Below are 56156 nucleotides of genomic sequence, written 5' to 3'. Positions count from 1 at the left end.
TGGCCGATGAATTCAAGCAGCGGGGCCTGAACTTCCCCCTGTTCGTGCAGGGGGACAAGGGCCGCACGGAATTGCTCGACCAGTTCCGCGCCGCCGGCAACGGCGTGCTGATCGGTAGCCAGAGCTTCTGGGAAGGCGTCGACGTGCGCGGCGATGCGCTCTCTCTGGTGATCATCGACAAGCTGCCGTTCGCGCCGCCCGACGATCCCGTGCTGGCCGCGCGCATCGAAGTGATGGAAAAGCAGGGCAAGAATGGCTTCATGCACCACTCGCTGCCGGAAGCCATCATCAACCTGAAGCAGGGCGCGGGCCGCCTGATTCGTGACGAGGGCGACCGCGGCGTGCTGATGATCTGCGATCCGCGCCTCATTTCCAAGCCGTACGGCAAGCGCATCTGGCAAAGTCTGCCGCCCTTCAAGCGCACGCGTGATACCGCCGAAGTGGTGGAGTTCTTCCGCAACCTGCCCGCCAAGGGCACTTAAGTCCTCGTTGCCGGCGCCATCAGTGCGCCGGCTTATTTCCCTTTGTTATCAAGCCACTAGCGTTTCCTGTGCGGCGCCTGCCTGCGTGCCTGGCATGCCAGAAATGGGCGTGATCGCGCCAGCTTCTGGCGTTTTTCCGCATGTCCAGGACGCCAGACACATCTTTGCGCCAGCGCAAACAGGGCCGTTGCCGGGCGGTCTACAGTGAACTCATGCCTTGCAGGATCAAGGCGCGGCGATGGCAGGGCCGCACGGGGAACAGGGGGATGCCATGGAGATCCGCTACGGCTGTTTCTTGAGCTATGCACATGGCCAATATGCGTTCATGAACAAGTTCAAGAATGATCTCATCGAGGCGCTGGCGTGCTATCTGGAGCCGCACCTCGACCGCGAGGAAGTGCTGTTCATCGACAGCGAGCAACTGGGCGGCGGCGACGATATCGACCTGCGCGTGGCGCGCGCCATGTGCCAGAGCGTCTGCATGATCGTGCTGTACACGCCCAAATATGAAGCGCACGGCTATACGCGGCGTGAATTTGCTGCCATGCAACTAATCGAACAGGAGCGGCGCGCCTGGTATGAACTGCCCAGCCACCTGATCATCCCCATCATCATGACGCGCCATCCGCACGGCTTGCCGCCGCAAATCACGGAGTCGGGCCTGTACGTCGATTTCTCCGGCTATACGCTGGCCAGCGGCGACCTGAAGTCGAATCCGCAATATCTGCCCGATATCGAACGCATCGTGCAGCGCATCGCCACGCATTACCACTTGCTCAAGCGGTCGACACCGCCCGGCCACGATTGCAGCCGTTTCGTGTTGCCCGCTATCCCGCCGGAATGGCGCGCCATTCCGCCTCCCCACTTTCCACGTTAATCACGTAAAAGGTCCCGTCATGGAATGCCAACGCCTCTCCCTGCCACCTTTGAGCGCCCCTGGCGAAGTCGTCACCTTCTATTCCTACAAGGGCGGCACCGGCCGCACTATGGCCCTGTCGAACATCGCCGTCCTGCTGGCGCGGCGCGAAAACGCCAGCGTGCCCGTGCTGATGCTGGACTGGGACATGGAGGCGCCGGGCCTGCACCATTATTTCGAGCAGCACGAGGAGCGACCGGGCGTGCTCGAGTTCTTCGAAGCGTGCCGCCAGCAGCTCGAGCGCATCAGCCTGGAAACGGCGGGCGCGCGCGCCGGCGGGCAGGCCAGGGGGCGCGAAGATGGGGGACGCGAGGACGCGGCGCTGGCCCGGCGCGTGCTCGACGCCATCGACTGGCAGCAATACGTGGTGCGCGTCGACCAGGGCAGCCCGCTGTACCTGATGCGCGCGGGGCGTTTCGATGCCAGCTACAGCGAGCGCCTGGCGCAGATGCGCTGGGACCAGTTGTTCGACAGCTGCCCGGCCCTGTTCCGCTGCTTTGCCGATACCCTGGCCCAGCATTTCCGCTACGTGCTGGTCGATTCGCGCACGGGCCGCACGGACAGCGCCGGCATCTGCACCACTTTGCTGCCGAAAAAGCTGGTGGTGGTCTTCACGCCGAACCGGCAAAGCCTGGAAGGCGTCGATGCGCTCGTCACGCGGGCCATCGAGTACCGCCGCAGCCATGAAGACGAACAGCGTCCGCTGCTCGTGTATCCCTTGCCCTCGCGCATAGAAATGGGCGACGGCGCGCAGCGCGCCGAGTGGCGCCGCGGCGACGCGCACAAGGGCATCGCCGGCTTCCAGCCCCTGTTCGAGCGCCTGTTGCGTACCTCCTACGGTTTGCCGCAGATTTCCCTCGACAGCTATTTCGACGAAGTCCAGCTACAGCAGACGAAAACCTTTGCCTATGGCGAGCAACTGGCCGTGCGCATCGATCAGGGCGGCGACCGCTTTTCCCTCACGCGCACCTTCGAAGCGTTCCTGCACTGGCTGACGGGCGGCTATTTTCCATGGCAATCGAGCCGTGAAATCGCCTTGCTGGGCGCCATCGGCGAAGCGCGCCAGGCCTTGCTGCTCGAGCCGGGCCGCGCCGTGGCCCTGCCGCTGGCGCGCGACCTGGCCCGCCTGGGCGAGCTATACCGCAAGGATGGGCGCAGCGCGCAGGCGCTCGATGCCTTCCGCCAGAGCGTCGAGATCCGGGTGCGCCTGCTGGGCGAGGAACATCCCGACAGCCTGGGGTGCAAGAGCGGCATGGCGCGCCTGCTGCGCCAGCTGGGCAAGCTCGATGAAGCCCGCTTCCTGGAAGAAGACGTGCTCGACGTGCGCGAGCGCGTGCTGGGCAGCGAGCATCCCGATACCCTGGCCGCCCGGGCCTGCCTGGCGCAAACCCTCTTGCTGCAAGGAGAGCTGGCGGCGGCGCTGCTGCTGCAGGATACCGTGCTGGCAACTTGCGCGCGCCAGCTGGGCGGCGAGCATCCGCTGACCCTGGAGGCGATGGATGGCCGCGCCACCACCTTGCTGCGCATGGGCCGGCTGGCGCAGGCGCAGCAAGTGCTGGGCACGGTGGTAGTGGCGCGCGAGCGCCTGTTTGGCGCCGAGCATGGCGATACCTTGCGCAGCAAGCTGGCCCTGGCGCAGGTGCTGGGGCACGAAGGCGACCTGGAAGGCGCGCGGCGTCTGTTCGTTGCCGTGCTGCAGGCGCAGGAGCGGCGCCTGGGCGGCGACCATGCGGCTACCCTGGCCACGCGCGACTTGCTGGCCGATATCGTGGCCGGGCAGGGCGACTGGGCCGGCGCGCGCCAGCTGCACGAAGACCAGGTGGCGGCGCGCGAGCGCACGCACGGGCTCGACCATCCTGAAACCCTGATGAGCCAGCGCAAGCTGGCCGAGGCGTTGCTGCGGCGTGGCGAGCTCGATGCGGCGCGCAGCATGCAGGAGCAGGTGCTGGAAGTGCATGCACGCCTGCTGGGCGAAGACCACCTCGATACCTTGCACAGCAAGAAGCAATTGGCTGGCACCCTGCTGCAGCAGGGCGACAGCGAGGCGGCGCGCCTGCTGGAAGACGCGGTGCTCAGCGGCAGTGACCGGCTGTTGAATGCGCCCGTCACGGGGCATGCGGACAGCGTGCTGGACGGCGCCCGGCATTTGCAGGAAACCATCCTGGCTGGCCGCGCCAACGGGCACGAAGGGGCCGAACCGGACACCCTGGCCAGCATGATCTTGATGTTGCAAGGCATGATAGAGCGCGAACAGTATCCGCAGGCGGGCGAACTGGCCGAACATTTGAAGTCCTGCCTGCTACGCCCGGGGGTGCCAGGCAAGCTGCGCAGGCGCGGCATGGCGCAGCTGAAAAGAATGTATAAATTGCAAGGTGATCTGAATGCCTTGCTGGCTTTGCAGGAGGATGAAGTACAGGCGCTGGAAGGGGCGTTGTCGGAGGCGCGCATCGAGCAGCGCTGACCTTGCGCGCGATGTTCGCGCGGCGGCACAAATAATGCAGTCTATCGGTGCGTGGCACGCGCAGTGTTGGCATTGCTTCAGGTAAAATCTCGTTATGAGAATTCTTATCAGTAACGACGACGGTTACCTGGCGCCAGGTCTGGCGGCCCTGGCCGACGCGCTCGCGCCCATTGCCGAAATCGTCGTGGTGGCGCCCGACAGCAATCGTTCGGGCGCGTCCAATTCGCTGTCCCTGGACCGGCCCCTGTCCGTACACAAGGCTGCCAACGGCTTTTATTTTGTCAATGGCACACCCACCGACTGCGTGCATGTGGCGCTGACGGGCATGCTGATCGAGCGCCCCGACCTGGTGGTCTCCGGCATCAACAACGGCCCCAACATGGGCGACGACACCCTGTATTCAGGCACCGTGGCCGCCGCCACGGAAGGCTATCTGTTCGGCATTCCCGCCATCGCCTTTTCCCAGTCGCAGTTTGGCTGGGCCAACCTGGACGCGGCCGCCCGCGTGGCGAGGGAAATCGTCGAGCGCCAGTTTGATGCCCTGCAGAAACCGTATTTATTGAATGTGAACATACCCGCCATCCCTTACGCGCAATTGCAAGGCACGGTGGCCACGCGCCTGGGCAAGCGCCATTCGGCTGAGCCCGTGATCCGCGCTCTCGATCCCCGTGGCCGTGAAATCTTCTGGATCGGTCCGGCCGGTGCCGCCAAGGATGGCGGTCCGGGTACGGACTTCCATGCCGTTGAACATGGACAAGTATCGATCACGCCGCTGCAGATCGACCTGACGCATACCACCCAACTCGATGCACTGGCAAAAGGCCTGGCATGAACGCTCACTATGACTGACAAGCCGCGTACCTTCCCCCTTTCCCTCGATTCGCTGGCCGGCAAGCCCGCCAGGCAGGGCGGGGGGCAGTCGCTGGCCCAGTCCAGGATCGCCACGCCGCAGACAGCCACGCAGAATGCGGCGCAAAATGCGGCCAGGGGAGGCGCGCCGTACCAGGCTGCCACGTTGCCCATCGCGCCATCGCGCGCGCAGGCCATCGCCAATGAGCGGGCGCAGCCGGCGGTGGTGTCGCCGCCGCGGCAAAATCCGCTCGTCTCGGAGGCCGTGCGCCGGGCCATGGTGGCGCGCGTGGCGAAACAGGGCGTCAAGGACCAGGTGGTGCTCGACGCCATGCAAGCCGTGCCGCGCCACATGTTCATGGACGAGGCGCTGGCGTCGCAGGCGTATATCGACGCGTCCTTGCCCATCGGCCACCACCAGACCATTTCGCAGCCGTACATCGTGGCGCGCATGATCGAAGTGATGCGCCAGGGCGGCAGCTTGCAGCGCGTGCTGGAAATCGGCACCGGCTGCGGCTACCAGGCGGCAGTGTTGTCGCTGGTGGCGAAAGAGGTGTTTTCGATCGAGCGCATCCGGCCTTTGCACGAGCTGGCGAAGGCCAATCTGCGCCCGCTGCGCGTGGCAAATCTGCGCTTGCAGTACGGAGATGGTATGCTTGGCCTGCCGCAGGCGGCGCCCTTCGACGGGATCATCCTTGCCGCCGCCGGCCTGGAAGTCCCGCAAGCCTTGCTGGAACAGCTGGCGCCCGGCGGGCGTCTGGTTGCGCCGGTGGGGGCTAAATTGCAACACTTGCAACTCATTACCCGGGTGGGGAAAATGGAGTGGACCAGCCAAACCCTGGAAGATTGCCATTTCGTGCCTTTGCGCCCGGGCACCATATGATCCCCGGATCAGCTAGCAAGCAGGACCTGAATATACATGCGAATGATTAAGAAAACGAATGATTAAGAAAAACAATGTACTCCTCTGCAGCCTTGCGCTGGCCGCCCTGTTGAGCGGTTGCGGCACCACGGGCGTCCAGGCGCCAGTGGTGGAGCGCCATCCATCGGGCAGCAGCGCCGCCGCCAGCGATCCGCGCGACCGCGACCCGGCCTACTATACGGTCAAGCGCGGCGACACCCTGCTGCGCATTGCCCTGGAACACGGGCAGAATTACCGCGACCTGGTGACCTGGAATGACTTGAGCAACCCGAACGACATCAAGGTCGACCAGGTGCTGCGCGTGTTACCGCCAAATGGCGACACGGGCGGTGCGCAGACGTCGGCCATCGTCATGCCACCCGTCACGGAAATCAAACCGGCCGCGCCTGTCGTGCCGAAGAAAACCGGCCCGCGCGGCGAGAAGCGTGCGTATTCCGACGCCACCCTGGCCGAATTGCGCGCCGACGGCGGCGCCAGCGACACCAAGCCTGCGCCTGCGCCAGCAGCAGCTGTCGCCGCCGCACCGGCCGCCGCGGCAGCCCCTGCGGCATCGGCGCCTGGCGACGAGAAGATCAGCTGGATGTGGCCGTCCGAAGGCAAAGTCATCGGCACTTTTGACGAAGGCAAGAACAAGGGCGTCGATATCGCCGGCAAGGCGGGCCAGCAAGTGGTGGCCGCTGGTGCGGGAAAAGTCATGTATGCCGGGAGCGGAATCCGTGGTTATGGTAATCTTGTTATCGTGAAGCACAGTAATAGCTTGTTGTCGGCGTATGCGCATAACCGCAGCATCCTGGTGAAGGAAGGGCAGAACGTCAACAAAGGCCAGGCCATCGCCGAAATGGGCGATTCCGATGCCGACCGCGTGAAGCTGCACTTTGAAATCCGCCAGCAGGGCAAGCCTGTCGACCCATCGAAATTCCTGCCTAACCGTTAGGTAAAGCAATGACACACGCGCCGCACGATCAGCTGGACGATGACCCGGAACCGCCGGAAGACGTGGCGGACGAAGTCGTGACGGACGAGGCCGGCGAGCTCGATGGTATTGATGCCGTCGACGCGGGCGAGGGCGGCGAGGTGGCCAGCGTCAGCGTGCTGGTCGAAAGTGTCGATGAACTGAAAAAAGTGCTGGCGGCCGAACTGTCAACCGATACCACGCAGCACTATCTGAACCAGATCGGCACGCGGCCCCTGCTGACGGCGGCGCAAGAGGTGCATTATTCCACCCTGGCCAAGCAGGGCAATTTCGAAGCCCGGCAAACCATGATCGAGCACAACCTGCGCCTGGTTGTGTCGATTGCCAAGCATTACATCAACCGCGGCGTGGTCTTGCTCGACATGATCGAGGAGGGCAACATCGGCCTGATGCGGGCCATCGACAAGTTCGAGCCCGAACGCGGTTTCCGTTTTTCCACGTATGCCACCTGGTGGATACGCCAGAGCATCGAGCGCGCCATCATGAACCAGGCGCGCACGGTGCGCCTGCCCGTGCACATGGTGCGCGAACTGAACCAGATCCTGCGCGGTAAATACCACCTGGAAGCCCAGCATCACGATGGCAAGGATGCCACTGCGGAAGACATCGCCCACCTGGTGGGCCGTCCCGTGGAAGAGGTGCAGGATATCCTGGCCCTGTCCGAGCACGCCACCTCGCTCGACGCGCCGCTCGACAACGATCCGCAGTCGTCGCTGATGGACATGCTGCCCGGCGCCAGCGAAGACAGCCCCGACGCGCGCGCCGAGCACCATGAAATGACGGTGCTGGTGCGCGATTGGCTGACCAAGCTGCCCGACAAGCAGCGCGTGGTCATCATGCGCCGTTTCGGCCTCGACAACGACGATCCGGCCACCCTGGAAACCCTGGCCGAGGAAATGGGCGTGACGCGCGAAAGAGTGCGCCAGATCCAGCAGGAGGCGCTGATTAAGTTGAAGCGCGCCATGGCGGCGCGCGGCGTCGTGAGAGATTCCCTTTTGTAGGCCTCCCGGTCCGGCTGTTGCGGGCCTGCATCTGCTATCATACGCCCCGCTCGCGGCGCCTGACCTTCCCCCCCCCCATTCTTTCAAGTTCCAGCGCGGCCCTGCGTCCTGGCCCACTCTTACCTATTGATCGCTATGCAAGAAAATATCATCGAAATCAAATCGCTCGACATGGACGCCCGTGGCGTTGGCCATATTGAGAACGAAGACGGCTCGCCGGGCAAGGTCGTGTTTGTCGAAGGCGCATTGCCGGGCGAGCGCGTCAGCTTTGTGACGTTCAAGAAAAAGAAAAACTGGGAAATGGCCCGCATGACGGCGCTGCACCGCGAATCGTCGATGCGCGTGACACCCAAGTGCAAGCATTTCGACAATTGCGGCGGCTGCTCGATGCAGCACCTGGAACCGTCGGCGCAGGTGGCGATCAAGCAGCGCGTGCTGGAAGACAACTTGTGGCATATCGGCAAGGTGCGTCCGCAAAGCATCATGCGGCCCATGTATGGCCCGACCTGGGGCTACCGCTACCGCGCGCGCCTGTCGGTGCGCCACGTGAAGAAGAAAGACGCCGTGCTGGTGGGCTTCCACGAAAAGAAATCGGCCTTTGTCGCCGACATGGATAGCTGCGAGATCTTGCCGCCGCATATTTCGGCCATGCTGCTGCCCCTGCGCGCGCTGATCGGCTCGCTGTCCATCTTCGAGCAAATGCCGCAGATCGAGCTGGCCGTGGGCGAAGACGTGACCGCCATGGTCTTGCGCATCATGGCGCCGCTGACGCCGGATGACGAAACGAAATTGAAGGCCTTTGCCGACGAATACGGCGTGCAATGGTGGTTGCAGGTGAAAGGGCCGGAAACGGCCGTGCCGTTCTATCCGCTCGACAAGCAATTGCACTATCTGCTGCCGGAATTCGGCGTCAAGATGCCGTTCAAGCCCGTCGATTTTACGCAAGTGAACCATCACATCAACCGCGTGCTGGTGTCGAAGGCCCTGCGTTTGCTGGAAGTGCAGCCGACGGACCGCGTGGCCGACCTGTTCTGTGGCCTGGGCAATTTCACCTTGCCGCTGGCCACGCAAGGCAGCGCAGTGGTGGGCATCGAAGGCAGCACCACGCTGACGGAGCGGGCGCTGGAAAACGCGCTGGCCAATGGCCTGGCGGAAAAAACCTCATTCTCGACGCGTAACCTGTTCGAAGTGACGACGGACGACCTGATCGCGCTGGGCAAGTTCGACCGCATCCTGGTCGACCCGCCACGCGATGGCGCCATGGCCCTGTGCCAGGCATTGGTCGGCTTGTCGCAAGTGCGTCCCGACATGCTGCCGAAACGTATTGTCTACGTGTCGTGCAGCCCGTCGACCCTGGCGCGCGATGCCGGCATCCTGGCGCTGGAAGCGGGCTATGTGCTGAGCAAGGCGGGCGTGGTGAACATGTTCCCGCATACCTCGCACGTGGAATCGATGGCGGTCTTTGATTTGCCTCAATAAGTCTGCCTGGCGCGGCGGGTGGCCAGGCAGGCACCCGCCGCTGCCGTATTCAACGGCACGGCACGCTACCGCAATACCACTTACAGCGTGTTATAAAACTGGTCTGTCTTTTCCTGTTCCAGCGTCTTTTTTCATCCTCTCTCTGCCGTTTTTTTGATTGTCCAGTAGGACAACGCGCCGTCTACCTGTACTGCTGCGCTTTCTGCACGAAGTGGTATTGCCCACTTTGAGGCCACTTCAAAACCACTTGACCGCCTATTTTTTCAGCAGCATGCTGTTCTTGCAGCTGCAAAAAAACAAAATCACAGGGTAGCTTTTTATTGAAGCAGAGTGGTATTTCCGCAAACCTGAACAGGAGACAGCGTGGAAAATTTAATACTCAAAAAAACGATCAGGAACATGATGGTATGTCTGGCCAGCGGTGGCGTGCTGGCGGCATGCGGTGGTGGCGGCGACGCCAGCGCACCGGGTGGCTCGCAATTGCTGGCGGCCAGCACGGTAGTCGCCTGCGTGCCATGGCAAGAGGGCGGCACCTACACTGCCGGCACGGTGGTCACTTACCTGGGCGCCAACTACACGGCCCTGGTGACGCAGACCGATCACGTGGGCTCGGGTTGGAACCCCGTCTCCACGCCTAGCCTGTGGAGCGCCGGCGGCACCTGCGATGGCGGCACCACGCCGACCCCGACACCGACACCGACGCCCACCCCAACACCAACGCCGACCCCGACACCGGTGCCGACGCCGAACCCGACGCCCACCCCGACGCCGCCCCCAACCGGCGGCACCTGCGCGCTGGCGTGGGTGGCGGGCACGGCTTACAGCGCGGGCGCCACCGTCAGCTATGCAGGCACGAATTACCGTGCCAACTACTGGACGCAGGGCGACAACCCGTCGACCAGCAGCGGCGCCGCGGGCACGGGCAAGCCATGGACCAGCCAGGAGATCTGCAGCATCACGCCAACGCCAACCCCAACCCCAACCCCAACCCCAACCCCAACACCTACTCCGACTCCGACTCCGACACCTACTCCGACCCCGACACCGACGCCAACGCCAACGCCAACGGGCCGCGAAGTGGGTTCGTACTTCGCGCAGTGGGGCGTGTATGGCCGCGACTATGAAGTGGCGAACGTGCATTCCAGCGGCGTTGCCGACAAGTTGACCTTCATCAACTACGCTTTCGGCAACATCTATCCGAAAAACGGCGGTTATGAGTGCGGCATGATCACCAAGGCCGAACCGGGCGCGACGAATCCGAATTCGCCGGACGCGGGCACGGGCGGCGATGCCGAGGCCGACTACATCCGCACGCCGAAGCGCACTGTCGATGGCCAGGCCATCCCGTGGGACGCTCCCCTGTCGGGCAACTTCCTGCAACTGAGAAAGCTGAAGGCGGCGCATCCGAACCTGAAACTGTTCATCTCGCTGGGCGGCTGGAGCTGGTCGAAGAATTTCTCTGTCGGTTCCGCCACGGACGCCCTGCGCAAACAGATGGTGCGCTCCTGCATCGATATTTACATCAAAGGCAATTTGCCGGTGCAGGGCGGGCGCGGCGGCGTGGGGGCGGCGGCCAACATCTTTGACGGCATCGACATCGACTGGGAATATCCGGTGGGCGGCGGCCAGCCGTACAACACGGTCAGCCCCAACGACAAGCGCAACTTCACCTTGCTGATGGCGGAATTCCGCAGCCAGCTCGATGCGCTCGGTGCCGCCAACGGCAAGCGCTACCTGTTGACGGCGGCCGTCGGTGCCGGCAAGGACAAGATCGACAACACGGAACCGGCCCTGTACTCCCAGTACATGGATTGGATCAACCTGATGACCTACGACTTCCACGGCGGGTGGGAAAACAGCACCAACTTCAACGCCCAGCTGTATGCCGACCCCGCCGATCCGTCGACGGGCATGGCACGCGAATACGTGGGCGACAAGGCGGTGCAGTACATGATTGCCGCCGGCGTGCCGCGCGACAAGCTGCTGCTGGGCATACCGTTCTATGGCCGCGGCTGGACGGGCGTGGCGCCGGGACCGAACGGCGATGGCCTGTACCAGGCGGCCACGGGTACGGCGCCAGGCACGTATGAGTCGGGCATCGAGGACTATAAAATCCTCGTCGCCAAGACCGGCACGCGCTACTACCATCCCGTGACCAAGCAGCTGTACCTGTACACGGGCGCGGGCGGCCAGTGGTGGAGCTATGACGATCCGACCGTCATCGGCACCAAGGTGAAATATGTCAAGGACCAGGGCTTGCGCGGCGCGTTCTCGTGGGAACTCGATGGCGACGCGAATGGCGTGCTGGCGACGGAGGTGTGGAAGGTACGCTAACCGCGTGCTAGCGTAGGAGGATGCGGCCGGGCGGCACACGCTGCCCGGCCGCTTGTTCGCATAAAAATCAGGAGACGGGCGATGGCGGCGGTATCGACATTGGAAATGAAACAGCTGGAACAGGAGCTGAGCCGCGAGTGGCGCAGCTGGATCGCGGAAAACCTCATGCTGGGCAGTCATCCGTCGGCGCTGATGCCTGTGCTGCAACAGGCCGGCATCGCGGAAAGCCTGGCGCGCCGCGAAGTGGAGCGGGCGCTGCACAGCCCCTACCTGGCGGGCGCCGTGCGCCTGTCGAACCGCCTGGCCAAGCGTGACTGGGTGATCGACATCCAGCGCAAGCTGAACCAGCTGCGTTCCCCGGAAATTCCCCGCCGCGACAAGCTGTCCGCGCAAGCGTTTCTGGACGAATACTATTCCACCAACCAGCCCGTGATCATCACTGGCATGCTGGACGACTGGCCTGCCATGGCCAAGTGGAGTCCGGCCTATTTCCGCGAGCACTACGCGCAGCGCGAGGTGGAGGTGCAGTTCGGCCGCGAAGCGGACGCGCAATACGAGATGAACAGCGTGGCGCACAAGCGCAAGATGGCCTTTGGCGAGTACGCCAGCCTGGTCGAGAGCAGCGGCACGACCAACGATTTTTACATGACGGCGAACAACAATTCGCAGAACCAGCAAGCCTTGCGCGAGCTGTGGGGCGATATCGGCCAGCTGCCCGAATACCTGGAGCAGAGTGGGGGGCCCACGGGCTTCCTGTGGTTTGGCCCGGCCGGCACGGTGACGCCATTCCACCACGACCTGACGAACAACTTCATGGCGCAGGTAAAAGGGCGCAAGCGCCTGCGCATCATGGCCGCCTGCGAGGTGGCGCGCGTGTACAACCAGCGCCACTGTTTTACCCCCGTCGACGGGCGCGACATCGACTTGCAGCGCTATCCGCTGATGGCTGACGTGCAGATGCGCGAATGCGTGCTGGCACCGGGCGAAATCCTGTTTTTGCCCGTCGGCTGCTGGCATTTCGTCGAGGCGTTGGATATTTCCCTCACAGTTGCCTTTACCAATTTCAAATGGGATAACGATTTTTACAGCAAGTATCCCTCGAATCACGACTTTTGATCGCGCTGCCGAATGGCGCGAACCTGCCGCGAACAGCCGCCGTACAGGCGGCTTTTTTCATGCTTCAGAGCGTTTCATGCGAAAAATATCTCCACAAAATATTTCACTAAAATAACTTTAGAGCAAAATTTTTGATATGAATGGCCATGATGTTTCATTATCCAGATGTAGATGAGGGGTAGATAATTTTATTGCTGGTGCGCCGCCGGGCCGTTGAGTGAACGTGCCGGCGCGCGCCAGCACCGACAACCATCTGGAGGCGGCAGGGCATGAACACGCAGCAAACGACACAAGCAGCTATGCAGTTACAGCAAACACCCGCACTCAGGCTCGACACGCGGCTGACCCGCGAAGCGGCCGAATTGCTGGCCAGGGCCGGCATCCATTTGAATGGCCGCGCCGCCTGGGACATGCAGCTGCGCAAACCGGGCGTGCCTGAACGGGCTCTCGCCAGCGGCAACCTGGGCCTGGGCGAAGCGTACATGGATGGCGACTGGGATGCGAACAAGCTCGATGAATTCTTTTGCCACCTGCTGCGCGCCAGGGTGGCCGACGATGTGCGTCCCATGCGCCTCGCCTTCCATGCGCTGACTGCGCGCCTGTTCAACCTGCAGACGGAGCGCCGCGCCTGGATGGTGGGCAAGGAGCACTACGACCTGGGTAACGCCTTCTATGCGGCCATGCTCGATCCGCGCATGACCTATACCTGCGGCTACTGGAAGGATGCGGCCAACCTGGCCGAGGCGCAGGAAGCCAAGCTCGATTTGATCTGCCGCAAGCTCAGGCTGGAACCAGGCATGCGCGTGCTCGACATCGGCTGCGGCTGGGGCAGCTTCATGCGTTATGCCGTCGAAAAATACCAGGTGCGATGCGTGGGCGTGACCATCTCGAAAGAGCAAGTCGCGTACGCGCGCGGCATGCCGGGCGGAGAGCAGCTGGACTTCCGCCTGCAGGATTACCGCGACACGGATGAAAAATTCGACCGCATCGTCAGCATCGGCATGTTCGAGCACGTGGGCCACAAGAACCACTGCGCCTTCATGGAAGTGGCGCACCGCTGCCTGGAAGACGACGGCCTGTTCCTGCTGCATACCATCGGCAAGAACAAGCGCCATTCCACCTGCGACCCGTGGATCGACAAATACATCTTCCCGAATGGCGATCTGCCGTCGATCGGCCAGATCGGCGACGCCATGGACGATCTGTTCGTGGCCGAGGACTTGCACAACTTCGGCGCCGACTACGACAAGACCCTGATGGCCTGGCATGCGAATGTCGAGCAGGCGTGGCCGCAGTTCTCCGCCCAGCTGGGCGAGCGCTTCCACCGCATGTGGTCGTACTATTTGCTGTCCTGCGCGGGCGCCTTCCGCGCGCGCGACCTGCAGCTGTGGCAATGGGTCTTGTCGAAGCAGGGCGTGCTGGGAGGGTATGAGCGTGTCAGCTGATATCATGGCTTGATGGATATCAATCAAGCGCGTACCTTCCTGGAAGTGGCTTCCTGCGGCAGTTTCATCATGGCGGCTGAACGCATGCACGTGACGCAGACTGCCGTCAGCGCCCGCATCCGCACCCTCGAGCAGCAGCTGGGGCGCCAGCTTTTCGTGCGCAACAAGGCGGGCGCCCGCCTGACGTCGGCCGGCGAGCGCTTCATGCGCCATGCAGCCACCATGGTGCAGGTGTGGGAACGGGCGCGCCAGCAGGTAGCCCTGCCGCCGGGGCGCAATGACGCCGTCAGCATCGGCTGCGAACTGAGCCTGTGGCAGCCGCTGCTGGGCGACTGGCTGATACGCATGAGCCGCGATTGCCCCGAGATCGCCTTGCGCGCAGAAGTCGACAGTCCCGCGCGCCTGCTCGACGCCGTGCACGACGGTTCGCTCGACCTGGCTGTGCTGTACAACCCGCCGCAGCGCCCGGGCCTGGCCAGCGAGCTGCTGGCCGAGGAAAAGCTGGTGATGGTGACCACGCGCGCCGACGGGCAGATGCATGCCGATACGTATGTGTATGTGGACTGGGGACCCAGCTTCGCGGCCAATCACCAGGCGACCTACCCGGAGTTGAGCAGCCCGCCCGTCTCGATTTCGCTGGGACCGCTGGCCCTCGTGTACCTGCTGGACGTGGGCGGCACCAGTTACTTTCGCATCGGCTCTGCCCAGCCCTACCTCGATGCGGGCCTCTTGCACCGTGTGCGCGACGCGCCCGAATTCTCGCATTCCGCCTATGCCGTCTACGCGGCCCAGCGCGATAACCCCACCCTGGACCGTGCCCGCGCCTGCCTGCTGGAGGTGGCGGAGAAGATCAAGTGATGTGGCAGACGTAAAAAAGCCGACCCGAGGGTCGGCTTTTTGCTTTCCTAATCGCAGTGATTAGTCGCGGCTGCCGCCGGCGAAGCCCAGCAGGGAGAGCAGGCTGGTGAAGATGTTGTACACGTCCAGGTAGATGCGCAGGGTGGCCGAGATGTAGTTGGTCTCGCCGCCGTTGATGATTTGCTGCACGTCATACAGGATGTAGGCCGAAAAGATGGCGATGGCGACCATGGAAATCACGATCGACAGTGCCGACAGGCCCAGGAAAATGTTCGCCACCGATGCCAGGATCAGCACGATCACGCCGGCGAACAGCCATTTGCCCATGGCCGAGAAGTCGCGCTTCGACACCGTGGCAATCGTCGCCATCACGGCAAGAATGGTGGCCGTGCCGCCGAACGCCGTCATGATCAGCATGCCGCCGTTCGAGTAGCCGAGCGTGCGCGTCAGGATAGGCGTGAGCATCAAGCCCATGAAGAAGGTAAAGCCCAGCAGGACGGCGACGCCGAGGCCCGAGTTCTTGGTTTTTTCAATCGCGTACATGAAGCCGAATGCGACGGCCATGAAGATGATGAAGCCCATGCCGCCGGTCAGCATCGGCAAATGCATTTGCACGCCGATGAAGGCGCCCAGCACGGTCGGTATCATGGACAGTGCCAGCAGCCAGTAAGTGTTGCGCAAGACCTGATGGCGGACTTGCTGCATGCCCCCCGACAGGTCAAAGGTGCGTTGCATGTTCTGATTCATATTGCCTCCGTGTTGTCAATTCAAATTACTGCTTTACCCAAGGATAGCATGAGGGCCGGAATTTGCCAAAAAAGCAGCTTAAGATTTCATTAAACTCAAGCGGCAGGGAAGGATGCCCCCTGCCTGTCTGGGTGATATGGGGTGGAGTATGGTAAAATCAAAGGTTGATTGAGTTATCAATTTACCGTTTTAAACCTTACTTTTTATTGGAGTTTTCACACATGGCAATCGAACGCACCCTGTCGATCATCAAACCAGACGCAGTTGCAAAAAACGTAATCGGTCAAATCTACACCCGTTTTGAAAACGCTGGCCTGAAAATCGTTGCAGCACGCATGACCCAACTGTCGCGCGAACAAGCTGAAGGCTTCTACGCAGCGCACAAAGAACGCGGCTTCTTCAAGGATCTGGTCGACTTCATGGTTTCCGGTCCCGTCATGATCCAAGCCCTGGAAGGCGAAAACGCCGTTCTGGCCCACCGTGACCTGATGGGCGCGACCGATCCGAAGAAAGCAGAAAAAGGCACGATCCGCGCCGATTTCGCCGATTCGATCGACGCTAACGCCGTACACGGTTCCGACGCTGTCGAAGCTGCTAAAGTGGAAATCGCTTACTTCTTCCCAGAACTGAAGGCTTAATTGCCTTAGATAACGTTATTTCCTGGCGTTATCTGTGAAATAACTTATTACCCCCTGTTCCCGCTGCGCTGTGGTGGCTTTGACCTCCTGATGCGCGCGGGGACGGATTTTTAGAATAGACATGATCATGAATACGACGACCCTCACCAACTTGCTGGACCTCGATCCCGCGCAACTCATCGCCTACTGCGCCGAGTTGGGAGAGAAACCGTTTCGTGCGAAACAATTGCAACGCTGGATACACCAGTTCGGCGCCTCCGACTTCGACGCCATGACGGACCTGGCCAAGTCGCTGCGCGACAAGCTGGCCACGCGCGCCGAAGTGCGCGCCCCGGCCATCATCAGCGACCACACGTCGACGGACGGCACGCGCAAGTGGCTGGTCGACGTGGGCAATGGCAATGCCGTGGAAACCGTGTTCATTCCGGAAGAAAACCGCGGTACCCTGTGCATCTCGACCCAGGCCGGCTGCGCCGTGAACTGCCGTTTCTGCTCGACGGGCAAGCAAGGCTTCAACCGCAACCTGACCGTGGGCGAGATCATCGGCCAGCTGTGGATGGCCGAATTTGAATTGCGCCGCACCAAGGGCATCGAGCCGGGCCCGAAAGGCGAGCGCCAGATCACCAACGTGGTGATGATGGGCATGGGCGAACCCCTGCTGAACTTTGAGCCGACCGTCACGGCCCTGAAATTGATGCTCGACGACAACGCCTATGGCCTGTCGCGCCGCCGCGTGACCCTGTCGACCTCGGGCGTGGTACCGATGATGGACAAGCTGTCGCAGGAAGTGCCGGTGGCCCTGGCCGTCTCGCTGCACGCCTCGAACGATGCGCTGCGCGACGGTTTGATTCCCCTGAACAAGAAATACCCGTTGAAGGAATTGATGGCGGCCTGCAAGCGCTACCTGGAATTTGCGCCACGCGATTTCATTACCTTCGAGTACTGCATGCTCGATGGCGTCAACGACAGCGACGAGCACGCGCGCGAACTGCTGGCGCTGGTGCAAGACCGCGAGTTCGGCGTGAACTGCAAGTTCAACCTGATTCCCTTCAATCCCTTCCCCGAGTCGGGCTTGTTCCGCTCGAAAAATCCGCGCATCAAGGCGTTTGCCCAGGTACTCATGGACGGCGGCATCATCACCACCGTGCGCAAGACGCGCGGCGACGATATCGATGCGGCTTGCGGCCAGCTGGCCGGCGAAGTCAAGGACCGCACGCGGGTGCAGGAACGCATGGAAAAGATGACTGAGTATCAACAGAAATTTGGCGCCAATTTCGGCAAGATCGTGGAGATCCGCTCCTGATGAGGGAAGGCATGGCTTACCAACGCTCGCTCGCTGTGGCCGCTGTCTGCCTGGCTGTGCTGCTGGTCGGCTGTGCTTCTGCTTCTTCCGCAAGCCGCGTCACGGCCGTTGGCCAGGACAAGCAGGCAAGCGCCGATGAGCGCGCTGCGCTGCGCCTGCAGCTGGCCAGCGCGTATTATGCGCAAGGCCAGCTCGACGTGGCCCTGGCGGAAGCGGAGCAAGCCGTGCAGCTGGCGCCAAACGATGCGCAGGCCTATGGCGTGCGTGCCCTGATCCTGGCGGCCCGGCGGCAAACTGTGCCTGCCGAGAAAGATTTCCTTTACGCTTTGCGCCTTGCGCCCCACAATCCTGAGTTGAGCAATAATTACGGCCTGTTTTTGTGCCAGACGGGACGCGCCGCGCAATCGCTGGCGTATTTCGATGCGGCGCTGGCGGATGCAGCGTATGTGTCGCCGGAAAAAGCGCTCAACAATGGGGGCGCTTGCAGCCTGGCCCTGCATGATTACCCGCGTGCCGGCGCGTACTTGATGCGCGCGGTACGGATCGCACCGGACGTGGCAGTAACGAATGCCGGCCTGGTGCGTGTGTATTACCAACAGCAAGACTACCGGCAAGCGGCTTATTATCTGCAGCGGCTCGGTAAGATGGCAACAATGGAGAGCCAGACGGCCGATGTGCTGTGGCTCGGGATCAAGGTGCAGCATAAGCTCGGGGATGCGGGTGCGGAAGCTGGCCTGGGGGCGCATTTGCGCAACCACCATTCCGGCTCCCCCGAATATGCTGCTTATCAAAATGGGGCGTTTGATGAGTGAGACAGGGATACCAATGAATTCAGAGTGGGCAGAAACGCCTCAGCAGCAGCCCCAGGGCAATCTGGCGTTGGCAGGCGCACAGTTGAAGGCGCAGCGCGAAGCGCTGGGCTGGCCGGTGGAACAGGTGGCAGACCAGCTCAAGCTGGCGCCACGCCAGGTGATCGCGCTGGAAGCGGGCGACATGGCGGCCTTGCCGAACGTGGCCGTGGTGCGCGGTTTCGTGCGCGCCTATGCCAAGGTGGTCAAGCTCGACGCGGCACCGCTGGTAGCCATGATCGAAGTGCATCCGGCGCCGGCGCAAGACCCGGCTGTCGCGCCCGTGCGGCGCGAGATTTCCGCCACCTTCTCCGAATCGCGCTTTCCGTCGATGACGCAGCGTTCGTCGAACCAGACTCCCCTCTGGATCGCCGGTGCCGTGGTCGTGGTCGTGGCTGCCGCTTTTGGTGCGTACAAGCTGGGCTATGTGCCGGCCAGCCTGCTGGCGCAAGCCGACAAGGAAGCCGTGCATCCGAACGTGGTTGGCCCCGTGGAGACGACCCTGGTCAAGCCGGGGCAGGATCTGTCGCCCGTGCAGACGCCGTCCGTGCCGCTGATCTCCGTGCCGCCGCCTCCTGGCAACGACACGCAGACGGGTGCGCCGGCCGCGTCCGCGCCGGCAGCCGCGCCAGTCGCGACGCCAGCGGCGGCGGCCGTCACGCCGCCTGCAGCGGCCGTGGTCTCGAATGCGCTGGTGTTGAAGGTGGAGCAGGATTCCTGGGTCGAGATTCGCCGTCCTGGCGCCGCGCCGCTGATTTCGCGCATGGTCAAGGCTGGCAGCACGGAAACGTTTGATATCACGGGACCGGCTACCCTGGTGGTAGGCAAGCCGGCTGCCGTGCAGGCAACCTTGCGCGGCGCCAAGCTGGATTTGCCGACTGTGGCGGGCGGCACGATCTCACGCGTTAATATCAAATAAGCATCAAACAAGTATCCAATAACTCACAAGACACTATTATGGCTACCTCGAAAACAGCGATCGGCTCCGGTCCTTCCGGCCGGCGCGACAGCCGCAAAGTGCTGATCGCGCACGGCCAGCGCCAGATCTGGGTGGGCGGCGACGCCCCCGTGGTGGTGCAGTCGATGACGAACACGGATACGGCCGACGCCATCGGCACGGCGATCCAGATCAAGGAACTGGCGCGTGCCGGTTCGGAACTGGTGCGCCTGACGGTGGACCGTCCGGAAGCGGCTGCGGCCGTGCCGTATATCCGCGAGCAGCTCGACAAGATGGACATCGACGTGCCGCTGGTGGGCGATTTCCATTACAACGGCCATACCCTGCTCAACGATTACCCCGATTGCGCGCGCGCGCTGTCGAAGTACCGCATCAATCCCGGTAATGTGGGCAAGGGCGCCAAGCGCGACACGCAATTTGCGCAAATGATCGAAGCGGCGTGCAAGTACGACAAGCCGGTGCGCATCGGCGTGAACTGGGGCAGCCTCGATCAAGCCTTGCTGGCGCGCATCATGGATGAAAACGCGGGCCGCGCCGAACCGTGGCCGGCGCAAGCGGTCATGTATGAAGCGCTGGTGACGTCGGCGATTGAAAACGCCGTGCGCGCCGAAGAACTGGGCCTGGCTCGCGACAAGATCATCCTGTCGTGCAAGGTTTCGGGCGTGCAGGACCTGATCGCCGTGTACCGCGAACTGGCGCAGCGCTGCGACTATCCGCTGCATCTGGGCCTGACAGAAGCGGGCATGGGCAGCAAGGGCATCGTGGCGTCCACCGCGGCCCTGTCCGTGCTGCTGCAAGAGGGCATTGGCGACACCATCCGCATTTCGCTTACGCCCGAGCCGGGTGGCGACCGCACGCGCGAAGTCATCGTCGGCCAGGAAATTTTGCAAACCATGGGCTTGCGCAAGTTCGCGCCCATGGTGATTGCCTGCCCGGGTTGCGGGCGCACGACGTCGACCACCTTCCAGGAATTGGCCGACAACATCCAGACGTATCTGCGCGAGCAAATGCCGGAATGGAAGAAATCGTATCCGGGCGTGGAAGCGATGAACGTGGCCGTCATGGGCTGCATCGTCAACGGTCCCGGCGAATCGAAGCATGCGAACATCGGCATCAGCCTGCCCGGCACGGGCGAGTCGCCGGCCGCGCCCGTGTTTGTCGATGGCGAAAAAGTCGTCACCCTGCGCGGCGAACGCATCGTCGAGGAATTCCAGGACATCGTCTTGAAGTATGTAAAGAGTCACTACGGCGTAGCTGGGGTTTCGAGTGACATGTCGCTCGCCAGCGTAGCGGTCTAGGCTTGCAAGCCTGGATTCCTTAATACGCCCAAAATTGAACAGCAATCGTAGCTAACAAAAGTAGATACTATGTCCGAAAATAAAAAAGCAGAGAAAATTACAGGCGTGAAAGGCATGAACGACGTGCTGCCCGCCGACGCCCCGCTGTGGGAGTTGTTTGAAAATACGGCGCAATCCGTGTTGCAAAGCTACGGCTTCCAGCAAATCCGTACGCCGATCGTGGAAGAAACGAAATTGTTCGCGCGCGCCATCGGCGCCGTGACCGATATCGTGGAAAAGGAAATGTATTCGTTCACCGATTCGATGAACGGCGACAACCTGACCCTGCGCCCTGAAGGCACGGCTGGCGTGGTGCGCGCCGTGGTCGAGCACAACCTCGTCTACGAAGGCCCGAAACGCCTGTGGTACAAGGGCCAGATGTTCCGCCATGAGCGCCCGCAAAAAGGCCGCTATCGCCAGTTCCATCAGTTTGGCGTGGAAGCCATCGGTTTCACGGGCCCGGATATCGACGCCGAGATCATCATGCTGTCGCGTCGCCTGTGGGATGACCTGGGCCTGGAAGGCATCCGCCTGGAATTGAATTCAATCGGTGACGCGGACGAGCGCCTGCGCCACCGCGCCGACCTGATCGCCTACCTGGAAAGCCACAGCGAGCTGCTCGATGAAGAAGCCAAGCGCCGCCTGCACAGCAATCCGCTGCGCATCCTCGATACCAAGAACCCTGCCATGCAGGACCTGGTCAATGGCGCGCCGAAGCTGCTGGACTACCTGGGCGAGGAATCGCTGGCCCACTTCCACGGCGTGCAGAAGATCTTGAACCACAACAATATTCCCTTCACCATCAATCCACGCCTGGTGCGCGGCCTCGATTACTACAACCGCACGGTGTTCGAGTGGGTCAGCGACAAGCTGGGCGCGCAAGGCACGGTGTGTGCCGGTGGCCGCTATGATGGCATGGTGGAAATGTTTGGCGGCAAATCGACGCCAGCCGTCGGTTTCGGCATGGGCGTCGAGCGCCTGGTGCTGCTGATGAAGGACGCGGCCGAGCCGGAGCAACCGGCCCAGTGCGACGTCTACCTGGTGCACCAGGGCGAGCAGGCAGGCTTGCAAGCCTTCGTGCTGGCCGAGCGGATTCGCGATGCAGGCCTCGACGTTGTGCTACATTGCGCAGCGAGCAACGGCGGTGGCAGCTTCAAGACGCAAATGAAAAAGGCCGATGCCAGCGGCGCGGCGTTTGCCGTGATCATGGGCGACGATGAAATCGCCAACAATGTCGCCACGGTGAAAGCCATGCGCGAGGCCGATGCTGGCGCGCAACAAAATACGGTACCGTTCGACGATGTCGTCGATTACGTGGTGGACCAGATCATCGGCGACCACGATTGCGGTCACGACCACGGTCCTGGCGGCCATGTGCATCACCACCATTGATTTGAAGTAAGACCGTACTACCCTCGATCAACTACTCATTAAAACTGACGACCCATGGCATACGATCACGAAGAACAAGAACAACTGGCAACCCTCAAGGCCTGGTGGCAGCGCAATGGCAATCTGACCTCCTGGGTCCTGATCGTGGCGCTGGCAGGCTATAGCGGCTGGGCTGGCTGGCAGTACTACCAGCGCACGCAGGCTGCGCAAGCGGGCCAGCTGTACGACGAACTGCAAAACGCCATCGCCGCCAAGGACACCGCCAAGGTGATGCGTGCGGCCGGCGACATGCAATCGCGTTTCAGCGGCACGGCGTATGCGCAGATGAGCGCCCTGGCCGCGGCCAAGGTGGCGTTCGATGCGAATGACCTGAAAACGGCCAAGACCCAGCTGCAATGGGTGGCCGAGCACGGTACGGAAGAGTACAAGGCCATCGCCAAGCTGCGCCTGGCGGGTGTCCTGCTGGACGAAAAAGCCTACGATGAAGCGTTGAAAGTGCTGGCGACGGCCAGCGTGGCGCAATTTGCCGGCGCCGTGGCCGACCGCAAGGGCGATATCCTGGTGGCGCAAAACAAGCTGGCCGATGCACGCACGGCCTACCTGGCCGCGCTGGCCGCGACGGACAAGAACAATCCAGGTCGTCAATTGATCCAGGTCAAACTGGAAGCGATTGGCGGTACGGTACCGGAAGACAAGGCCAAGGCTGACAAGGCCGCCGCCTGACAGGAACACTGATGGTTCGGCCATGCGGCGTTTGGCGCCGCCTGTCATGCCCTTACAAGTACAAGAAAAAGGTTGGATAACACTTATGCGTGTCACTGAAAAGCTGGTAGCTGCAAGTCTGTTGGCCCTGATGGCCGGTTGCTCGTCCTGGAACCCGTTTGCCTCGAAAGATCCGAAAGTCGAACCGGCCAAGCTGGTGGAGTTAAAATCGAGCCTTGCCGTGCGCGACGCCTGGAAGTATTCGATCGGCAAGGCCGGCGTGTACGCCTTTACGCCTGCGCTGGCCGGCAACAGCCTGTACGTGGTCAATGCCGATGGCGCGCTGGCGCGCCTGGATGCGGCCAGCGGCCGTGAAACGTGGCGCATCAAGGCCGGCAGCGACATCACCTCCAGCGCCGGCAGCGATGGCGCGCTGGTGGTCGTGGGCGCCGCCAAGGGCGCCGTGCTGGCCTTTGATGCCGATGGCAAGCAACTGTGGAAGGCGCAGGCGTCCAGCGAAGTGCTGACCCCGCCTGTCGTCGGGCAGGGCGTGGTCGTGGTGCGCAGCGTGGACAACCGCATCGTCGGCTTCGATGCCAAGACGGGCGAGCGCAAGTGGACGGTGCAGCGCGCTACGCCGGCACTGACCTTGCGCAATGCGCCGGGCATGGTGCTGGGCGGCGCGAATGTCTATGTGGCCCAGCCGGGCGGCAAGCTGCTGGCACTGACGGCCGCCACCGGTGTGGTACGCTGGGAGATCGTCGTCAGCGAACCGCGTGGCGCCACTGAACTGGAGCGCGTCTCCGACATCGCCGGCACGCCGGTGGTGTTCGAAGGCGAAGTGTGCGCCGTCACGTACCAGGGCAAGGCGGGCTGCTTCGATGCAGCCACGGGCGTGCCGCGCTGGACCAAGCCGATCTCGTCCGATGTGGGCGTGGCCGTCGACCAGCGTTTCGTATTTGCCGCCGACGCCCAGGGCGCCGTGGTGGCGTTCAGCCGCGAAGGCGGCCAGAGCGCCTGGAAGAATGAGGCGCTGGCGCGCCGCCGCCTGTCGACGCCGGCCTCCTTTGGTCGCAGCGTCGCCGTCGGTGACTATCAAGGTTATATCCACTTCCTGTCACGGGAAGATGGCGCATTAATAGGTCGTTTCAGTACCGACGGTAGCCCGATTGTTTCGGCTCCCGTTGTTGCCGGTTCGAATTTGATTTTTCAAACCCAATCAGGGACAGTGACCGCTCTCGCGGTCGAGTAATACAATGAAGCCGGTAATTGCACTAGTAGGTCGACCCAATGTTGGGAAATCGACTTTATTCAATCGTCTGACCCGCTCGCGCGATGCGCTGGTGGCGGATTTGCCTGGGTTGACGCGCGATCGTCACTATGGCGAAGGCCGTGTCGGCGAACGTCCCTTCCTGGTCATCGATACGGGTGGTTTCGAACCCGTCGCCAAGGAAGGCATCATGCACCAGATGGCACTGCAGACCAAGCAGGCCGTGGCCGAGGCCGACGTGGTGGTCTTCATCGTGGACGGCCGCCAAGGCCTGACCCCGCATGACAAGACCATCGTCGACTTCCTGCGCAAGAGCGGTCGCCCGGTCTTGTTGGTGGTCAATAAAAGCGAAGGCATGCGCTACACGGCCGTCGTGTCCGAATTCTATGAATTGGGCATGGGCGATCCGTATGCGATCTCGTCGGCGCACGGCGACGGCGTCAACGACCTCGTCGAAGTGATGCTGGACCTGGCCTTCGCGCAGCGTCCGGATGAGCCTGAAGAGCTGGAAAAGACCGACCGCGGCATCAAGATTGCCCTCGTCGGCCGTCCGAACGTGGGCAAGTCGACGCTCATCAACACCCTGCTGGGCGAAGAGCGCGTGATCGCCTTCGACATGCCGGGTACGACGCGCGACTCGATCGAGATCCCGTTCGAGCGCGATGGCCAGCAATACACCTTGATCGACACGGCCGGTATCCGCCGCCGCGGCAAGGTGTTTGAAGCGATCGAGAAATTCTCGGTGGTGAAAACCCTGCAGTCAATTTCCGAAGCCAACGTGGTGGTGCTGATGCTCGACGCGCAGCAGGATATTTCAGAGCAAGACGCGCATATCGCCGGCTTCATCCTGGAATCGGGCCGCGCGCTGGTGGTGGCCGTGAATAAATGGGATGGTTTGCAATCGCACGAACGCGACGAGATCAAGATCGATATCGACCGCAAGCTCGATTTCCTGTCGTTCGCGCAGATGCATTTCATTTCGGCGCTGAAGGGCACCAACATCGCTCCACTGATGAAGTCGCTCAACGCCGCGTATGCGGCCGCCATGTGCGACCTGTCGACGCCGAAACTGACGCGCGCCCTGATCGAGGCCGTGGAGAAGCAAGAGCCGCGCCGCAAGGGCTCGATCCGTCCGAAGCTGCGCTATGCCCACCAGGGCGGCATGAACCCGCCTGTGATCGTCATTCACGGCAATGCGCTCGACGCTGTTGGCGATCCCTACAAGCGCTATCTGGAAAAACATTTCCGCGATACGTTTGCCTTGGTCGGCACGCCGCTGCGCATCGAACTGCGCACGGGTAAAAACCCGTTTGCACGCACGCCGAGCAAGTAATGATTTAACAGCTGGATTAAGTGGATATTAAGGCGCCGCAGAGATAATGCGGCGCCGACAGCCAATTTGATGGCTCTTGCACGAAATGAAAGTGTTAATGCGCCATGCGCGACAGCGATCGTGAAAACAGGTTACAGTAGCTATGACGCATCTTTCTTTCTATGAAAGGTGTGAGAGCACTTGAAATCAAGCGAGTCGCCTCCAATTCTTACACAACAACATAAACAACGGAGCTGTTATGAGCAACAAAGGGCAACTGTTACAAGACCCATTCCTCAATGCATTACGCAAAGAGCATGTTCCTGTCTCGATCTACCTGGTCAATGGCATTAAATTGCAGGGCCATATCGAATCGTTCGATCAATATGTCGTATTGCTGCGCAATACGGTGACACAGATGGTGTACAAGCATGCCATCTCGACAGTGGTACCGGCCCGTGCCGTCAATCTCAATATTGAACCTGAAGCGGAGTAAAGCGTTGAGCTTGACGGCCCAGCGCCTTTCACCCGCCATCGCCCCCGTCCGCGCCAGCGGCGCTGATGCGTTTGCATCGGCGTCGGCGTCCGCCGCAACTTATCTGATGCCATCATGCGCGCGGCACTAGTCGGGGTTGACTTCGGTCACAGCGACTTCGCCGCCAGCATGGAGGAACTCATGCTGTTGTCGCGTTCGGCTGGTGCAGATCCGATTTCCACCATCACGGCCAAGCGTTCCAGTCCCGATTCCGCGTATTTCGTCGGCAGCGGCAAGGCCGATGAAATTGGCGACGTCGTCGTCAACGATGGTCTGGAAATCGTCATCTTCAATCACGCCCTGTCACCTGCTCAGCAGCGCAATCTGGAAAAGCGCCTGAATGTGCGGGTGCTCGACCGTACCAGCCTGATCCTCGACATCTTTGCGCAGCGCGCCAAGAGCCACGAGGGCAAGCTGCAAGTCGAGCTGGCCCAGTTGCAGCATCTGGCCACGCGCCTGATCCGCGGCTGGACCCACCTTGAGCGGCAAAAGGGCGGGATCGGCTTGCGCGGTCCCGGCGAGACGCAGCTCGAGACCGACCGCCGGCTGATCGGCGACCGCGTCAAGGCCTTGCGCGCCCGCCTGGAAAAGCTGCACAAGCAGCGCGAAACGCAGCGCCGCGCGCGCGGCCGCAATCACACATTCTCGGTGTCCCTGGTCGGCTATACCAATGCCGGCAAGTCGACCCTGTTCAATGCCGTGACCAAGGCTGGCGTGTATGTTGCCGACCAGTTGTTCGCCACCCTGGACACCACCTCGCGCCGGGTTTACCTGGGCCAGGAAGTGGGCAATGTGGTGATCTCCGACACGGTCGGCTTCGTGCGCGAATTGCCGCATCAACTGGTGGCCGCTTTCCGCGCCACGCTCGAAGAAACCATCCATGCCGATTTGCTGCTGCATGTCGTCGACGCTGCGTCGCCGGTGCGCATGGAGCAGATCGAGCAGGTCAACCTGGTCTTGAAAGAGATCGGCGCCGATCATATTCCGCAAATCCTCGTGTGGAACAAGATCGATGCGGCCGGGCTGGAGCCATCGTTGGAGCGCGATGAATATGCTACGATCAGTCGCGTCTTCGTCAGTGCGCAGAAGGGCAGCGGTCTCGACCTGCTGCGCGATGCGATTGTCGAGATGGTCAGGAAGGCCCCCGGCTCGGCCCACCTGTATCAGAACGACGCAGCACCGCAGGAAGATCAGTTGGACGGTCAGTACGACCAGCACGATGGCGCCGCCCCGGACCAGGACGAAGAGCCTGGCGAGGACGATAGGATTTCCACCCACTCCCAAGTCGGAACACGATAGTTATGCTTGTCTCCCTACTCAAAAAAACAGGCTTGAAGTTGTCCCTGAACGATCCCCGCTGGGGCAATCGCAAGGACGACGGCAAGAAAGCCCAAGAAGGCAAAAAGCCCGGCGAAGGTCCACCGGACCTCGATCAGTTGTGGCGCGATTTCAATCAGCGCCTGAACGCCTTTTTCGGACAGAAGAACCGTCCCGACAACGGCGGCAATAACAACGGCGGTGGCGGTGGCCCGCGTCCCGACATGAAGGGCGCCGGCATCACCGCCGGCGTGGTCGGCGTGATCGCCGTCTTCATCTGGCTCGCCAGCGGCGCCTTCATCGTGCAAGAGGGCCAGAACGGCGTCGTGCTCACGTTTGGCAAGTACAGCCATACCACGCCGGCCGGTTTCAACTGGCGCTGGCCGTACCCGTTCCAGACTGACGAAACCGTCAACGTGTCGCAGGTGCGCACGGTGGAGGTGGGTTACCGCCAGTCGCTGCGCAACAAGCAGGCCAGCGAGTCGCTGATGCTGACGGACGATGAAAACATCATCGACATCCAGTTCGCGGTGCAATACACGCTGAAGGATCCCGTCGCCTGGCTGTTCAACACGCGCGACCAGGAAGATACCCTGCGCCAGGTCGCCGAAACGGCGATCCGCGAAGTGGTCGGCCGCAGCAAGATGGACTTCGTGCTGTACGAAGGCCGCGAAAAGGTCGCTTACGATACGCAGCAGCTGATGCAGCAGATTCTCGACCGCTACAAGGTTGGCGCCGTCATCACCAACGTGACGATGCAAGCCGTGCAGCCGCCGGAGCAGGTGCAAGCCGCCTTCGACGATGCCGTCAAGGCTGGCCAGGACCGCGAACGCCAGAAGAATGAAGGCCAGGCTTACGCCAACGACGTCATTCCAAAAGCCCGCGGCGCTGCTTTCCGCCTGATGGAGGAGGCCGCAGCCTACAGCGCGATGGTGACCGAGAACGCCGCAGGTAATGCGTCGCGCTTCAAGCAGGTGCTGGTCGAGTACCAGAAGGCACCGGTCGTCACGCGCGACCGCATGTACCTGGAAACGATGCAGCAAGTGTTCAGCAGTGCCAGCAAGGTCATGGTTGACGCGAAGACGGGCAGCAATCTGCTGTACCTGCCGCTCGACAAGCTGATCGCCCAGACGGCTGCCACCGATGCCGCTGCCGCTGCCGCCCGTGCTGCCGCGACACCCGCAGCCAACACCGTTTTGCCACAGGAAGCCATGCCGACAGTAGAAGTCAATACGCGCCGCGACAGCCGCTCTTCGCGTGAACGGGAGAGCCGCTAATGAACCGTATCGTAGCCGCCCTGATCGCGGGCTTTATCGCGATCATGCTCTTGTCCTCGACCGTGTTCGTGGTCGACCAGCGTAAGTATGCGGTCGTCTTCGCCCTCGGCGAAGTCAAGGAAGTCATCAGCACGCCGGGCCTGTATTTCAAGCTGCCGCCACCGTTCCAGAATGTGCTGTACCTGGACAAGCGCATCCTGACGCTGGACACGCCGGAGCCGGAACGCTTCATCACGGCCGAGAAGAAGAACATCCTCGTCGACGCCTATGTGAAGTGGCGCATCGCCGACCCAAGGCTGTATTTCCGCAGCTTTGGCGGCGATGAAAAGCCGGCCCGCAACCGCATGTCGCAAATCGTCAAGGCAGCGCTGAACGATGAAATCACCAAGCGCACCGTGCGCGAAGTGATCTCGGGCCAGCGCGGCAAGGTGATGGAAGCGATCCTGGCCAAGGTCTCGGCGGAAGCCAAGGCCATCGGCGTGGAAATCGTCGACGTGCGCCTGAAGCGTGTCGATTACGTCGAGCAGATCAACAACTCCGTGTACGAGCGCATGAAGTCAGAGCGCGTGCGCGTGGCCAATGAGCTGCGTTCGACCGGTTCGGCCGACTCCGAGAAAATCCGCGCCGATGCCGACAAGCAGCGCACGGTGATCCTGGCCGAAGCATATCGCGAAGCCGAGAAGATCCGCGGCGAGGGCGATGCCAAGGCATCGCAGATCTATGCGGAGGCGTTTGGCCGGAATCCGGAGTTCTACAAGTTTTACCGTAGCCTGGAAGCCTACCGCGCCACCTTCAAGGACAAGGGCGACGTGATGGTGGTCGATCCGAGTTCGGAATTCTTCAAGTACTTCAAGGGCGGCGGCGCAGGCGGTTCGGCCAAGAAGTAAGGCAGCATCCAGACTGCACCTGGCCGCAAGGCCGGGTGGCAGCAGCAGCGGGGCCGGCATCGACGCCGGCCCCGTTTTTTTTGTGCCCGCCATGCTGTTGCGGGAAGGCGTAAAATGCGGTGTTTTTAGGGCCGTGCGGCAGCGATTCGGACAACTTATCCCTAAAGGCCCGTGTTTTCGCGTAAAATATCAGGTTCGGCCTCTTGCCTGGCGCGCCCGCCGCTGCCTCGCATGATGCATTCTTTCAACTTTCTTCCGTATCTCGCTCCCTCATGCCGAATTGGCTTTTGCCCGAAAATATTGCCGATGTTCTGCCGTCGGAAGCGCGCAAGATCGAAGAGCTGCGCCGCCTCATGCTGGATAATTTCCGTCTGTACGGATATGAACTGGTGATGCCGCCGTTGCTCGAGTATCTGGAATCGCTGATGACTGGCGCTGGCAAGGATACCGACTTGCGCACGTTCAAACTGGTCGACCAGCTGTCGGGCCGCATGCTCGGCCTGCGTGCCGACATGACGACGCAAGTGGCGCGCATTGACGCGCACCTGCTCAACCGTGCCACCGTGACCCGTCTGTGCTACGCCGGCAGCGTGCTGCATACCCGTCCATCGGGTCTGCACGCCACCCGCGAACCGCTGCAGATCGGCGCCGAAATCTATGGCCACGCCGGCCTGGAAGCGGATGCCGAAATCCAGGAGCTGGCGCTCGCTTCGCTGGCACTGGCCGGTTTTGACGCGGTCCGCCTGGATTTGTCGCACGTTGGCCTGTTGCGCGCTATCATTGCGCAAGACGCTGCTGCCGTGCGCGACGAGGCTGCGCTGTACACCTTGCTGCGCGCGAAAGATGCGCCGGGCCTGCGTGCGCTGACCGCCGCCTACGATCCCGTCACGCGCGATGCGCTGCTGGCCTTGCCGAACCTGTATGGCGATATCGACGTGCTGGCGCGTGCGCGCGAAGTGCTGCCGCCGCTGCCAGGCGTGCTGAAAGCGCTGGCCGAGCTGGCCGCGCTGGCGGGATCCGCCCTGGGCCGCGCCGAAGTGGCGATCGACCTGGCCGACCTGCGCGGCTACCAATATGAAAGTGGCGCGATGTTTGCGCTGTATGTACCTGGCTTGCCGAACGCGGTTGCGCGCGGCGGCCGTTATGACCACGTCGGCGAAGCGTTCGGCCGGGCACGTCCCGCGACCGGCTTCTCGCTCGATTTGCGCGAACTGGCGCGCCTGTTGCCGACCGCGGAACGGAAGCATTCGATCCGCGCGCCGTGGGGCAGCGCGCCAGAATTGAAGGAAAAAATCGCCGAGTTGCGCAAGGCGGGCGAGGTCGTGATCCAGAGTATGCCGGGTCACAGTAATGAACAAGACGAGTTCGAGTGCGATCGCGTGCTGGTACTTGCCGATAATGGTAGTAGCTGGATTCTTAAAAACTTAGGTTGAGTGATGTCAAAGAAAATTATGGCAAAGAACGTTGTTGTCATCGGCACCCAATGGGGCGATGAAGGTAAAGGCAAGATCGTCGATTGGTTGACCGATCACGCCCAAGGTGTGGTGCGCTTCCAGGGCGGCCACAATGCAGGCCACACGCTGGTCATCGGCGGCGTCAAGACCGCGCTGCAGCTGATCCCGTCGGGCATCATGCGTCCAGGCGTCGCCTGCTACATCGGTAACGGCGTGGTCGTTTCCGTGCCGGACGTGCTGCGCGAAATCGACAAGCTCGAAGCCGTCGGCGTTGAAGTCGCCTCGCGCCTGAAAGTGTCGGACGCCGCACCGGTGATCCTGCCTTACCACTCGGCACTCGACCTGGCCCGTGAAGCGGCGCGCGGCGCGGCCAAGATCGGCACCACCGGCAAGGGCATCGGCCCGGCCTACGAAGACAAGGTGGCGCGCCGCGCCATCCGCGTCGCCGACCTGCTGAACGAGAGCCGTTTCGCTGAAAAACTGGCGGAAAACCTCGATTACCACAACTTCGTGCTGGAGCACTACCTGAAAGCTCCGCGCATCGATTACCAGAAGACCCTCGACGACGCGCTGGCCTATGTGCCGCGTCTGCGTCCGATGGTCACCGACGTGTCGAGCGCGCTGTACAAGGCGCACAAGGCCGGCGCCAACCTGCTGTTCGAAGGCGCGCAGGGTTCCCTGCTGGACGTCGACCACGGCACCTATCCGTTCGTTACCTCGTCGAACTGCGTGGCCGGCAATGCCGCCGCCGGTTCGGGCGTCGGTCCTGGCATGCTGCACTACATCCTGGGCATCACCAAGGCTTACACGACGCGCGTCGGTTCCGGCCCGTTCCCTTCGGAACTGCCAACGGATGCAGGCGTTGGCCACCACCTGGCGCAAGTCGGCCATGAATTCGGCACCGTGACGGGCCGTGCCCGCCGCTGCGGCTGGTTCGACGCCGCCTTGTTGCGCCGTTCCGTACAGATCAACGGCGTGACGGGCATGTGCCTGACCAAGCTGGACGTGCTGGACGGTATCGAAACGCTGAAACTGTGCACCGGCTACACCATCGACGGCGTGGCCACGGACATCTTCCCATCGGGCGCTGAAGAAGCCGCCCGTTGCGTACCTGTGTACGAAGAGATGCCAGGCTGGACGGAAAGCACGGTCGGCGCGAAATCGCTGGCGGCCTTGCCCGCAACAGCCCGCGCTTACATCAAGCGCATCGAGGAACTGGTCGGCGTGCCGGTGGACATGGTTTCTACCGGTCCGGATCGTGAAGAAACGATCGTGCTGCGCCACCCATTCGAGTAAGCTGCTGGACACAATCCGCCGCAAGGCGGATTTTTTTAATCACGCTAATAATAAGATTTCACTATCATGACTACCCCACAATCGAACGATCAACATCTCTGGGTCAACTGGGAAGAGTACCACCGCCTGATCGAGCGCCTGGCGCTCAAGGTCTACGAATCGGGCTGGAAATTTGACCAGGTATTGTGCCTGGCGCGCGGCGGCGTGCGTCCTGGCGACGTGTTCTCGCGCATCTTTGATTTGCCATTGGCCATCCTGTCGACCAGCTCCTACCGCGAAGACGCGGGCACGGTGCGCGGCGACCTCGATATCGCCAAGTACATGACCATGACCAAGGGCCCGCTGGCTGGCCGCATCCTGCTGGTCGACGATCTGGCCGATTCGGGCGTCACGCTGGACAAGGTCACGCGTCACCTGAAGGAAAACTTCCCTGACGTGACCGAAGTCAAATCGGCCGTGATCTGGCTGAAAGGCTGCTCCGTCGTGCGTCCTGACTACTTCCTCGACGAGCTGCCGCACAACCCGTGGATCCATCAGCCGTTCGAAGACTACGACGGCTTGCGCCCGCACCAGCTGGCGGCGTGGATCAAGAAGGGCGAAGCAGGCAAGTAATTCGCTTGCACTCTTGCTAAAAAAAGACGATCGTGTATCGTCTTTTTTTTTGTCCAAGGAAATGCGATGACCATACTGACGACGGCGCGCCTGCGCCTGGAACCGATCACCGACAACCACTACGAGCGCATGCGCACCCTCAACACCGATCCCGAGGTGATGACTTACCTGAACGCGGGCCAGCCCGAAACGGAAGAGGTGACGCGCGCGGCCATCGCCCGTACCATGGGACGCTGGGCCGAATGGGGTTATTCCTGGTGGGCGCTGATCCGTCTCGACGATGGAGCTCTGGTGGGCATGGCTTGCCTGCAGCACCTTGGCGGCGACAGGGCCAATCCCCTTGAAATCGGCTGGCGCCTGGCGCGGACCAGCTGGGGGCAGGGTTATGCCAGCGAAGCGGCCGCTGCCATCGTCGCCCATGCCTTCGACGTCGTCGGCGCGCCCGAGGTGGTGGCCGTGGCCCATCCCGATAACGCCGCCTCGATCAAGGTCATGACCCGTCTGGGCATGCAGTACGCGGGCATGGAACGCCATTACGACCTCGATAGCGTGGTGTACCGCTTGCCGCATCCATGACGGTAACGCAGAAGCCCCTGAAACTGGGCTGCAGCTACGGCGTGCAGTTTTCGCCCGATGGCACGCGCCTGGCCGCGCTGGGGCGCGACCTGGTGCTGTGGGATGTGGCGGCGCGCCAGAAACTGTGGCGTGGAAAATTCATCGCGCACATGTCGGGCATGGCCTTCTCGCCCGATGGCAGCCGGCTCGCCATCAAGAGCACGACGGGCCAGCTGGCCGTGGTGGATGCCGAGGCGGGCCAGTTGCTGCTGAACTTCCAGAACAAAAAGGATGGTGAAGGTTGTGGCCCCGCGTGGTCGCCGTGCGGGCAGTATCTTGCCGACGGCGGCTGGGATGGCCGCCTGCGGCTGCGCGCGGCGGCAACAGGCGAGGTGCTGTTCAAGCAGGAGCACCCTGGCGAGATGCTGCGCGGTGTCTACGCCATCGATGGCTGGCGGCGCTTGCTGATCCAGCATGGCGTCAAATCGGTGGACGAAGGGCAGGTGCAGCCGCCCGACTACTGCAGCGTGTGGGACTGGCCCTTGCAAGACGGAGGCGGGCGCACGGTGCTATCCCTGCCAGGCATGATGTCGTGCGCACCATCGCCGGACGGGGAATATCTGGCCGTGCTGCACCACGCCGGCGGCGCGGAGTTCCTGTCCATGTATGCGCTGGCCGATGGTAGCTGTCTGGCCAAGGTACCCGTGGAGGCGGGGGGCGGCACGGGCAACGCCTTGCGCTGGCTGCCCGACGGCAGCGCACTGGGACGCATCGGCAAGGGCAAGCTGCTGTTTTACGGCTGGCCCGCGCTCGATGTCTTGGCACAACACGCTTTTACGTATCCCTGCGCGCTGGACTTTCTGCCTGGTTCTCCGCAGGCCGCCATCGGCTCCTGGGAAGCGGGCATGTTGATGGATTTGAACGTTCACAAGGAAACCGCATGATTACCTGTTATTTGCGCTACATCATCGACCCGTACAAACTGCGGGAATTCGAAGCCTACGGCAAGCTGTGGATACCGTTGGTCGAACGCTTCGGCGGCCAGCACCACGGCTATTTCCTGCCGTCCGAAGGCGCCAGCAACGTGGCGCTGGCCATGTTCTCGTTTCCCAGCCTGGCCCTGTACGAGCAGTACCGCAGCGATTCGATGCAGAATGCCGAGTGCCAGGCCGCTTTCCGCTATGCCGAAGAGACGCGCTGCATCGTCAGTTATGAGCGCAGTTTTTTCCGCCCGGTGTTTGGCTGACTGCGCTTCACCACGCCTCAATCCTCGGCCTGGAATTCGCTGGCCGAGACGAACAGATCCCACGAAGCGATGAACAGGGCCGCCACCACGGGGCCGATGACGAAGCCGTTCAGGCCAAACAGGGCCATGCCGCCCACGGTCGACAGCAGCACCACGTAGTCGGGCATCTTGGTATCCTTGCCCACCAGGATGGGACGCAGCACGTTGTCGACCAGGCCGATGACGAAGACGCCGAAGGCGGCCAGACCTGCGCCTTGCCAGATGGCGCCCGTGGCCAGGAAGTAGACGGCCACTGGCGCCCAGACGAGGGCGGCGCCGACGGCCGGCAGCAGCGACAGGAAAGCCATCAGCACTGCCCACAGCAGGGGTGCGGGCACATCCAGGAACCAGAACGCCAGGCCGCCGAGGGCGCCCTGGGCAATCGCCACGAGGATGTTGCCTTTCACGGTGGCGCGGATCACCGTGGTGAAATTGCTGAACAGGCGCTGCTTGTACTTGCGGCTCAGCGGCACGGCGCCCTTGATGCGGGCCGACAGGGCGGAGCCATCGCGCATGAGGAAAAACAGCAGGTACAGCATGATGCACAGGCTGGTGAGGAATTCGAAGGTGTACAGGCCCACATTGATGGCTTTCACCGCCACCACCTGGCTCACCTGCGTGGCGCCCTCGGCCAGCTTGTCCTGCAGGCTGGCCAGGCTGGTCAAGTTGAAGCGGTCGAGCAAGTTGATCAACCATTGCGGCAGTACCGCCATGATTTTATTGAAGAACATGGCGACCGTGATTTCGCCCGAACGCACCATTTCCACTACGCTGGCCGCCTGGTTCACCAGCGACACGGAAATGAGCGACAGCGGCAGTATCACGATGACGACGATGAGCAGCAAGGTCAGCAGCGACGCCAGGCCGGCGCGGCCCCTGGTTTTCAGCAGCAGCCAGCGGTACACGGGCGCGAACAGGATCGCCAGGACGACGCCCCAGAAGATGGCGCCCGCATACGGCGCCAGTATCCAACCGAAGCCGATGGTGACGATGCTCAAGAGGAGCAAGAACACTTTCTGGTGCAGCGTGAGTGTATGCATGGGCGGTAGCGCAATGATAAAGGTTGAGTTGCGCCATCATAAGCGAGGCGTGGTGCGGCGCGCCATACAATTGTCGCGCTGCGTGCGCGGTCCCGCTTGGCCATAACAGCCTAACACGCTGTCTGGCCAGGCCGGACTGCTTCACGCCGGGACGCGATGGGGCTTGAACAGGGTCAGTCGCGCTGCGGCGCGCCCAGGGGAAAGAGGTGGCGGTACGGGCGTGCTTCTTCCACCGCGCGGGCGAACGATGGACGGGCCAGCAGGCGCGCGCGGTAGGCGTGCAGCCGGGGCAGCGTTGCGGGAATCGGCTGCGTCCAATCCGCATAGAACAGCGAGGGAGCGGCGGCGCAGTCGGCCAGACTGAAGTGTTCGCCGGCGGCCCACGTCTTGCCGGCCAGGTGGGTTTCCAGCCAGGCGTAGGCGAGGTCGAGCTTTTCTCCGGCAAACGCGCGGCCTTCCCGGGTCTTCGCCGGGTCGCCTGTCAGGGCGGCGCCGACGGCATGCTGCACGGGCGTCATGACGTGCAGGTCGAAATAGCGGTCGAGAAATCGTACTTCCAGCGCCGGCATTGGGTCGTCCGGCAGCAGGCATAGCGGGCCGGGATGGGCCAGTTGCAGGTATTCGATGATGATGCTGGTCTCGGCGACGTTGCGTTCCCCATCCACCAGTAGTGGAAACTTGCGCAGCGGCCAGCGCTCCAGCCACTGCTGCAAGTGCTGCGGCATGTCCGGCGCCAGGCAGCGGAAGTCGAACGGTATGGCGTTCTCGTGCAGGGCAATGAGCACCTTTTGCGTGTATGAAGAAAAGGGATGGCCGTAGAGTATGAGCGACACGATGGAATCTCCTGTGCAAGGTTGGCAACACGCGCGTGCTGCAACGATAGTGCAATGACAGGATCAATGCAAGCGATCCGGATCGTTCGTGCGCCGGTTGTTCCCGCTTGCATGCGTGGCCCGCCCGCTGTCCGGAAGCGCAAGTGGCGCCGCTGGCAGCGCCAGATTCTGGAGGTGTTATTTTTGCCTGATGGCATAGCGATTCGATGCAGGCCTCCGAGTGCCTGGCCGCCCCCCGCTACGCACCATCGCCCTTTGTTAGAACCTGATGGGACAAGGCGCCGCAGTCCCTTCGCCAAAACCGGCGTAGCCGGATCGCGCGCTCAGGTTCAGCGTCATGTTGCCTTTGTCCGGTAAATAGATGCAGTATTCACCGGTCGCCGTGATGACGCGATAGATGCGCTTGGGATCGTTTGGTGCACTCCACAGTTCGATGCGCGCTGCTTCGAGCCACTTCGGCTTGACCGCCGCATGCGCTTCCGCGAAGCCTTTCGCCAAGCGCGAGTGCGCCGTATCGGGCGGCGCCACGAACTCCTGCGGATGCTCGGCGCGCAGCTGGCGGTCGATGGCGCCGGCTGCCTGCAGCGCCTGTTGCGCCAGCGAGAGGGCGCCGGTCTTTGGCGCAGCAGGTGCCGGTTCGGCCAGCAAGGCGTTGTCTTGCTGCTTGTCCGGCGCCAAGGCTGCTTGCGCAGGGGCGGGTTCGGCGGGGGGAATGAAACCTCTCATTGTCGGCGGTGGCGGCATCAGCTGCAGCCAGACCCGCTCATCGTGTTCCGTTCTTGTGTGCACGGGCCGCGTGGCCGCCCAGAACAGCGCCAGGTGCAGCAGGACAATCGCGGCGATGTAGCGGCCCTGGGGCCGACGACCGATAGAAAAATCATGCTCGTGTCGCGCAAGGTCGGTGCTCATCTGTTCCACGGTTCCCGTGATGAAGGTGGCACCAGTATGCAAATTTGCAACAGCACTGTAAACAGCTTTCGGGCAGAGCGCGGATTACGCCCCCCCCAGGGTACTGAAAAATGCGCCTGTGCGACGATTTTGTTAAGCTGGCATTCCAGGCGCGCTGCTGTGTGCGCCGTGATGACAGGAAGACGCATGGCCGACGATATGCATTTTTATGAACCTGTGCAGGGCCACGGCTTGCCGCACGATCCCTTCAACGCCATCGTGGGGCCGCGTCCGATCGGCTGGATCGCCACGCGCAGCGGCGATGGCGTGCTCAATCTGGCCCCCTACAGTTTTTTCAATGCCTTCAATTACACGCCGCCGCTGATCGGTTTTTCCAGCATCGGCCGCAAGGACACCTTGCGCAATATCGAGCAGACGGGCGAATTCGTGTGGAACCTGGCGATCCGCCCATTGGCCGATGCCATGAATGCCAGTTGCGCGCCGGCGCCGCCCGAGGTCGACGAATTCGCGCTGGCCGGCCTCACGCCGGCCGCCTCGCGCATCGTCAAGGTGCCGCGCGTGGCTGAAAGCCCCGTGTCCTTCGAATGCCGGCGCACGCAGATCATCGAGCTGCAAGGGTTAAATGGGGAAGGCGTCGGCAGCTGGCTGGTGCTGGGGGAGGTGGTGGGCGTGCACATCGCACGCCATCTGTTGACAGATGGCGTGTACGACACGGCAGCCGCTGCGCCGATATTGCGCGGTGGCGGGCCGGCCGATTATTTTGAAATCGGTCCGGACAGCCTGTTCCAGATGCGCCGACCAAGCTACCCCTGAACGGGAGCGGGCTATTTCTGCATGATGGGGTCGCGCCCCAGGGTACGCGCCAGCGCGCCGCCGTCGCCGCGCCAGAATTCGCGGTCGGCCAGGCGCACGCGTTCGGCCGCATGCTGCATGTGTTCCATGGCCGCCTGGCGCGCCCGTTGCGGGTCGCCATCGGCGATCGCCTGCACGATTTTTTCATGTTCGCGGCGCACTTCGATGGAAAAGTCCGTGCGCCGCGCTTCATTCGCGCGCGTCACCTTGACGGCCGAGCGGATCGGGTCGGCGAACATGGCGACGAATTTCGGCCAGTAGGGGTTGCCCGTCGCCTCGGCGATGCACAGGTGCAGGCGCACGTCTTCTTCCACGCCATCGACGCCGGCCGCCACCGCTTCCTCGATGCGCCGCAGCGCATGTTCGATATCGGCCAGCTGGCCCGGCGTGCGCCGCACGGCCGCCAGCGCGGCGATTTCCGCTTCCAGTCCCTGCCGCACCTCGATCAGGTTCAACAGCGATTGCACCGATTGCTCCGTCAGCGCGTCGCCACGTTCACCGCTCTTCGCGCCATCTTGCGCGCACACGAATGTGCCGCTGCCCTTGCGCGTGACGACGATGCCGTCTGCCTGCAGCAGGGCGATGGCTTCGCGCAGCACCGTGCGGCTCACGCCGAAGTGACTGGCCATGGCTTGTTCCGATGGCAAACGCGTGCCGCCGGCCAGGCCATCGTTGTGGAGCTGCTGGCGCAGCCGGGCCGCAACGCGCGCACCCAGGGTGCCGGTGGTGAAACTGCCCGCAGCGGGCTCCGGCGCGGGAAGGGTAAAGCTGAACGTGCGGTCCATCGGGTGCATCCTTGCGCTAACGGTTCTCATTGGGCTTGCCTGCTTGCCATTATATGGAATATACAGCTTGACACACACAAAACACACACATAATATACATCCATGCAAATTTTAGACAAGTTGCCAGCCACCTCCGGTGGACGATAAAAACCCGGCACGGTCGATCCCTCAGTGATCAGGAGACAAGCATGGAAGTATCACAAGCATTGCTCGGGCAGCCGGCTGGCGCGGCCGCCAGCCAGAAAACCATCGACGACGCCGTCTACCGCAAGGTGACCTGGCGCATCATTCCCTTCCTCATGCTGTGCTACATCGTCGCTTACCTCGACCGTGTGAACGTGGGCTTCGCCAAGCTGCAAATGCTGGCCGACCTGCAGTTTTCCGAAACCGTGTACGGCCTGGGCGCGGGTGTGTTCTTCCTCGGCTACTTCCTGTTCGAAGTGCCCAGCAACGTCATGTTGCACAAGATCGGCGCGCGCGTGTGGATCGCCCGCATCATGATCACCTGGGCCATCATCTCGGGCGCCTTCATGTTCGTCACCACGCCGACCCAGTTCTACGTCATGCGCTTCCTGCTCGGCATCGCCGAGGCGGGCTTCTTCCCAGGTATCATCCTTTATTTGACCTACTGGTATCCGTCCGAGCGCCGCGCACGCATGGTGTGCACCTTCATGGCCGCCATTCCCGTGGCGGGCCTGATTGGCGGTCCGCTGTCGGGCTGGATCATGGAAACCTTCGCCGGCTGGCACGGCTATGCGGGCTGGCAGTGGATGTTCGTGCTCGAAGCGATTCCCGCCGCGCTGATGGGCGTGGCCGTGCTGCTGTACCTGGACAACAGCATCCGCGCCGCGAAGTGGCTGACGGAAGAGGAAAAGGTCATCCTCGAGCAGCGCATCGCCACGGAAGCGCAGGGCAAGGTCTCGCACCCGTCGATCCGCGCCATGTTCGCCGACCCGCGCATCTGGGTCATGGCCCTGATCTATTTCTGCTGCGTGATGGGCCAGTATTCGCTGACCTTCTGGCTACCCAGCTTGATCAAGGCGGCCGGCGTGACGGGCGTGCTCAATATTGGTCTCTTTACGGCGATCCCGTATTCGGTGGCAGTGGCGTCGATGATACTGCTGGGCCGCAGCTCGGACAAGTACCGCGAACGGCGCTGGCACATGGCCATCCCGCTGGTCGTCGGCGCCGCCGCCATCGTCTGCAGCGCGCTGGCCGGCGCCCACAACACGGGCTGGGCCATCTTCTTCCTGACGATCGCCGCCGGTGGCATCCTCGCTGCTTCGCCCATGTTCTGGAGCCTGCCGACGGCTTTCCTGGGCGGCGTCTCGGCCGCTGCCGGCATCGCCGCCATCAATTCGGTGGGCAACCTGGCCGGCTTCGCGGCACCGTACATGATCGGTTCCATCAAGGATTTGACGCAATCGACCGACATCGCCATCTACCTGCTGGCGGGCATCCTGGTGTTTGGCGCCTTCATCATCATGCGGGTGCCGGCCAAGCTGGTGAACAAATAAACAAGGGGAGCAAATTATGAGCGCAAGAATCGAAAAAGTGGGCGTGATCGGCCTGGGCGCCATGGGCATGGGCATCGCGCAATCGTTGCTGCGCGCTGGCTTCGAAGTGCATGCCTGCGACGTGCGCCCCGAGACCGTGCAAACGCTGGTCGACAAGGGCGCCCATGCGGCGGTGTCTCCTGCCGCGCTGGCGGCGCAGGTGCAGGCCTTGCTGATCGTCGTCGTCAATGCGCAGCAGACGCAAGCCGTGCTGTTTGGCGAGCACGGCGCAGCCAGCGCCCTGGCGCCCGGCAGCGTGGTGATCGCCTGCGCCACCGTGGCGCCGGAGTTTGCCGAGGCGCTGGGCGCACGTCTGGCGGCCATGGGCCTGCGCTTCATCGACGCGCCCATTTCCGGCGGCGCGGCCAAGGCTGCATCCGGCGAAATGTCTGTCATGGCAGCCGGCGCACCCGACGCATTTGACGCCTGTGCCGGCATTTTTGACGCCATCTGCGCCAGGCTGTATCGACTGGGCGAACAGCCGGGGCAGGGCTCCAAGGTCAAGATGATCAACCAGCTGCTGGCCGGCGTGCATATCGCCGCCGCCGCCGAAGCGATGGCGCTGGGCTTGCGCGCCGGCTGCGATCCGGATGCCCTGTACGAAGTCATTTCGAACAGCGCCGGCAGTTCCTGGATGTTCCAGAACCGCGTGCCGCATATTCTGAAGGGCGACTACACGCCGTTGTCGGCCGTGAATATCTTCGTCAAGGATTTGGGCATTGTGCTCGATTACGCGAAGAAAAGCGTGTTCCCATTACCGCTGTCGGCCACGGCGCACCAGATGTTCATGCAGGCGTCGGCCGCCGGTTTTGGCGGCGAGGACGATGCGGCAGTAATCAAGCTTTTTCCCGGTATCACCTTGCCGGCAAAGGCGTAAACGAATCAAGAAGGAATCATCATGACTGTACTACTGGGATGTATCGCCGACGACTTCACGGGTGGCACCGACCTGGCCGGCATGCTGGTCAAGGCCGGCATGCGCACGGTGCAGCTGATCGGCGTGCCGCAAGGGCCGCCGCCAGCCGATGTCGATGCCGTCGTCATTGCCCTCAAGTCGCGCACGAATGCACCGGCAGACGCGGTGGCTGAGTCGCTGGCCGCGCTGGCCTGGCTGCAGCAAGCGGGGTGTCGCCAGTTCTACTTCAAGTACTGCTCCACGTTCGACTCCACGCCGCGCGGCAATATCGGTCCCGTGGCCGAGGCGCTGATGCGGGTGCTCGATACGGACTTCACGATTGCCTGCCCAGCGTTCCCCGCGAATGGCCGCACCATCTACAAGGGCAACCTGTTCGTCGGCGACGTGCCGCTGGCCGAATCGGGCATGCGCGACCATCCCCTGACACCGATGACGGATTCGAACCTGGTGCGCGTGCTGCAGCAGCAGGTGCAAGCCAAGGTGGGCCTGGCCGATTTTTCCGTGGTGGAGAAGGGCGCGGCCGCTATCGCCCAGCGCTTTACGGACTTGCGCGGGCAGGGTTGCCATTTTGCCATCGTCGATGCCGTGTCGAACCGCGACCTGGAAGCCATCGGCGCCGCCTGCGCCGACTTGAAACTGATCACGGGCGGCTCCGGCATCGCGCTGGGACTGTCGCAAAATTTCCGCCAGCGGGGCCAGTTGTCGCCATCGCATGCGGGGCAGGCAGGACGCTTGCCACCGGCATCCGGATTTCGCGCCGTCATCTCGGGCAGCTGCTCGGTGGCCACGCAGCAGCAAGTGGCGCACCTGCGCGCACTGGCGCCGTCATTTCACGTCGACCCACTGCAACTTGCTGCGGGCGGCGAGGTGGTGGACGCCGTGGTGGAGCAGGCCCTGGCCTGGGCTGGCGCGCACCTGGCGCAAGGCCCTGTCCTGATTTATGCCACGGCCACGCCGGACGCCGTGCGCGCCGTGCAGGCGGAGCTGGGCGTGGAGCGGGCCGGCGCCCTCGTCGAGGAAACCCTGGCCGCCATCGCGCAAGGGCTGTTGCGCCTGGGCGTGGGTCAGCTGATCGTTGCTGGTGGCGAAACTTCGGGCGCCGTCGTCAAGGCGTTGGGCGTGGCGGGCTTGCGCATCGGTCCCGAGATCGATCCTGGCGTGCCCTGGACGCAAGCCTTGCCTGCGCCGGGCGACGATGGCAGGGCGCCTTTGGTGCTGGCCCTCAAGTCCGGCAATTTCGGCACGGTAGATTTCTTCAGCAAGGCCTGGCAGGTGCTGGCATGAGTACCCTTGCGATTCACACTTCTCCAGAAGAGATGCGTCAGCGCGAGCAGATCGTCGACTTTGGCAAATCGCTGTTCGAACGGGGCTTGACGGCCGGCAGCAGCGGCAACCTGAGCGTGCGCCTGTCCGATGGCTGGCTGCTGACGCCGACGAATGCCAGCCTGGGGCGGCTCGATCCCGCGCAATTGTCCAAGCTCGATTGGGACGGTAACTTGCTCAGCGGTGCGCCGCCGTCAAAAGAGGCATTTCTGCACCGCGCCATGTACGAGGAACGGGGCAGCGCCGGCGCCATCGTGCATTTGCATTCCACCCATTCGGCGGCCGTGTCGTGCATGTGCGGCCTGAATCATGACGATTGCATCCCGCCGCTCACGCCATACTTTGTGATGAAGGTGGGGCGCTTGCCGCTGGTACCATATCACCGTCCGGGCGACCCGGCGCTGGCGGGGGCGATTGGCGCCATGGCGCGCAAGCATTCGGCCGTGCTGCTGGCCAACCACGGTCCCGTGGTCTCGGGTACCAGCCTGGAAGCGGCCGTGTATGCGGCCGAGGAGCTGGAAGAGACGGCCAAGCTGTTCCTGCTGCTGCGCGACGTGCCCACGCGCCCGCTCGACGCGGCGCAGATCGCGGACCTGAAGCACACATTCAAACTTGACATATAAGAAATCCAGGAGATACGCATGCCCCGTTTTGCCGCCAATCTGACCATGATGTTCAACGAAGTGCCTTTCCCGCAGCGCTTTGCCGCCGCCGCGCAAGCGGGCTTCCAGGGCGTCGAATTCCTTTTCCCGTATGACCACGCGCCGCAGGAGGTAGCCGGCTGGCTGCGCGAGCACGGCTTGCAGAATGTGCTGTTCAACCTGCCGCCGGGCGACTGGGCTGCAGGTGAGCGGGGCATCGCCTCGCTGCCGGGCCGCGAAGCGGAGTTCCGCGCGGGCGTGGGGCGCGCCATCGAGTATGCGCTGGCGCTGGGCACGCCACGCGTGCACATGATGGCGGGCCTGCTGCCCGTCGGCGCCGACATCGAATTGCACCGCGCCACCTACCTGGCCAATTTGAAATACGCGGCGAAGGCCGTGGGCGAGCATGGCATTGAACTCTTGATCGAACCGATCAATGGACGCGACATGCCTGGCTATTTCCTCGTCACGCAGGCGCAGGGCCATGCGTTGCGGCTTGAGTCGGGCGCGTCCAACGTCAAGGTGCAGATGGATTTTTATCACACGCAGATCGTCGAGGGCGATATCGCCATGACGTTCAGGAACAACTTCGATGGCATCGGCCACGTGCAGATCGCCAGCGTCCCGGCGCGCCATGAACCGGACGATGGCGAAGTCAATTACCCGTATTTATTCAGGCTGCTCGATGATCTGGGCTACGAGGGCTGGATCGGCTGCGAATACCGTCCGCGCGGGCGCACCGAAGATGGCCTGAGCTGGTTCGCCGCCTACAACAACAAACAAGGAGCATGAAGATGAAAGTACTCATTACCGGCGGCGCCGGTTTCCTGGGGCAGCGCCTGGCGCACCAGTTGCTGGCGCAGGGCCAGCTGACGGACAGCCACGGCCAGTTGCAAACGATCAGTGAGCTGGTGCTGGTCGACGTGGTGGCCGCGCATGACTTCAACGATGCGCGCGTCAAGGTGGTCACGGGCGACATCGCCGACGGCATCCTGATGCGCGCCACCATCGACACGCAGACCACTTCGATTTTCCACCTGGCCGCCATCGTCAGTGGCCAGGCGGAAGCCGATTTCGAGCTGGGCATGCGCATCAACCTCGACGCTTCGCGCCTGTTGCTCGATATCTGCCGCGAACTGGGGCACAAGCCGAAGGTGGTGTTTACCAGTTCCGTGGCCGTCTACGGCGGCAAGCTGCCCGAGGTGGTGCAGGATACGACGGCCTTGAATCCCCAGTCATCGTACGGCGCGCAAAAGGCCATCGGCGAATTGCTGCTCAACGATTACAGCCGCCGCGGCTTTGTCGACGGGCGCGTGCTGCGCCTGCCGACCATCAGCGTGCGCCCGGGCAAGCCGAACAAGGCGGCGTCCTCGTTCGCCAGTGGCATCATCCGCGAATCCTTGAATGGCGAAGCGGCCGTCTGCCCCGTGGCCACCGATTTGCGTCTGTGGCTGCTGTCGCCGCGCGGCGCCATCGCCTCCCTGATCGCCGGCCACGAACTGGCGGGCGAGATGTTTGGCGCCAGCCGCACGGTGAACTTGCCGGGTCTGTCGGTCAGCGTGGGCGAGATGATCGCAGCACTGGAGCAGGTGGCCGGCAGCGACGTGACTGCGCGCATCAGCTATGCGCCCGATCCAGCCGTCGAACGCATCGTCCAGAGCTGGCCCGGCGCCTGGGACACGGCCCGCGCCGAAGCGCTGGGTTTGACGGCCGATGCAGATTTTGCCAGCATCATCCGTGCGTACATGGACGACGTCAACGCGGCTGGTTAGACTGACTTGGGCAGCTGCGAGCGGCGATAGTCGAGTGGCGTGCTGCCCACCAGTTCCGTAAAACTGCGGCTGAAATGGGCCTGGTCAAAAAAGCCCAGTGCATGCGCCAGGCTGGCCAGGTCGGGTGCATCGGGCTGTGCCAGGCGCCAGATCGCCTCCTGCAGGCGGTAGCGCTGGATGACCCATTTCGGCGGCACGCCCACGTAGTTGGCGAACAGGCGCTGCAGCCTGCGTTCGCCAACGGCCATTTTTTCGCACAGTTGTGCCACACTAGCCGGACCGTTGTGGGCCGCTGCCGCGGCAGTCAGACGGGCGGCCAGCAGGGCAGCGTCGTCGACCTGCGGCAGCCTTGCCAGCAGCAGTACCTGTGCCTGCGCCAGCATGGCAAGATCGTTGGACTCGCCTAACACCCGCGCCTCGGCTTGCGCTGCCGGCATGCCCAGCAGCGCATCTGCCGCGATGGTCGTGTCGGTGAAGGTTGACAGTGGCTGCGTGATGAACGGGCGCAGGCCGCCCGGCGCGAAACGCACGCCCAGTACCTTGCCCGCACCGATCAAAGGCCTGTCGAAGGCGCCGCGCACCACGCCATGGATGGCGGTGCATCCGGCATCGAAAACCAGGTGGGCGTTCGGGTACGGCAGCACGCGCTGCGTCTCCGGCGTGCAGCCCCGCCTGTCCCATTCGACCACCCAGAAATACTCGACAAACGGCGCCAGCGCGGCAACCGGTGGATAGGTCGCCAGGCGTATCCGGCGCGCCGCCGCCTGTGGATCGACGATGCCTTTCGGTGCTTGCCCGCGCGCGTCGAGCAGATTGGCCGCGTTGTCGGTTTTATCCAATATTTGTCTCCTGCGCGGCCTTAAGCTGGCTCTCTCGCATTGATCGAAAGTGAATCATGAAATCACACAGTTGGTCGGGCCTGATGCTGGCCGCATGTTGTCTATCGGTGGCGCCAGCCGGCGCCACCTCGTCTGCAGAGGGAGATCATCGCATGCACGCGCACGCTACGGGAAGTTTTAGCATCAGCATGACGCCAGCCACGGCGCCGCAACGCGCAGGGCGCACGAGCTTGGGAAGGGTGCTGCTCGACAAAGTCTATGCGGGCGACCTGGTCGCCACTGCCACGGGGCAGATGCTCAACGGCGTGACCGACACCCAAGGCGCGGCCGGCTATGTCGCCATGGAAGCCATCACGGGCGTGCTGCAGGGCAGGGAAGGCAGCTTCGTGGCGCAGCATGCGGGCACCATGGCCGACGGCAGACAGGAGCTGAGCATCTTCATCGTGCCGCATTCCGGCACGGGGCAGTTGACGGGCATCAGCGGGACGCTGGCCATCCGCATCGTCAATGGCCAGCATTTCTACGACATCGACTATTCGCTGCCGGAGTAGGGTGGTGCCGGGCTGGGCCTGAGAGCCGGGCCGGGAATCGAGCCCCGGCCGTTTTCTTGTCGTGGCGGGCGCTGAAAATCGCTTGACCCGTGCTGCACTTATCCTTATATTTAGATAATTATCTAATTAGATGTTTATCTTAATATGAATGCCACCAACAACGCCTTCAAGGCGATTGCCGATCCTGCGCGGCGCGAAATCCTGCGGCTGCTGCGGGCCGGAGAAATGACGGCCGGCGACCTGGCCGCCCATTTCGACACGAGCAAGCCGACCATGTCGCACCATTTTGCGGTGCTGGCGGATGCCGACCTGATCACGCGCCGGCGCGAAGGCCAGACCATCTGGTATGGCCTCAACACCACCGTGCTGCAGGATGTGCTGGCGTGGATGCTGGACCTGACCGATACCGACCACAAGGAGAGAAAATGATGAAAGCGCGCTTTATCGCCCTGAGCCTGTTGATGATCGTGACCGTCAGTGCGGCCACCCTGTATGCCTGGCCGCAGTTGCCCGAGGTGGTGGCCGTGCACTGGAATTACCGCGGCGAGGTGGACGGTTACGCGCCGCGCGCGGTGTTGTGGTTGCTGGGGCCAGGCCTGATGGCCTTCATGATGCTGCTGGCCTTGCTGCTGCCCTCGCTGTCGCCGCACCGCTTCGAGGTACAGTCGTTCGCGCCAACCTTTTACTACAGCTTCGTTGTCGTGCTGGGCCTGCTCGCGTATGTGCATGGCCTGGTGCTGGCCAGCGCGATGGGCATGGCGGTACCGATAGCGCGCGCCGTGCCGGCCGGGCTGTTGGTGATGCTGGTGCTGGCTGGCAATCCGATGGGTAAGGTGCGCCGCAATTTCTATCTCGGCATCCGCACGCCGTGGACGCTGGCCAGCGAGCGCGTCTGGTACGCCACGCACCGGCTGGCGGCCAGGCTGATGGTGGGCAGCGGTCTGCTGGGGCTGGCCGCACTTGCGCTGGGCGCCCCGGGCTGGTTGCTGCTGGTGCTGGCGATGGCCTGGGTGCCGCTGGTCATCCTGTACTCGTTGCTGCAGTACAAGCGGCTGGACAAAGACCAACTGGGAATTCACTGACAGGAGGAAACAATGTGGCGATGGACGCTGGGAACGCTGGTCTTGATGGTATGCTTGTCGGTAAGCGCCGCCACAGGTGGAGGACAGGAGGTGACTCTGGCGGTGACTGGCGGCGTATTGCACGGCAAGCTGTCGCTGCCGAAGGCGCAAGGCAAGGTGCCGGTGGTGCTGCTGCATGCCGGCTCCGGACAGGCCGACCGTCATGGCAACAGCGCCATGCTGCCGGGCCACAATGATGCGCAGTACCGGCCTTCCGTGCAGCCGTACCTGATCTCGTCGCTGACGTATCCACCGCGCGATGCGGCCGCCGCGCCGACGGCGCAGTTGCTGATCGTACCGGGCATGAACCATGTATTGAAAATGGTCAGTGGCGATTTGGCGCAGAAAATGCCGTCGTATGGCGATCCAGCGCTGCCGCCGGCGCCCGCGCTGGTCGACGCGGTGACGGCGTTCGTTCAGGAACGTTGAAAACCGGGTAGGTCGAATTGGGCGCGAAGCGCCGTCATCCGACACCATTGCTGGCGCTTACTTGCCCAGCATCGACGCCACATTGTCGGTGCCCGGCGCGCCAAACAACTGCTGCTTGAGGATGTGCAGCTGGTCGCGCACTTGCGCCGCCTTTTCGAATTCCAGGTTCTTGGCGTGGTCGAGCATCAGTTTTTCCAGGCGCTTGATTTCCTTGCTGACCTGTTTCTCGCTCATGGCTTCGAACTTCGCCGCTTCCTGCGCCACTTGCAAGGTTTCGCGCGCTTCCTGCGGGCTGTAGACGCCGTCGATCATTTCGCGGATCGATTTTTTTACGCCGATCGGGATGATGTTGTTGGCGGTATTGAAAGCGATCTGCTTGGCGCGGCGGCGTTCCGTCTCGTCGATGGCGCGGCGCATGGAATCCGTGATGCGGTCGCCGTATAAAATCGCCGTGCCGTTCAGGTTACGCGCGGCGCGGCCGATGGTCTGGATCAGGCTGCGCTCGGAGCGCAAGAAGCCTTCCTTGTCCGCGTCGAGGATGGCGACCAGCGACACTTCCGGCAAGTCCAGGCCTTCGCGCAGCAGGTTGATCCCCACCAGCACGTCGAAGGTGCCCAGGCGCAGGTCGCGCAGGATTTCCACGCGTTCCACCGTTTCGATATCGCTGTGCAGGTAGCGCACCTTGATGCCATGGTCGCCCAGGTATTCCGTCAATTGCTCCGACATGCGCTTGGTCAGGGTCGTCACCAGCACGCGCTCGTCCTTCTTGATGCGCTCGACGATTTCCGACATCAGGTCGTCCACCTGGCTGCTGGCGGGGCGCACGATGATCTGCGGGTCGACCAGACCCGTGGGGCGCACCACCTGTTCGACCACCTGGTCCGAATGGGTCCTTTCGTAGTCGCCCGGGGTGGCCGAGACGAACACGGTCTGGCGCATCTTTTGCTCGAATTCCTCGAATTTCAAAGGCCGGTTATCGAGTGCCGACGGCAGGCGGAAGCCGTAGTCGACCAGGTTCGTCTTGCGCGAGCGGTCGCCGTTGTACATGGCACTCAGCTGGCCCGTCAGCACGTGCGACTCGTCGAGGAACATCAAGGCGTCGGGCGGCAGGTAGTCGACCAGGGTGGGCGGCGGTTCGCCCGGCAGCGCGCCGGACAGGTGGCGCGAATAGTTCTCGATGCCCTTGGTGAAACCGATTTCGGCCATCATTTCCAGGTCGAAGCGCGTGCGCTGTTCCAGACGCTGTTCCTCGATCAGCTTGTTTTCCTTGCGGAAGAACTCCAGACGCTCGCGCAGCTCGTCCTTGATGGTTTCCACGGCGCGCAGCACGGTGGAGCGGGGCGTCACGTAGTGCGAACCCGGGTACACGGTGAAGCGGGGGATTTTTTGCCGCACGCGGCCCGTCAGCGGGTCGAACAGCTGGATCGATTCGATCTCGTCGTCGAACATTTCCAGGCGCACGGCCAGTTCCGCATGCTCGGCGGGGAAGATGTCGATGGTATCGCCGCGCACGCGGAAAGTGCCGCGGCCGAAGTCGACCTCGTTGCGCGTGTACTGCATCTGGATCAGGCGCGCGATGACGTCGCGCTGGCTGACCCTGTCTTTTACGCGCAACGTCAAAATCATCTGGTGGTATTCGTTCGGATTGCCGATACCGTAGATAGCCGAGACGGTGGCGACGATGATGACGTCGCGCCGCTCCATCAGCGACTTGGTGCACGACAGGCGCATCTGCTCGATATGCTCGTTGATCGACGAGTCCTTTTCGATGAACAGGTCGCGCTGCGGCACGTAGGCTTCCGGCTGGTAGTAATCGTAGTAGCTGACGAAGTATTCGACGGCATTTTGCGGGAAAAAGTCGCGGAACTCGCTGTACAGCTGCGCCGCCAGCGTCTTGTTGGGCGCAAAGACGATGGCGGGCCGGCCCATGCGCGCGATGACGTTGGCCATGGTGTAGGTCTTGCCGGAACCGGTTACGCCCAGCAGGGTCTGGAAGGCCAGGCCATCGGCGATGCCCTCGGATAACTGGGCGATCGCCGCCGGCTGATCGCCGGCCGGAGAGAAGGGCTGATGCAGCTTGAAAGGGGAATCCGGGAAAGAGATAATTGCGCTTTCCGCCTCGCTGGCGGTAGATAATTCGGGCATGTGAATCAGACCTTTGTTAGAATAGTGCTCTGCTGGCGGCCCTGGCGTTGTATTCGGGGCGCTGTCTACAACTCCGCTGTGAACCTGCTTCCAATCGAATCCAATCTTATCATGACGAACCCAACTGTTTCTGCCAGTCTGTTTAGCGCCATCGAGATGGCCCCACGCGACCCGATCCTGGGCATCACCGAAGCATTTAACGCGGACCAGAATCCCGCCAAAATCAATCTGGGCGTTGGCGTCTATTATGACGACAACGGTAAAGTGCCTCTGTTAGCTTGCGTACGCAAGGCAGAAGCCATCCTGATAGAGCAGGCCTCGCCACGCACCTATCTGCCGATCGAAGGCCTGGCTGCCTACGACAAGGCGGTGCAAGAACTCGTATTTGGCGCCGATAGCGCGGTTATTCAAGAGCGCCGTGCCATCACTGTGCAAGCCATCGGCGGCACGGGCGCATTGAAGATCGGTGCCGACTTCCTGCAGCGCTTCGCGCCGGATTCCCAGGTCTACATCAGTGACCCGAGCTGGGAAAACCATCGCGCGCTGTTCGAGAACGCCGGTTTCGTTGTGAATAACTACACGTACTACGATGCCGCCACCCATGGCGTGAATTTCGACGGCATGCTGGCCAGCCTGAACGCCATGCCAGCCGGCTCCATCGTCGTGCTGCACGCCTGCTGCCACAATCCGACCGGCGCCGACCTGAGCGTGGCCCAGTGGGACCAGATCATCAGCGTGGTCACGTCGCGCGGCCTGGTACCGTTCCTGGACATGGCTTACCAGGGTTTTGCCAACGGCATCACCGAAGATGGCGCCGTGGTGCGCCGCTTTGCCGACGCGGGCGGCCCGCTGCTGGTGTCGAACTCGTTCTCGAAATCGTTCTCGCTGTACGGCGAGCGCGTGGGCGCCCTGAGCGTCGTCGCCGCCAGCGCCGATGAGGCGGCCCGTTTGCTGTCGCAGCTGAAGCGCGTCGTGCGCACCAACTACTCGAACCCGCCTACGCATGGCGGCAAGGTGGTCGCCACCGTCCTGGCCACGCCGGAACTGCGCCAGCTGTGGGAAGAGGAACTGGCCGGCATGCGCGTGCGCATCCGTGAAATGCGCAATGCCTTCGTGGAAAAACTGAAGGCCAAGGCACCAGGCCACGACTTCGAATTCGTGCGCCAGCAAATCGGCATGTTCTCGTACTCGGGCCTGACCAAGGAGCAAGTGGCGACCCTGCGCGAGCAATCGATCTACGCCGTCGACACGGGCCGTATCTGCGTGGCAGCGTTGAATTCGCGCAATATCGACATCGTTATTGACGCGATCGCCAAAGTGCTTTAAGATATTGCTTCTTCGGCGCTGCATGCAAGTGTGGTGCTGATGGCAGTGGAAAGTCGGCGATGGCCGTGTTTGTCGAGATGCAGCATCAAGTCTTGCAAATGCGAAACAAGCGACATATAATATTGCCTCTTTTCCCTGATAGCTCAGTTGGTAGAGCGACGGACTGTTAATCCGCAGGTCCCTGGTTCGAGTCCAGGTCGGGGAGCCAGAATTCGAAAGGCCACGTTGAAAAACGTGGCCTTTTTTGTTTTTCGCCACAGGCGCGAGTGGTGGCAAAAGTAGAATTTCCCTATGGGAATCTGGACAACTGAATAGTTGCCCTATATAATACGGCCTCTTTTCCCTGATAGCTCAGTTGGTAGAGCGACGGACTGTTAATCCGCAGGTCCCTGGTTCGAGTCCAGGTCGGGGAGCCAGAATTCGGAAGGCCATGTTGAAAAACATGGCCTTTTTTGTTTTCCGCCGCAGCCAGCAGGGCTTGCCTGTGCGTGATCGCGTTTTGCGCTATGCTGAATGCATCACTTCAGGAGCACCTTCCCATGACTTGTACCTCCGCCTTGCGCCACATCGTCCTGTGCGACTTTCTCGATGGCATCACGTCTGCCAAACATGCCGAACTCGTGTATGAGTTTTCCCAGCTCAAGCAGCGCATTCCCGGCGTGCGGCAATTTGAATGGGGGCCGAATGTCAGCCCGGAAGGCCTCGATGATGGCTTTACCGATTGCTTTACCCTGACCTTCGACGATGCCGGCGCGCGCGACGTGTATCTGACCCATCCTGCCCACCTGGCCTTTGTCGAGCAGCTCAAACCATGGCTGGGCCGCGTGCTGGTATTTGATTACTACCCGCAAGAGCAGCCCGGCTGACCGTCGGGCAAGGTGAAGCAGGAAAAATACACCTTTTTCAGGCGGAAATATGGACATCGCAAAATTTACCCTATAGAATGCGGCCTCTTTTCCCTGATAGCTCAGTTGGTAGAGCGACGGACTGTTAATCCGCAGGTCCCTGGTTCGAGTCCAGGTCGGGGAGCCAGAACATGTAGTCGCAAAAAGCCCAGCCTTTACCGGTTGGGCTTTTTGCGTTTCAGGGGAAATTTTTTGTCTATCTCTGCCCAAAACGGCAGTCTTTCGGCGCCAGGCCTTCTTACTTGCTCGGTTGAACCATCTCCAGCGCCTTGATGATGGCTTCTTGAAATTTCTCTGGTTCATCCTGATGAATTTGATGCCCGGAATGTTCAAAGAAAAATAGCCTCTTCTCTGGCGCCTTCAAGGTCTCAAAATACGCTTGCGTGATCCTGGTCGAGGTCTGGATATCGTTTTTTCCGACGAAGAAATACACGGGGCAGTCAACGCTTTTCAAGGTCTTGGGCAGATCAATGTTCATGACCTCATTCCAGACTGGTGACCAGGTCTTTGACCATTGAAGAAAGGCCTTCTTGAAACCCTCGCTCGTTGCGAATTCCTTGCCATCCTTGTAAAAAAGCCATTTTCTTAAATAAAACATGCTTTCGTCACTTGTAAACGGGAAACTGATGCTGTCCAGTTCCCGGCTGGCGAGGGCATTGTCCTTGAAATGCACTTTCAAAGTTTTCAGCAATTCTTTCTCGCTGTCCAGCTGGCTCACGACAGGATTGGACGCAAAATAAGCATGCAGCAGTTCCGGGTGATTCTTGACGATATAAAAGCCCAGGACGTTGCCCCAGGAACTGCCCAGCAAGTATATCTTTTCCTGCTTTAACTCTTTGCGCAGAAATTGTATGACTTGATACGTATCCTTCTCCATCTGCCCAACGGACGGCTGCGTGGGGGAGGGATTCAGTTTCAATGTTTTTCCCGCGTCCCGCTGGTCCCATTGCACCAGCGTGTATCTGCTTTTCAGGCTATTCGTAAAGGCATCCGCGCCCTTGATCATGGAGCTTCCCGGGCCGCCGGATAAAAACAGCAGGACGGGTTTGCTCGCGTCGTCTGTCTTGATTTCCAGTACCTGCTGTATGCCTCCAATATCGGGTGTCAGGGTGGTGGTGACTTCAGCGGAGACAGGTTTCGTTTCTGCCATGGTTTGCGCTTGGCATCCGTAGAAGGGAATCAGGGCTGCAAAGAGAATTGCCAAGGTCATTTTTTTTATCATGGTATGGGGTCAGTTTCAGGTTGCTTGCAAGGGTGCCGCATTGCACGCGTGCATTGCGCGCCGCAGTTGTACAGCTATCTATCGCATGGTCTCTAGCGGGTACGTCGATATGCCTCCTTGTCAGAAAGCTGGTTTCATAGAAATTGGCCTTGCCCGGCATGCAGCCGCAGCGCTTCCAGCGCCAGTCATGGTCATAGGCGCCCGTATTGCAATGGCTGATCCACTCGTCAAATGCGAGCCAGTTGTTCCTGCACCTCGTTTTCCCAGCGCAGGCGAAAGCCCAGCCGCTGGTACAGTGCGCGCGCGGCAGTGTTGCTTTTGTTGACGACAAGGTGGATATGCCATTGCGCCGCGCAGCACGGCGCTGCCGGCGCCCTGGCTTTGCATGCTGCGCTGCATGGTGATCAGCTGTTCGATGACGGCTGGGTCGGCCGGCACCTGGCGCAGGTCGTCGCGCGTGGCGCTGTACAGCGTTGCGGCGAAGCCATCGTCATCGTTGCGCTGTACGCGCAACCGATAGGGGGCGGGCAAGCTGGCGAGGGCGGAAAGCGGCAAGGCGTGCATCGGTGCTCCGGTAGGTTGTTGCGGATGGCGGCGGATGGTGGCTGTTGGTTGCAAATAAGCAGGCGTCTATTTGTTTGCTATGCTGCCAAGTTTTCTGCGTACTTGCAATCATTTCAAGGGAGCCGCAGGCATTCTGTCTTTATCCCGCGCCGCCATGACGCCTGCGCGAAACGCAGGGTTCCATGCAGAATCAAGGCAACAATCAAAGACTAATTCCCAGTAGTAATACTCCATTGGCAAACAATTTATTTATGTAGGATAATATGGAACCGGTTCCATTTATGCGTAAATGCAATGTAGCGCAATCATCGAAGTCAATAAAACAACAAGTCTTGCGGGAGTCTCATGAACCATCCAGGCAGCGAACCATCTGCACCATCCGTTTCATCCCTTCCCCGCATCAGCCGCCGCCATGCCCTGATCGGCCTGGCCGCCTTGCTGGCGCAGGCCGGTTTCTGGAGCAATCCCCTGTCCGCCGCCATGCAGTCTCCGGCCAGCGCTCCGGCTACCGGCCTGGCACCGGCCACCATGCTGTTCTACACCTTGTCGCAAACGATCACGGGCCACCGCGATTTGTCCGCCGCGACGGCGGCGCGCATCGAGCAAGCCATGCGCACGAACGTGCCCGGCTTTGCCGACCGCTTGCCACGGCTGGGCGCGCTGCTTGTCACGGGCCAGGAAGCCCGTGCCCTGCTGGCGGCCGCCACCGCTGCCGATGCCAGCTTGCGTGAACTGGCGCTGGCCATCGTCGCCGCCTGGTACACGGGCACCGTGGCCGGCAACCCAGCGCAGGGCACAAAGTCCATCGTCGTCGCTTATGCGGAAGCGTTGATGTACCGCACGGTGGCCGATGGCCAAGTCGTGCCCACGTATTGTAACTATGGCCCCCTGTGGTGGCTGAAGGCGCCGCCGGCCGTGCGCGTTTCCGCGCCCGTGGCGCCGAAACCCGTAGCGGCCCCGGCCACCACCGGCACTCCCGAACCGAAAGGCAAGCAAGCAAAATGAAATCACCCCAATTCAAGAGTAATGGCGACGTCGTCGCCGATGTCGTCATCGTTGGCACGGGTGTCGTGGGCGCCATGATGGCCGACCAGCTGGCCGCCCAAGGCCATTCCGTGATCATGCTGGAAGCGGGCCTGCGCATCGAGCGGGGGCAAGCCGTGGAAAACTGGCGCAACATGCCGTTCGAAAACCGCGTCGGCTCGGACTTCCAGGGCCTGTATCCACAGGCGGACAATGCGCCCGCACCCCTGTATTTTCCAAAAAACAACTATGTGGAATTGTCCGGCCCCAGCGGTAGCAGTTTCCAGCAGGGCTATCTGCGCACGGTGGGCGGCACTACCTGGCACTGGGCCGCGTCGTGCTGGCGCCATTTGCCGACCGACATGCGCATGAAAAGCGATTACGGGGTAGGGCGCGACTGGGCCATTTCCTACGATGAACTGGAACCGTACTATTGCCGCGCCGAGCAGGAAATGGGCGTGGCCGGCCCCAACGATCCCGCCTTGCAGTCGCCCAGCGAGCGCAGCGCGCCGTATCCGATGGACATGGTGCCCTGGGGCTATGGCGACAAGCGTTTCGCCGAAGTGGTCAACCCGCACGGCTACCGCTCCGTACCGATTCCGCAAGGGCGCTCGACGCGTCCATGGCAGGGCCGTCCCACCTGCTGCGGCAATAATAACTGCCAGCCGATCTGCCCCATCGGCGCCATGTACAACGGCATCCACCATGTGGAGCGGGCCGAGCTGAAAGGCGCGGGCGTACTGGCCGAGGCTGTCGTCTACCGCATCGATACGGACCAGAACAACCGCGTGACGGCCGTACATTGGTATGACGCCAAGAAACAGTCGCATATGGCGACGGGCA

55 protein-coding genes and 3 tRNA genes (2 of these 58 running past the window's edge) are annotated in these 56156 nt (G+C 62.2%); 49 read left to right on the top strand and 9 right to left on the bottom strand.

Annotation, left to right across the window (positions count from 1 at the left end; translation table 11 throughout):
• The 12 genes from yoaA to ACQ4WP_RS05745 form a co-directional block, all read left to right on the top strand.
• A protein-coding gene (yoaA, locus tag ACQ4WP_RS05800; RefSeq protein ID WP_436519085.1) for a DNA repair helicase YoaA crosses the window boundary here: on the top strand, window positions 1–482 show its 3' portion. Its footprint begins 1573 nt before the window's first position; only the last 482 of its 2055 coding nucleotides appear in the window; its start codon lies off the left edge, out of view; it ends in the stop codon at window positions 480–482.
• A 271-nt stretch (window positions 483–753) separates the two neighbouring features.
• Complete coding sequence (locus ACQ4WP_RS05795) at window positions 754–1359, top strand: toll/interleukin-1 receptor domain-containing protein (RefSeq protein ID WP_436519139.1); 606 nt, start codon at window positions 754–756, stop codon at window positions 1357–1359.
• Window positions 1360–1378: 19 nt separating this feature from the next.
• Window positions 1379–3859 carry a tetratricopeptide repeat protein gene (locus ACQ4WP_RS05790; protein ID WP_436519084.1) on the top strand — a complete coding sequence of 827 codons (2481 nt, stop codon included), beginning with the start codon at window positions 1379–1381 and terminating at the stop codon, window positions 3857–3859.
• A 94-nt stretch (window positions 3860–3953) separates the two neighbouring features.
• A complete protein-coding gene (surE, locus tag ACQ4WP_RS05785) occupies window positions 3954–4691 on the top strand; it encodes a 5'/3'-nucleotidase SurE (protein ID WP_436519083.1) in 738 nt (245 codons plus the stop codon).
• 9 nt (window positions 4692–4700) lie between these two features.
• On the top strand, window positions 4701–5591 hold the full coding sequence (locus ACQ4WP_RS05780; protein WP_436519082.1) for a protein-L-isoaspartate(D-aspartate) O-methyltransferase: 891 nt from the start codon (window positions 4701–4703) through the stop codon (window positions 5589–5591).
• A 58-nt stretch (window positions 5592–5649) separates the two neighbouring features.
• Entirely contained in the window at window positions 5650–6564 is a 915-nt protein-coding gene (locus tag ACQ4WP_RS05775) for a peptidoglycan DD-metalloendopeptidase family protein (protein WP_436519081.1), read from the top strand.
• Between the two features lie 8 nt (window positions 6565–6572).
• The gene (rpoS, locus tag ACQ4WP_RS05770; protein WP_436519080.1) at window positions 6573–7604 is read left to right on the top strand and encodes an RNA polymerase sigma factor RpoS; all 1032 of its coding nucleotides are present in this window, start codon (window positions 6573–6575) and stop codon (window positions 7602–7604) included.
• A gap of 135 nt (window positions 7605–7739) precedes the next feature.
• The gene (gene rlmD, locus ACQ4WP_RS05765; RefSeq protein ID WP_436519079.1) at window positions 7740–9083 is read left to right on the top strand and encodes a 23S rRNA (uracil(1939)-C(5))-methyltransferase RlmD; all 1344 of its coding nucleotides are present in this window, start codon (window positions 7740–7742) and stop codon (window positions 9081–9083) included.
• Window positions 9084–9482: 399 nt separating this feature from the next.
• Window positions 9483–11417, top strand: a complete 1935-nt coding sequence (locus tag ACQ4WP_RS05760) for a glycosyl hydrolase family 18 protein (RefSeq protein WP_436519078.1) — start codon at window positions 9483–9485, stop codon at window positions 11415–11417.
• 81 nt (window positions 11418–11498) lie between these two features.
• Entirely contained in the window at window positions 11499–12533 is a 1035-nt protein-coding gene (locus ACQ4WP_RS05755) for a cupin-like domain-containing protein (protein ID WP_436519077.1), read from the top strand.
• Window positions 12534–12802: 269 nt separating this feature from the next.
• Window positions 12803–13978 carry a cyclopropane fatty acyl phospholipid synthase gene (gene cfa / locus ACQ4WP_RS05750; RefSeq protein WP_436519076.1) on the top strand — a complete coding sequence of 392 codons (1176 nt, stop codon included), beginning with the start codon at window positions 12803–12805 and terminating at the stop codon, window positions 13976–13978.
• Between the two features lie 12 nt (window positions 13979–13990).
• Window positions 13991–14836: a LysR family transcriptional regulator gene (locus tag ACQ4WP_RS05745; protein ID WP_436519075.1), complete on the top strand. Its 846-nt coding sequence runs from the start codon at window positions 13991–13993 to the stop codon at window positions 14834–14836.
• 60 nt (window positions 14837–14896) lie between these two features.
• Here the strand turns inward: ACQ4WP_RS05745 and ACQ4WP_RS05740 are convergent, their stop codons facing one another.
• Window positions 14897–15583 (bottom strand): Bax inhibitor-1/YccA family protein, encoded by a 687-nt coding sequence (locus ACQ4WP_RS05740; protein ID WP_034752039.1) that lies wholly within the window; start codon window positions 15581–15583, stop codon window positions 14897–14899.
• Window positions 15584–15804: 221 nt separating this feature from the next.
• Here ACQ4WP_RS05740 and ndk point away from each other — a divergent pair, with 221 nt between their 5' ends.
• The 19 genes from ndk to ACQ4WP_RS05645 all read left to right on the top strand — a co-directional run bounded on the left by ndk (window position 15805) and on the right by ACQ4WP_RS05645 (window position 34522).
• Entirely contained in the window at window positions 15805–16221 is a 417-nt protein-coding gene (gene ndk, locus ACQ4WP_RS05735) for a nucleoside-diphosphate kinase (RefSeq protein ID WP_070223377.1), read from the top strand.
• 127 nt (window positions 16222–16348) lie between these two features.
• Entirely contained in the window at window positions 16349–17524 is a 1176-nt protein-coding gene (gene rlmN / locus ACQ4WP_RS05730; RefSeq protein ID WP_436519074.1) for a dual-specificity RNA methyltransferase RlmN, read from the top strand.
• An 11-nt stretch (window positions 17525–17535) separates the two neighbouring features.
• On the top strand, window positions 17536–18336 hold the full coding sequence (gene pilW, locus ACQ4WP_RS05725; protein ID WP_436519073.1) for a type IV pilus biogenesis/stability protein PilW: 801 nt from the start codon (window positions 17536–17538) through the stop codon (window positions 18334–18336).
• 13 nt (window positions 18337–18349) lie between these two features.
• Window positions 18350–19291 carry a RodZ domain-containing protein gene (locus tag ACQ4WP_RS05720; RefSeq protein ID WP_436519072.1) on the top strand — a complete coding sequence of 314 codons (942 nt, stop codon included), beginning with the start codon at window positions 18350–18352 and terminating at the stop codon, window positions 19289–19291.
• 38 nt (window positions 19292–19329) lie between these two features.
• Window positions 19330–20628, top strand: coding sequence for a flavodoxin-dependent (E)-4-hydroxy-3-methylbut-2-enyl-diphosphate synthase (gene ispG / locus ACQ4WP_RS05715; protein ID WP_436519071.1), 1299 nt, complete (start codon window positions 19330–19332; stop codon window positions 20626–20628).
• Window positions 20629–20697: 69 nt separating this feature from the next.
• Window positions 20698–22059: a histidine--tRNA ligase gene (gene hisS / locus ACQ4WP_RS05710; RefSeq protein WP_436519070.1), complete on the top strand. Its 1362-nt coding sequence runs from the start codon at window positions 20698–20700 to the stop codon at window positions 22057–22059.
• Between the two features lie 54 nt (window positions 22060–22113).
• Window positions 22114–22782: a YfgM family protein gene (locus tag ACQ4WP_RS05705; RefSeq protein WP_034752031.1), complete on the top strand. Its 669-nt coding sequence runs from the start codon at window positions 22114–22116 to the stop codon at window positions 22780–22782.
• A gap of 85 nt (window positions 22783–22867) precedes the next feature.
• Window positions 22868–24013, top strand: a complete 1146-nt coding sequence (bamB, locus tag ACQ4WP_RS05700) for an outer membrane protein assembly factor BamB (RefSeq protein WP_436519069.1) — start codon at window positions 22868–22870, stop codon at window positions 24011–24013.
• Between the two features lie 4 nt (window positions 24014–24017).
• On the top strand, window positions 24018–25364 hold the full coding sequence (der, locus tag ACQ4WP_RS05695; protein ID WP_010399874.1) for a ribosome biogenesis GTPase Der: 1347 nt from the start codon (window positions 24018–24020) through the stop codon (window positions 25362–25364).
• A gap of 238 nt (window positions 25365–25602) precedes the next feature.
• Entirely contained in the window at window positions 25603–25839 is a 237-nt protein-coding gene (gene hfq / locus ACQ4WP_RS05690) for an RNA chaperone Hfq (protein ID WP_010399872.1), read from the top strand.
• A 114-nt stretch (window positions 25840–25953) separates the two neighbouring features.
• Window positions 25954–27177, top strand: a complete 1224-nt coding sequence (gene hflX / locus ACQ4WP_RS05685) for a GTPase HflX (RefSeq protein WP_436519068.1) — start codon at window positions 25954–25956, stop codon at window positions 27175–27177.
• Window positions 27178–27179: 2 nt separating this feature from the next.
• A complete protein-coding gene (gene hflK / locus ACQ4WP_RS05680) occupies window positions 27180–28472 on the top strand; it encodes an FtsH protease activity modulator HflK (protein ID WP_070254060.1) in 1293 nt (430 codons plus the stop codon).
• Window positions 28472–29359 (top strand): protease modulator HflC, encoded by an 888-nt coding sequence (gene hflC, locus ACQ4WP_RS05675; RefSeq protein WP_436519067.1) that lies wholly within the window; start codon window positions 28472–28474, stop codon window positions 29357–29359. The genes hflK and hflC overlap by 1 nt, the downstream gene beginning before the upstream one ends.
• A 272-nt stretch (window positions 29360–29631) precedes the next feature.
• Window positions 29632–30792 (top strand): ATP phosphoribosyltransferase regulatory subunit, encoded by a 1161-nt coding sequence (locus ACQ4WP_RS05670; protein WP_141170198.1) that lies wholly within the window; start codon window positions 29632–29634, stop codon window positions 30790–30792.
• Window positions 30793–30795: 3 nt separating this feature from the next.
• A complete protein-coding gene (locus ACQ4WP_RS05665) occupies window positions 30796–32109 on the top strand; it encodes an adenylosuccinate synthase (protein WP_034789024.1) in 1314 nt (437 codons plus the stop codon).
• Window positions 32110–32175: 66 nt separating this feature from the next.
• On the top strand, window positions 32176–32721 hold the full coding sequence (locus ACQ4WP_RS05660; protein ID WP_034752020.1) for a phosphoribosyltransferase: 546 nt from the start codon (window positions 32176–32178) through the stop codon (window positions 32719–32721).
• 66 nt (window positions 32722–32787) lie between these two features.
• Window positions 32788–33297: a GNAT family N-acetyltransferase gene (locus tag ACQ4WP_RS05655; RefSeq protein ID WP_436519066.1), complete on the top strand. Its 510-nt coding sequence runs from the start codon at window positions 32788–32790 to the stop codon at window positions 33295–33297.
• On the top strand, window positions 33294–34220 hold the full coding sequence (locus ACQ4WP_RS05650; protein WP_436519065.1) for a WD40 repeat domain-containing protein: 927 nt from the start codon (window positions 33294–33296) through the stop codon (window positions 34218–34220). The genes ACQ4WP_RS05655 and ACQ4WP_RS05650 overlap by 4 nt, the downstream gene beginning before the upstream one ends.
• A complete protein-coding gene (locus ACQ4WP_RS05645; protein WP_436519064.1) occupies window positions 34217–34522 on the top strand; it encodes an NIPSNAP family protein in 306 nt (101 codons plus the stop codon). The genes ACQ4WP_RS05650 and ACQ4WP_RS05645 overlap by 4 nt, the downstream gene beginning before the upstream one ends.
• Window positions 34523–34539: 17 nt before the next feature.
• Here ACQ4WP_RS05645 and ACQ4WP_RS05640 read toward each other — a convergent pair whose 3' ends face one another.
• From ACQ4WP_RS05640 to ACQ4WP_RS05630, 3 genes are all read right to left on the bottom strand, one after another.
• On the bottom strand, window positions 34540–35601 hold the full coding sequence (locus tag ACQ4WP_RS05640; RefSeq protein WP_436519063.1) for an AI-2E family transporter: 1062 nt from the start codon (window positions 35599–35601) through the stop codon (window positions 34540–34542).
• Between the two features lie 173 nt (window positions 35602–35774).
• Complete coding sequence (locus ACQ4WP_RS05635; protein WP_436519062.1) at window positions 35775–36434, bottom strand: glutathione S-transferase family protein; 660 nt, start codon at window positions 36432–36434, stop codon at window positions 35775–35777.
• 258 nt (window positions 36435–36692) lie between these two features.
• A complete protein-coding gene (locus tag ACQ4WP_RS05630; protein WP_436519061.1) occupies window positions 36693–37343 on the bottom strand; it encodes a hypothetical protein in 651 nt (216 codons plus the stop codon).
• 186 nt (window positions 37344–37529) lie between these two features.
• Here ACQ4WP_RS05630 and ACQ4WP_RS05625 point away from each other — a divergent pair, with 186 nt between their 5' ends.
• Window positions 37530–38156 carry a flavin reductase family protein gene (locus ACQ4WP_RS05625; RefSeq protein ID WP_436519060.1) on the top strand — a complete coding sequence of 209 codons (627 nt, stop codon included), beginning with the start codon at window positions 37530–37532 and terminating at the stop codon, window positions 38154–38156.
• An 11-nt stretch (window positions 38157–38167) separates the two neighbouring features.
• Here ACQ4WP_RS05625 and ACQ4WP_RS05620 read toward each other — a convergent pair whose 3' ends face one another.
• Window positions 38168–38980 (bottom strand): FadR/GntR family transcriptional regulator, encoded by an 813-nt coding sequence (locus ACQ4WP_RS05620; protein WP_436519059.1) that lies wholly within the window; start codon window positions 38978–38980, stop codon window positions 38168–38170.
• 188 nt (window positions 38981–39168) lie between these two features.
• Between ACQ4WP_RS05620 and ACQ4WP_RS05615 the strand changes: the two genes are divergently transcribed.
• Genes ACQ4WP_RS05615 through denD form a run of 6 tightly spaced genes read left to right on the top strand, consistent with a single transcriptional unit; the run spans window position 39169 to window position 45188 of the window.
• Window positions 39169–40497 (top strand): MFS transporter, encoded by a 1329-nt coding sequence (locus ACQ4WP_RS05615; RefSeq protein WP_436519058.1) that lies wholly within the window; start codon window positions 39169–39171, stop codon window positions 40495–40497.
• Window positions 40498–40513: 16 nt separating this feature from the next.
• Window positions 40514–41413, top strand: coding sequence for an L-threonate dehydrogenase (gene ltnD / locus ACQ4WP_RS05610; RefSeq protein ID WP_436519057.1), 900 nt, complete (start codon window positions 40514–40516; stop codon window positions 41411–41413).
• Between the two features lie 21 nt (window positions 41414–41434).
• Window positions 41435–42736: a 3-oxo-tetronate kinase gene (otnK, locus tag ACQ4WP_RS05605; RefSeq protein WP_436519056.1), complete on the top strand. Its 1302-nt coding sequence runs from the start codon at window positions 41435–41437 to the stop codon at window positions 42734–42736.
• The gene (gene otnC, locus ACQ4WP_RS05600; protein ID WP_436519055.1) at window positions 42733–43398 is read left to right on the top strand and encodes a 3-oxo-tetronate 4-phosphate decarboxylase; all 666 of its coding nucleotides are present in this window, start codon (window positions 42733–42735) and stop codon (window positions 43396–43398) included. The genes otnK and otnC overlap by 4 nt, the downstream gene beginning before the upstream one ends.
• An 18-nt stretch (window positions 43399–43416) precedes the next feature.
• Window positions 43417–44208 (top strand): 2-oxo-tetronate isomerase, encoded by a 792-nt coding sequence (gene otnI, locus ACQ4WP_RS05595; protein ID WP_436519054.1) that lies wholly within the window; start codon window positions 43417–43419, stop codon window positions 44206–44208.
• 2 nt (window positions 44209–44210) lie between these two features.
• Window positions 44211–45188, top strand: a complete 978-nt coding sequence (denD, locus tag ACQ4WP_RS05590) for a D-erythronate dehydrogenase (protein ID WP_436519053.1) — start codon at window positions 44211–44213, stop codon at window positions 45186–45188.
• Here denD and ACQ4WP_RS05585 read toward each other — a convergent pair.
• Window positions 45185–46027: a DUF6597 domain-containing transcriptional factor gene (locus ACQ4WP_RS05585; RefSeq protein ID WP_436519052.1), complete on the bottom strand. Its 843-nt coding sequence runs from the start codon at window positions 46025–46027 to the stop codon at window positions 45185–45187. The genes denD and ACQ4WP_RS05585 overlap by 4 nt on opposite strands.
• Window positions 46028–46083: 56 nt before the next feature.
• On the opposite strand from ACQ4WP_RS05585, the gene ACQ4WP_RS05580 reads away from it, so the two are divergent.
• The 4 genes from ACQ4WP_RS05580 (at window position 46084) to ACQ4WP_RS05565 (ending at window position 48128) form a co-directional block, all read left to right on the top strand.
• Window positions 46084–46578, top strand: a complete 495-nt coding sequence (locus tag ACQ4WP_RS05580; protein WP_436519051.1) for a DUF3224 domain-containing protein — start codon at window positions 46084–46086, stop codon at window positions 46576–46578.
• Between the two features lie 144 nt (window positions 46579–46722).
• Complete coding sequence (locus tag ACQ4WP_RS05575) at window positions 46723–47007, top strand: autorepressor SdpR family transcription factor (protein WP_436519050.1); 285 nt, start codon at window positions 46723–46725, stop codon at window positions 47005–47007.
• Window positions 47004–47660, top strand: coding sequence for an SdpI family protein (locus ACQ4WP_RS05570; RefSeq protein ID WP_436519049.1), 657 nt, complete (start codon window positions 47004–47006; stop codon window positions 47658–47660). Before ACQ4WP_RS05575 ends, ACQ4WP_RS05570 begins: the two co-directional genes overlap by 4 nt.
• A 12-nt stretch (window positions 47661–47672) precedes the next feature.
• Complete coding sequence (locus ACQ4WP_RS05565; RefSeq protein WP_436519048.1) at window positions 47673–48128, top strand: hypothetical protein; 456 nt, start codon at window positions 47673–47675, stop codon at window positions 48126–48128.
• A gap of 57 nt (window positions 48129–48185) precedes the next feature.
• On the opposite strand, the gene uvrB is transcribed toward ACQ4WP_RS05565, so the two are convergent.
• Window positions 48186–50273, bottom strand: coding sequence for an excinuclease ABC subunit UvrB (gene uvrB / locus ACQ4WP_RS05560; protein ID WP_436519047.1), 2088 nt, complete (start codon window positions 50271–50273; stop codon window positions 48186–48188).
• Between the two features lie 111 nt (window positions 50274–50384).
• On the opposite strand from uvrB, the gene ACQ4WP_RS05555 reads away from it, so the two are divergent.
• The 5 genes from ACQ4WP_RS05555 to ACQ4WP_RS05535 all read left to right on the top strand — a co-directional run bounded on the left by ACQ4WP_RS05555 (window position 50385) and on the right by ACQ4WP_RS05535 (window position 52631).
• Window positions 50385–51599, top strand: coding sequence for an amino acid aminotransferase (locus ACQ4WP_RS05555; RefSeq protein WP_436519046.1), 1215 nt, complete (start codon window positions 50385–50387; stop codon window positions 51597–51599).
• Window positions 51600–51731: 132 nt separating this feature from the next.
• Window positions 51732–51807, top strand: a tRNA-Asn gene (locus ACQ4WP_RS05550).
• A 132-nt stretch (window positions 51808–51939) separates the two neighbouring features.
• Window positions 51940–52015 (top strand) — tRNA-Asn (locus ACQ4WP_RS05545).
• A gap of 123 nt (window positions 52016–52138) precedes the next feature.
• Window positions 52139–52465, top strand: a complete 327-nt coding sequence (locus ACQ4WP_RS05540) for a Dabb family protein (RefSeq protein ID WP_436519045.1) — start codon at window positions 52139–52141, stop codon at window positions 52463–52465.
• Between the two features lie 90 nt (window positions 52466–52555).
• Window positions 52556–52631 (top strand) — tRNA-Asn (locus tag ACQ4WP_RS05535).
• Between the two features lie 111 nt (window positions 52632–52742).
• Here ACQ4WP_RS05535 and ACQ4WP_RS05530 read toward each other — a convergent pair.
• Together ACQ4WP_RS05530 and ACQ4WP_RS05525 are read right to left on the bottom strand one after the other, a co-directional pair.
• On the bottom strand, window positions 52743–53714 hold the full coding sequence (locus ACQ4WP_RS05530) for an alpha/beta fold hydrolase (RefSeq protein ID WP_436519044.1): 972 nt from the start codon (window positions 53712–53714) through the stop codon (window positions 52743–52745).
• Between the two features lie 132 nt (window positions 53715–53846).
• The gene (locus tag ACQ4WP_RS05525; protein ID WP_436519043.1) at window positions 53847–54290 is read right to left on the bottom strand and encodes a hypothetical protein; all 444 of its coding nucleotides are present in this window, start codon (window positions 54288–54290) and stop codon (window positions 53847–53849) included.
• 345 nt (window positions 54291–54635) lie between these two features.
• Here ACQ4WP_RS05525 and ACQ4WP_RS05520 point away from each other — a divergent pair, with 345 nt between their 5' ends.
• Together ACQ4WP_RS05520 and ACQ4WP_RS05515 are read left to right on the top strand one after the other, a co-directional pair.
• Entirely contained in the window at window positions 54636–55295 is a 660-nt protein-coding gene (locus ACQ4WP_RS05520; protein ID WP_436519042.1) for a sugar dehydrogenase complex small subunit, read from the top strand.
• Window positions 55292–56156 carry the 5' portion of a GMC family oxidoreductase gene (locus ACQ4WP_RS05515; RefSeq protein ID WP_436519041.1) on the top strand. Its footprint extends 794 nt past the window's final position, so 865 of the gene's 1659 nt are visible here — the first part of the coding sequence; its start codon is at window positions 55292–55294; its stop codon lies beyond the right edge, outside the window. Before ACQ4WP_RS05520 ends, ACQ4WP_RS05515 begins: the two co-directional genes overlap by 4 nt.

The sequence above is a fragment of the Janthinobacterium lyxosi genome (assembly GCF_051380665.1).
Lineage (GTDB): Bacteria > Pseudomonadota > Gammaproteobacteria > Burkholderiales > Burkholderiaceae_D > Janthinobacterium.
Note: the sequence above shows the minus strand (reverse complement) of the source record. Positions and strands in the feature narration are given on the sequence as shown.

Coding starts and splice junctions, on each gene's coding strand:
- ACQ4WP_RS05795 (WP_436519139.1), top strand. CDS start 754: ATGGAGATCCGCTACGGCTGTTTCTTGAGCTATGCACATGGCCAATAT.
- ACQ4WP_RS05790 (WP_436519084.1), top strand. CDS start 1,379: ATGGAATGCCAACGCCTCTCCCTGCCACCTTTGAGCGCCCCTGGCGAA.
- surE (WP_436519083.1), top strand. CDS start 3,954: ATGAGAATTCTTATCAGTAACGACGACGGTTACCTGGCGCCAGGTCTG.
- ACQ4WP_RS05780 (WP_436519082.1), top strand. CDS start 4,701: ATGACTGACAAGCCGCGTACCTTCCCCCTTTCCCTCGATTCGCTGGCC.
- ACQ4WP_RS05775 (WP_436519081.1), top strand. CDS start 5,650: ATGATTAAGAAAAACAATGTACTCCTCTGCAGCCTTGCGCTGGCCGCC.
- rpoS (WP_436519080.1), top strand. CDS start 6,573: ATGACACACGCGCCGCACGATCAGCTGGACGATGACCCGGAACCGCCG.
- rlmD (WP_436519079.1), top strand. CDS start 7,740: ATGCAAGAAAATATCATCGAAATCAAATCGCTCGACATGGACGCCCGT.
- ACQ4WP_RS05760 (WP_436519078.1), top strand. CDS start 9,483: ATGATGGTATGTCTGGCCAGCGGTGGCGTGCTGGCGGCATGCGGTGGT.
- ACQ4WP_RS05755 (WP_436519077.1), top strand. CDS start 11,499: ATGGCGGCGGTATCGACATTGGAAATGAAACAGCTGGAACAGGAGCTG.
- cfa (WP_436519076.1), top strand. CDS start 12,803: ATGAACACGCAGCAAACGACACAAGCAGCTATGCAGTTACAGCAAACA.
- ACQ4WP_RS05745 (WP_436519075.1), top strand. CDS start 13,991: ATGGATATCAATCAAGCGCGTACCTTCCTGGAAGTGGCTTCCTGCGGC.
- ACQ4WP_RS05740 (WP_034752039.1), bottom strand. CDS start 15,583: ATGAATCAGAACATGCAACGCACCTTTGACCTGTCGGGGGGCATGCAG.
- ndk (WP_070223377.1), top strand. CDS start 15,805: ATGGCAATCGAACGCACCCTGTCGATCATCAAACCAGACGCAGTTGCA.
- rlmN (WP_436519074.1), top strand. CDS start 16,349: ATGAATACGACGACCCTCACCAACTTGCTGGACCTCGATCCCGCGCAA.
- pilW (WP_436519073.1), top strand. CDS start 17,536: ATGGCTTACCAACGCTCGCTCGCTGTGGCCGCTGTCTGCCTGGCTGTG.
- ACQ4WP_RS05720 (WP_436519072.1), top strand. CDS start 18,350: ATGAATTCAGAGTGGGCAGAAACGCCTCAGCAGCAGCCCCAGGGCAAT.
- ispG (WP_436519071.1), top strand. CDS start 19,330: ATGGCTACCTCGAAAACAGCGATCGGCTCCGGTCCTTCCGGCCGGCGC.
- hisS (WP_436519070.1), top strand. CDS start 20,698: ATGTCCGAAAATAAAAAAGCAGAGAAAATTACAGGCGTGAAAGGCATG.
- ACQ4WP_RS05705 (WP_034752031.1), top strand. CDS start 22,114: ATGGCATACGATCACGAAGAACAAGAACAACTGGCAACCCTCAAGGCC.
- bamB (WP_436519069.1), top strand. CDS start 22,868: ATGCGTGTCACTGAAAAGCTGGTAGCTGCAAGTCTGTTGGCCCTGATG.
- der (WP_010399874.1), top strand. CDS start 24,018: ATGAAGCCGGTAATTGCACTAGTAGGTCGACCCAATGTTGGGAAATCG.
- hfq (WP_010399872.1), top strand. CDS start 25,603: ATGAGCAACAAAGGGCAACTGTTACAAGACCCATTCCTCAATGCATTA.
- hflX (WP_436519068.1), top strand. CDS start 25,954: ATGCGCGCGGCACTAGTCGGGGTTGACTTCGGTCACAGCGACTTCGCC.
- hflK (WP_070254060.1), top strand. CDS start 27,180: ATGCTTGTCTCCCTACTCAAAAAAACAGGCTTGAAGTTGTCCCTGAAC.
- hflC (WP_436519067.1), top strand. CDS start 28,472: ATGAACCGTATCGTAGCCGCCCTGATCGCGGGCTTTATCGCGATCATG.
- ACQ4WP_RS05670 (WP_141170198.1), top strand. CDS start 29,632: ATGCCGAATTGGCTTTTGCCCGAAAATATTGCCGATGTTCTGCCGTCG.
- ACQ4WP_RS05665 (WP_034789024.1), top strand. CDS start 30,796: ATGTCAAAGAAAATTATGGCAAAGAACGTTGTTGTCATCGGCACCCAA.
- ACQ4WP_RS05660 (WP_034752020.1), top strand. CDS start 32,176: ATGACTACCCCACAATCGAACGATCAACATCTCTGGGTCAACTGGGAA.
- ACQ4WP_RS05655 (WP_436519066.1), top strand. CDS start 32,788: ATGACCATACTGACGACGGCGCGCCTGCGCCTGGAACCGATCACCGAC.
- ACQ4WP_RS05650 (WP_436519065.1), top strand. CDS start 33,294: ATGACGGTAACGCAGAAGCCCCTGAAACTGGGCTGCAGCTACGGCGTG.
- ACQ4WP_RS05645 (WP_436519064.1), top strand. CDS start 34,217: ATGATTACCTGTTATTTGCGCTACATCATCGACCCGTACAAACTGCGG.
- ACQ4WP_RS05640 (WP_436519063.1), bottom strand. CDS start 35,601: ATGCATACACTCACGCTGCACCAGAAAGTGTTCTTGCTCCTCTTGAGC.
- ACQ4WP_RS05630 (WP_436519061.1), bottom strand. CDS start 37,343: ATGAGCACCGACCTTGCGCGACACGAGCATGATTTTTCTATCGGTCGT.
- ACQ4WP_RS05625 (WP_436519060.1), top strand. CDS start 37,530: ATGGCCGACGATATGCATTTTTATGAACCTGTGCAGGGCCACGGCTTG.
- ACQ4WP_RS05620 (WP_436519059.1), bottom strand. CDS start 38,980: ATGGACCGCACGTTCAGCTTTACCCTTCCCGCGCCGGAGCCCGCTGCG.
- ACQ4WP_RS05615 (WP_436519058.1), top strand. CDS start 39,169: ATGGAAGTATCACAAGCATTGCTCGGGCAGCCGGCTGGCGCGGCCGCC.
- ltnD (WP_436519057.1), top strand. CDS start 40,514: ATGAGCGCAAGAATCGAAAAAGTGGGCGTGATCGGCCTGGGCGCCATG.
- otnK (WP_436519056.1), top strand. CDS start 41,435: ATGACTGTACTACTGGGATGTATCGCCGACGACTTCACGGGTGGCACC.
- otnC (WP_436519055.1), top strand. CDS start 42,733: ATGAGTACCCTTGCGATTCACACTTCTCCAGAAGAGATGCGTCAGCGC.
- otnI (WP_436519054.1), top strand. CDS start 43,417: ATGCCCCGTTTTGCCGCCAATCTGACCATGATGTTCAACGAAGTGCCT.
- denD (WP_436519053.1), top strand. CDS start 44,211: ATGAAAGTACTCATTACCGGCGGCGCCGGTTTCCTGGGGCAGCGCCTG.
- ACQ4WP_RS05580 (WP_436519051.1), top strand. CDS start 46,084: ATGAAATCACACAGTTGGTCGGGCCTGATGCTGGCCGCATGTTGTCTA.
- ACQ4WP_RS05575 (WP_436519050.1), top strand. CDS start 46,723: ATGAATGCCACCAACAACGCCTTCAAGGCGATTGCCGATCCTGCGCGG.
- ACQ4WP_RS05570 (WP_436519049.1), top strand. CDS start 47,004: ATGATGAAAGCGCGCTTTATCGCCCTGAGCCTGTTGATGATCGTGACC.
- ACQ4WP_RS05565 (WP_436519048.1), top strand. CDS start 47,673: ATGTGGCGATGGACGCTGGGAACGCTGGTCTTGATGGTATGCTTGTCG.
- uvrB (WP_436519047.1), bottom strand. CDS start 50,273: ATGCCCGAATTATCTACCGCCAGCGAGGCGGAAAGCGCAATTATCTCT.
- ACQ4WP_RS05555 (WP_436519046.1), top strand. CDS start 50,385: ATGACGAACCCAACTGTTTCTGCCAGTCTGTTTAGCGCCATCGAGATG.
- ACQ4WP_RS05540 (WP_436519045.1), top strand. CDS start 52,139: ATGACTTGTACCTCCGCCTTGCGCCACATCGTCCTGTGCGACTTTCTC.
- ACQ4WP_RS05530 (WP_436519044.1), bottom strand. CDS start 53,714: ATGACCTTGGCAATTCTCTTTGCAGCCCTGATTCCCTTCTACGGATGC.
- ACQ4WP_RS05525 (WP_436519043.1), bottom strand. CDS start 54,290: ATGCACGCCTTGCCGCTTTCCGCCCTCGCCAGCTTGCCCGCCCCCTAT.
- ACQ4WP_RS05520 (WP_436519042.1), top strand. CDS start 54,636: ATGAACCATCCAGGCAGCGAACCATCTGCACCATCCGTTTCATCCCTT.